Below are 56073 nucleotides of genomic sequence, written 5' to 3'. Positions count from 1 at the left end.
CATGGAAGGAGAGTCGCACCCATGACCGCCACGGACCCCGCGCTGACCGCCCTCGCCAACGGCTGGGCCGCTCTCTACCTCCTGGCCGGCCGGATCGAGGCGCACATCGAGCGTGCCCTTCAGGCCAAGCACGACCTGAGCGTGCGCGAGTACTCACTGCTCGACGTGCTCAGCCGCCAGCACGACGGCGAGGGCGGGCACCTGCAGATGAAGCAGGTCGCCGACGCGGTCGTGCTTAGCCAGAGCGCCACCACCCGCCTCGTCACCCGGCTGGAGGACCGCGGCCTGCTCTCGCGCTACCTCTGCGCGACCGACCGCCGCGGCATCTACACCGACGTGACCGGGTCCGGCCTGGAACTCCTGGAAGCGGCCAGGCCGACCAACGAGGCCGCCCTCCGGGAGGCGCTGGACGAGGCCGCCAAGAACCCCGAGCTGGCCCCGTTGGTCGCCACCGTCGAGGAGATGAACATGTCGCGACGGCTCCCGGAGCCCGCTGCCACACGCTGAGCACGACGAAGCTCCGGGACCTCGACAAGGCTCGGGGCCTGGGTCGGTGTCACCAGGGGCAAAGTAGCTCAGCGTGAGGTCTGACCAGACAGAACGTAGCTCTGTCGGATCTTCCGAATCACATCCGACCAGGTCAGCACTCTAGGACTCCTGAACGCTATGATCCGGCCGCTGCCCCGCCCTGGTTGCTCACAGCCGTAACCACCCCGGCGGCCACCCGCCGTCCGAGCCCTCTGACCAGCTCGGACACTCCACTTTGCGCCTGGTGACACCAACCCGAGCGCCGGGCCCCGTCGCCAAGCGCGGCCGCTGGGCTCCGGCCACCCCGGCCGTGCTGCGCTACATCCGTGCCATCGACCGCCGGCGCGACAACGCCATGCGCAACGTCGGCCTGTGACCCGTCCTATAGGGCTTCACCGCTCGTGGCCAATTCTCATTGGCCACGAGCACGGTCTGGCTGTCGGCGAGACATCGAGGGTCGGGGCATGGCCATTCGTTTGTGAGTTGAGGAACGTGTCACGTCTCTGAGCCGGAAGCACTCCCAGGGGGCTGGCCATCAATGAGACGTCGCGGGTCACCGAGGCGTCGTTGGTCACGATCCGCGAGGCCCCACAGTCCTGCAGGGCCTCAGGCTCCGTGACACTTTCTCATCCGTCCTCTGGGACGCAGCGGTGCGGTGAGGGCGCCAGGCGGCCACCGAGCCTTCAAAAAGGCCTCTGAGCTGCGCACTGACACCTCGTGTGGATTCGCACAAACGGACAATCCACGCCGCAGAAGACCTCCGATCCGCCTACTTGCGGGAATTGTCATTCCCGGTAGTAAGCGATCTGTGCCACCAACGCAACGAAACGTGATTATTGATTTTGAATTTCTGGAAAACAGAAAATGCTAGCCTGGAGGGGTGAGCGAGAGAGCCGGCGCGGTGACGCCGTGCAAGCACTGTGGGATGCCGATCGAGCAGCGCCAGGGAAGAGGACGGCCCAAGGCCTACTGCCCGCAGGGTGACTGCCAGGCGGCGGCCAAGCGCGAACGGGAGCTGAAACGCGCGACCCCCGGCCTTGAGGGCGCGCTCGCCCGCGCGGAGGAGTTCTACGAGCGGATGGAGAAGGGCATGGCGGCGGCGATCGCGCCGCTGGCGCAGATCCTGGCCGACGAGCTGAGTCCCGCCGGGGTCGAGGCGAAACTGAGCGCGGTGCAGGCCGAGGCCCACACCCGGGTGGCGATCGCGCGCACCGAGCGGGAACAGGCCTTCGAGCAGGTACGGCTGGCCCGCGAGGCCACCGGACACGCCCGCCGGGAGCGGGACACCATGGCCCGCCAGGTCGAGGAGGCGAACGCCGAACGGGACATCGCCCTGGCCGACGCCGAGACTGCCAGGGAACAGGCGCTGGCCGCCCTGCACGAGGCAGCGGCCACCGAACGGCTCGCCAAGCACGCCGAACAGGAGGCCAGACGACGGGCCGACCACGCCGAGGCGGCCAGGGACGCCACGTTGAGGGAGACGGCCGAGCGGATCGAGACGGCCGAGACCGCCGCCGAGCAGGCCCAGGCGCTGGCCGTACAGGAACGAGAGCAGGCGGAACAGGCCCGCGCCGAGCGTGACCAGGCGGAACGGGCGGCGGAGGCCGCGCAGCGGGCGAGGGCGGAGGCCGAGCGGGCCGCCGTCGCCTCCGAGGCCCAGGCCAGAGCGGCCGAAGCCGAACGGGACAGGGCCCAGGCCCGGGCGGACGCCGAGGCTCAGGGCCGGGCACAGGCGCTGGCCGAAGCCGCCGAGGCCCGGGCGCAGGCGGCCCGCGCCGACCGGCAGTCGGCCCAGGCGGACAAACGAGCGGCGCGCCAGGTCACCGAGGCGGAGGAACGGGCCATGGCGAAGGTCGCGGAGGCGGAGGAACGCGCCGCCGCGCGGATCGCCGAGGCACAGGCGGAGCGGGACAGGGCGCTCATGCAACTGGCCATGGAGCAGGTGAGGCTTTCCGACCTGCGGGAGCAGATGGAGGCTCTGCGCCTGGAGGCCGCCCAGCTCAGGGAACGCGCGGTGACAGCGGAACTCCGCGCCCCCGCCACTCCCCCGGAACCGGCTCCATAGGCGTCGCGACCTGACGTCGTCAGTCCGCTACGCGGGCCTCCAGGTACTGACGTGTCCATGTCGGCCCGAAACCAGGCTGGAAGTGGAGAGGCACCATCTCCGGGAGCTGACGAAGATTCGTCCGCGTCTTCCCAAGACCCCGCGACACGGCCGTCCCAGATCCTCGGAGGCCATAACCGGAACGGTCGGACGCCGCGGTTGCCGAGTCTCCGGACGGCTCGTGCTCCACCTGGTTCTCACAGGAGTACACAAGTCGGCCCGCTCCTTCACGGAGGGACGGCCGCCGGTCCTGTCTATGCTCAGGCCCATGGCACTGGAATGGGAACAGATCATCGTCGACTCCGCCGACCCCGTCGCTCTCGGGCGCTGGTGGGCAGAGGCTCTCGGCTGGGTGGTGGTCGACGCATCCGAGGAGATCATCGAGATCCGGCCTGAGCCGGACCGGATGCCGGGGCTGCTCTTCGTGCCCGTCCCCGAGGGCAAGACGTCGAAGAACCGGCTCCACCCCGACTTCCGCCCTGACGACCAGGAGGCCGAGGTCGCCCGGCTGCTCTCGCTCGGTGCCCGGCGCGCCAACAACGGGCAGGAGGAGCAGCACTGGGTGACCCTCCTCGACCCGGAGGGCAACGAGTTCTGCGTCCTGAGCGACCGGAAGAGCTGAGCGGAGGCCGGGCGGCTGTCCGGGCCCGCGCATCCCCCGCAGCAACACGGACAGAATTGACACGGAAGTGGTCTCCGGCACAGATCGCCGACGTGCTGACCATCCGGTACGCCGCGGGTGGGGCGGCGCGAGACCCGCTCGGCCTCGGCGATGCCCAGCGTGCAGGGCGGTGGCGTCCTTCACGATCTGGTCGTACTGCTGCCAGTCGATCGTCTTGGTGGACAGCGTCGGCGCCAGGTGGGGCCAGTTCTTGTCCTTGCCGGCCGTCGGCCGGTACGGCTTCGCCGAGCCGATGTTCTTCAGCCTCGGCCTCAGCTTGAAGTCCAGCATGTACGCGAAGGCGAACCCGACGATCAAGGCGCCGTGCGTGTCGGTGTACCGCCGCGACACGCTCTCGATCATCGAGGCGACCTCGGAGGCCGAACAGGACTTCAGCCGGTTGTAAGCTTCCGCACCCTCAGAAGCTTGTTCGCCTCCGCCCACGGGCTTTCCATCTTGGCGGCCTCGGGGAACCGGGCATCCACCTCGAAGAATTTCAAAGGGTGTCGACCAGGGTGACTTCGGCGGTTCTGACGCCGCCGTCGGGCCTGCGGTAGGTGACGGGGACGACGGCTCCCGCGCGCAACACTCCGACACGGGCGGCACTCTGCTCCCTGGCATTGGTGATGACCCTGCCGTTGAAGGAGACGATGACGTCACCGGGCCGGATCCCGGCCTTGTCGGCAGGGCTGCCCGGCACCACGTCGGACACCAGCGCACCGCTGTTGTTGGGGGCGTCCTCACGGACGATGCCGAACAGACCCTGCCTCCCCTCGGTGATGACCACGTCGAGTGGTTGCCGCTCACCGTCGACGCTCAGGTTTCCGCTGTAACGGGCCCGCTGCATGGGGGCGTTGGCGGCGGCCTGAAGCCAGACCCGTACCGGCACGTTCCAGCGCCAGCGCCCGGGGCCCGTGCGGGCGGTGGCGGTGGAGCCATCGGTGGCGATCGCCTCCGCGCAGGGCCGGGGGCGGCAGTTCATCTCCAGGCGCGTGATGCGGGTGTGCGGAGGGGCGGTGAAGACGAAGGTGCCCGATGTGGGGCGGGTGCGATGGTCCGGCGGATACGTCACGGGTTCGGCGGCGCCCGGGGCATCGAGTTCAGGCACCTCTTGCTGTGGTTCGACCTGCGCGGAAAGTACTGCCGAGGCCGCTGCCGGTCCGGTGACCGGAAACGCGGACGAGGCGGGGGCGAAGACCGTGGCGGTCAGGACGGCCGACATAAGGCACGCGGTGACCGCGGTGCGCCGGACACGCGGCCGGTGGGCACCGACGGGGTTGCTGAGGTTCACAGGGAACGTCCTTCCTGAAGGCGGCCAGGCAGCGGTGACCGTCGATGGGCGCCGGGGCTGTCCATACGCGCGGAACACAGCGCCCAATACAGCAAGTAGTCATCCCATGACCGAGAGTGTCCGACAAGGTCGGACCTTACTACAGGGAATCGGACCGCAGGCCGACCGACTCGCGGCTGCCTCCCGCCACACGTGCGCAGGGCAGGAACGGGCCGCCGGGCCGTGGGCGGCGTCTCGGCGTTTCCCCGGGACTCGGCTCGACGCCCCTGACAGGATGAGGTGACGTTCACGGTCGCGGCGGGAGGGCTGGGCGCGCGATGCTGGGTCGGCTCGCCGGGCAGTTCCGGCTCATCACACGTTCGTTTCCCGCCGCGCGACGGAGATACGGTGTCGTCCGGACGATGCGGCTGGTCTCGCATGAGCTTCTGTTCGACGTCCGGCACGGGACCGACACCTCTCTGGAGCCGCCCGGCTGCGCGACCGCGCACGAGGGCACCAATCCGCTGCTCTTCGCGGAGATGCTGCGAAACGCCCCGTTGACCACCGACGGGCGGGTGTTCGTGGATTTCGGGGCGGGAAAAGGACGGGTGCTCATGCTCGCCGCGAGACACGGTTTCGCCGCGGCGATCGGGGTGGAATCGTCGCCGGAGCTGTGCGCGATCGCGAACGCGAACATCGCCAGGTTCGGCCGCCGCCGTCCCTGCGCGTTGAGCGTCACGTGCGCGGACGCCGGGTCCTTCGCCGTCCCGACGTCCGTGACCGTCGCCTACTTCTTCCATCCGTTCGGTGCCGAGACCATGCGCGCGGTCGTGGAGCGCATTCTCGAATCGCTCGCCGAGGCTCCCCGGGACTTCTACGTCATGTACCTCAACCCGCGGTACGCCGACATGTTCGTCACCGCTGGATTCGATGAGACCGGCCGGTGGCACGACGCGGTGCTTCTGTCGCGGCCTCGATGAGAGTCCGGGCCACGCGCGAGCGGTACCAGCGGCTGAGGAAGTCGTAGAGGACAAGTTCCTGGGCGCGCGCGGCGGCGGGCAGCATCCGGTTCGCGTGCATGTGCAGGAAGCTGCCGACGAGGGCGGTCGCATGACGGGTGAGCCGGCCGGCCCCCGCGCACGCCGCCAGGTCGCCGGCGATGGGACGCAACGCCTCGGAGCGTGCCCGGTACAGATGATCCGGTGCGGCCAGGAGCGACTCCAGTCGCGTCCGCTCCCGCCGGTAGCGGGCGCCGAGCCGGTGGGCGAAGGCGGTGTCGGCACCGAATTCGCGGCGGAAACGATCACGTGCCGCCGTACTGACGGAGAGCCGCCCGGCCAGGTCCAGGCCCAGATCGTCGAGCAGCCGGTCGAGACCGACCAGCGCCAGCCGCCAGCGTGCGTCCATGTCGCGGGGAGTCTCCCCGATCACCTTGAGCGCGGCGTCGCTGTCGGCGTGGAACAGCCGTTCGGCCAGAACGATCCCGTCGGCTCCGCCGTAGCGTTCGACCTCGCGTTCGTAGGTGTCCAGTTGGATCCGCCAGAGTGTGCCCTCGGCGTGGAACGGCGCGCAGGCGGCGAGCAGCGCGGGCAGCACCTCGTTCATCAGGCGGCCGGGATCGCCGTGCAGCCGCAGCCGCAGATGCGGGTCGGGATCGGCGTACCGGACGAAGAACCAGCGGTCGACTGAGGCGTCGGACACCGCCGCGCGCACCAGGGGCCGCACGACCTGCTGGAGTATGGTGTCGGCACCGACCGGGCCGCTGTACAGCTTGGCGTAGAGCCAGGGCGATCCGGGCGGGAAACTTCGGGTGAGCGGCCTCTCCTGGCGCGCCGGGGTACCGGCAGTGGGCTCGGGAGCGCTCGTGCGCAGGAACGGCACGATGATCTCGTGCGCGAAACGACCCTCCGGTCCCGTCGCGGGCACCTCGTCCGGCCCGAAGAACACTTCCTCAAGCCGCACCGGCCGGTGCTCGCGGAACAGGTGGACGGCCATGTCGGCGAAGAGGGGGTTGTCCAGGTCGATGGGCAGTCTCCGATCCGCGTCCACGACCGCGACCCATCGCGGCAGGCGAAGCAGGCGTCGCAGATCCTGAACCGCGGCGAAGCGGGCGGCGGCCGTCGGGCCCTCCAGGGACGCCAGTTGCGCGTCCGACAGACGCCAGCGGGCCCGGGACAGCACCAGCCGGCCGGCGGTGACCCTCGGCAGATAGGGCGCGTCGTCCAGGCCTCCGAACGAGAAGGACAGCCCGCCCGCCTTCCCCTGGCGCTGCAGGTGGCACAGGAAGCGATACAAGGCCGGGCTGCCGGCTCCGTCGAAGCGGTGCGCGACCGTGAGCCGGGGCAGAACCTCGCGGCCGAGCGAACGCGAGCGAAGCACCACCCGCTCGCCGGTGACGGAGACCGTGAGGTCGTCGAGGGGCATTCGCCGCTCCGGCGCGGCCGGTCGGCCGAGGTAGACGATCTCGTACTCGCGAAGGCGCGGCCGGACCAGGACGTTGCCCACCTTGCCCGGCACGGGATGCACGATCTCCGCGTAGACCGCCTCCGGTCGCAGCGCCTCTTCGGCCCGTAGGTGCCGCTGCAGATGGCGGAGCAACCGGTCGTCACGCCGGCAGAACCGGCCCATCAGCGTGGTTCCGGACAGACCGCCCACCGCGGACAACATGATGCGGTAGCGTCCCGCGGCCACCTCGTCCTCGTCGGCCGCGATGATCGTGGCGACGACCCCGAAGGAGTCCGGCGGCGAGGCTGCCTCGCCCGCCTCCTCAAGGGCCCGCACCTCGGCCTCGCCCAGCGACAGCTCCGCCACGCCCGCGCACGCGGCTTCGGCCAGCCAGCGCGTGACAAGCGCGTCCCGCCTGCTGAGCCGAGTGTCCTCGGCCCGTGGAGGAGCCGGGAACGCCAGATCGTCCAGCAGCGGAGCCGGTGCCGCCCCGAACGGGCCGTCAGCGGGGAATCCGACACCGATCTCGTCGTCCAAGGCCTCGCACAGCGGCACCTCGCGCCGGTCGTACCGGTTGAGGAACGCCTCACGGAAGCGGGCCAGAGGGTCGCCGCGCCGCCCCGCGCCGACGCGGCGCAACAGACGCACCCCGCGTTCGATCTCCGCGAGCACGTCTCGTCCCAGTGTCGTCCCGGCGGGCTTCGTGAGATCGACGTGGAAGGAGACCGGGACCTCGGCCAGGGCCGGAAGCGCCGCGGCGACTTCGCGGTAATGCTCCGGATCGGCCCCCGGCGGCGACTCGTCCAAACCCGCGAGCATGGTCCGGGCCCGGCGCAGGGCCGAGACGACCGGCCGGGCGCGCTCTCCGCCCGCCCGGTCCAGCCGGTCAAGGAGGTCGTCGACCGGCTCGGGCCCGCTCACCGTGGGACCGAGTTCGCAGACCAGGAGCTGCGCGTCGATCAGCCGGTCCACGAAGTCGAGCGCCTCGTCCCGGCCGACCTCGGGGTCGACGGCGCCGACGGCGCAGGCCAGCTCTCCGGGCAGGGCCCCGCCCGCGGCCCGCTCAAGCACGGCCTCCAGGTGGGCCGTCGGTTCGACGGCCACCAGATGGTACGACGTCCCGGCGCCGGCAGGGCGCGTCTCGGTGTACCTCAGACGCCCGGCCGCCCGGTAGACGCTGGAGTTCGGCAGATACCTGAGCCGCGGCCGCAGGGCCGGATCCCGCTGCAGGGACTCCGCCAGGGCAGCGAGATATCGGGCGTCCAAACTCGTGTGGCGGCGGTAGGCCTCCCGGCTCGCGAGGCGCAGCCGGGTCTCCTCACCGACCGTCCCGAGCGAGCACCCGGCGAAAAGCCCGAACGGCGTCGGGCGCCCCGCCATGCGCGCGACATACCGAAGAAGACCATGGCCGATCCTGAACCCGCCCCGCGGGTCACGCGCCCAGCCGTCCAGCCGCCCCTCCAGCGACGGTGAGGCCACCCACAGGGCCTCGCGCACATCGGGCCGCAGGCACAGCGCCCGCAGCCGGTCGAGGGCACGCGCGTGCTCCGCCGTCGCACGCTCATGCGAGAAATCCGTCTCCACCAGGCCGTCACCGCCCAGCGCGAACAACGCGTCCAGCGGAAGGTACGGTGTGCGGAGCACGAAGAACTCCGCAGGCCGCCAGGCCGGCTCCTCCTCTGCACCCGTCATCCCCGCAGCAGCCGCCTCACCCGGGCCGCCCCCCGCCGGAGCAGGAACCGCCACAGCGACGGCGTCATGACGCCCTGCGGAAACGGACGCGGCCAGAAGAAGTTGACGTTCAGCGCCCACGGCGTCACCACCGTCACCTGGTGATACCAGCCGACCGGGATGTAGAGCGACTCCCCCGGCCGCAGAGTGCACTGCCAGCCAGACGCCCGCCGTGCGAGCGGGAACCTGTCGAAGTCCGGAACGTTGGGGTCGAAGCGGCAGTGGGTGATCCGGGGAATGCGGTACACCAGCCGGGACTGCGAGGGCGGGAACAGAACGAAATGCTTGCGGCCGATCACCTGGACGTTGCAGTTGGGAGTCACATCGCAGTGCAGTCCGGAGGAGGTGCCCAGGACGCCGCACCACAGATTGGTGTCCACCGGGGAGGCGCGGAACCAGTCCGGGGCCGGCGCGTCGGCGGCGAGCCTCTCTGACAACTGGCTCAGCTTCGCGTCGAGGTAATAGGAGTCCTCGAAGCCGCTGGCGGCGACCGCCTTGGTGATGGCGCGGACGTCGGCGTGTCTTTCGGTGACAGGCCGTAGGTCGTGCGCGGTTTCCACCACCCAGTCCAGATAATCACCGAAAGACGTACGCCCGCCGCGGGCCAGATTCTGGAAAATATTGCTGGGTGGGCCGTTCGTCTCTCGCACGGCGACCTCGCGGTGGCCTGCCACGGACTTGAGGTAGGCGCTGTTCCAGCTCTTGACGGCCCGCCATCCGGAGACATTGTCCACGACCACCTGAGGAAGGCCGGCGAGGCGTGCCGGCCGGAAGTCACCACGTGAGACACGTGGAACCGGTTTCAGATTCAACGCCGACCCACCGTTTTCGTCTACTTGACCCGCTCGCCCTGAATCTCATGCTCGGAGCCGGCGTCGTCGCACGTCCACAGACTCCATCCCTGCGTGCTCAGGATGGGGTCATTGAGGTTGCGCACCGTCTCCCGGTCCAGCGAGAGTTTCTTCCGCGGCTTTTCCGCTGTTTCTTCCATGAATATCATCCTTTCTCGTTACGACGACCGGAGCCCGTCCCGGGACAATCCGGGCGTCCGGCTCCGTGTCAATTGCTTACCGGCTCCGCCGGTGCGGTTTTCCTTATGCCCTTCATTTCCTCGTGTTAATTGTGGTGACCGGTAAACAAACGGGCGGCGTTCGCAAACGGTCACCGGCCCCGGGAGTCCTCGAAGGGGACCGTTCCCGTCGGGCACCCGACGGCGGGCGGTTGTTCGCCGGAGCCTGGCGGAGGAGCGGGAGGCCGACCGGCGTCTTCGCCGAGGGACCCGACGCGGAGCCGTACGACAACGACCTGTGCGGGCATCGCCGAGGCACGGTCCGGTTTACCGTCATCGGCGTACGCCTCAGGGGCCGGTCGTGATGTGCCGGTTTGGCAGACTGCTGGTCATGGCGAGTGAACGGGTGCGCGTCGGTGTCCTCGGCCCACTGGTGCTGGACACCCCCTCCGGTCCCGCACAGGTGGGAGGCGCGCGGCTTCGGGCGTTGCTGGCCCGGCTGGCGCTGGACGCCGGGCGTGCCGTACGGCCCGCGACCCTGGTCGAGGCGCTGTGGGGCGAACCGTGGGGTGCGGAGGCGCCGGAGGACCCCCAGCGTGCGCTGCAGTCGCTGGTCTCCCGGCTGCGCCGTGTCCTGGGCGACCCCGGGCTGCTCACCCTGGGGCCCGCCGGATATCGGCTGGCCGTCGAGCCGGAGGCGGTCGACGCCGTCCGGTTCGAACGGCTGGCCCGCGAGGGGCGCGACTCGTACGCGCGGTCCCGGCCCGCCGAGGCCGCCGCGACCCTGCGCGAGGCCCTGGAACTGTGGCGCGGTCCCGCTCTGGCGGACGTGCGTGAGGCGCCGTTCGCCGACGCCGAGGCGGAGCGGTTCGAACGGGCCAGGCTGTCCGCCCTGGAGGACCGGATCGAGGCCGACCTCGCGCTGGGCGTGGAGCCCGGCCTTGTCGCCGAGCTTGAGTCGCTGACCGCCGCGCACCCGCTGCGGGAACGGCTGCAGGCCCAGCTGATCCGGGCCCTGGCGCTGAGCGGCCGGGGCGCCGAGGCCCTTGCCGCCTACCAGCGGATCCGTGACCTGCTCGCGGACGGTTTCGGCGGTGATCCGGGACCGCACCTTCAGCAGGCCCACCTGGCGGTGCTGCGCGGCACGTCTCCCGGCCCCCGCCGGTCGCACGGAAACCTGGACGTCCCGCTCACCAGCTTCGTCGGCCGCGACGAGGACGTCCGCCGGGTGGTCGGGTTGCTCGGCCGCGTCCGGCTGGTCACCCTGGTCGGCCCCGGCGGAGCGGGGAAGACCCGGCTGGCCAACGCCGTCGGCCGACGGCTCTCGCCGCCCGGCGGGGTGTGGTTCGTCCCGCTGGCCCCGGTCGCCGCGGACGACGTGCCCCGCGTGGTGCTCGACCTGCTGCGGAGCCGCCGGGAGGGTGTGCCGTCCCGGCCCGTCACCCGGGAGGACGTCCCGGACCACCTGGCCGAGACGCTCGCGGACGACGACCTGGTGCTGGTGCTGGACAACTGCGAGCACGTGATCGAGGCCGTCGCGACGCTCGCCGGGACCCTGCTCGCCCGCTGTCCGGGCCTGCGGGTGCTGGCCACCGGCAGGCAACCCCTGCGGATCGACGGTGAGACCCTGCATCCGGTGCTCCCGCTGGAACTCCCCGAACCTGGGGCGAGCCCCGAGCGGGCCCGTGCCTGCGCGGCGGTCCGCCTGTTCCACGACCGGGCCGCCGCGGTCCGGCCGGACTTCGCCCCCGAGGGTGGCGCGCTGACCGCGGTGACCGAGATCTGCCGCCGTCTGGACGGCCTTCCGCTGGCGATCGAACTGGCCGCGGCGCGGTTGCGCGCCCTGCCGGTCGAGGCGGTCGCGGCGCGGCTGGACGACCGCTTCCGGCTGCTCACCGGCGGCAGCCGTACGGCGTTGCCACGGCACAGGACGCTTGGCGCGGCGGTGGCCTGGAGCTGGGACCTGCTCGGCTCCGACGAGCGGACGCTGCTGGAACGGTTGTCGGTCGTGCCCGGCACCTTCGCCGAGGACGCGGCGGAGGCCGTCGGCGGGCTGGGTGAGGTGCGGGAGTCGCTGGCGGCGCTGGTCGACAAGTCCCTGCTGCACCCGGTGGAGTCCGCCGACCCGGTCGAGCCGCGCTACCGCGTGCTGGAGACCATCAGGGAGTACGGCCTGGCGCGTCTGGCGGAGCGGGGCGAGGTGGAGGCCGTACGGGGGCGGCACGTCGCCTTCCTCCTGCGGACGGCCGAGTCCGCCGACCTACATCTGCGCACCTCAGAGCAGCTTCGCTGGCTGGTACGGCTGTCCGCGGAGCGGGACAACCTGTCGGCCGCGATCCGCTGGGCGGCCGAGTCGGGCGACGCCGGTCTGGCGGTCCGGTTCGGTGTCGCGCTGTGCTGGTTCTGGTTCCTTCGGGACCATCCACCGGAGTCACTCGACCTGCTCGACCGGGTGCTCCAGGTTCGTGGTCCGGCGGAGCCGCAGGCCCGCGCGCTGGTGGTCGTCGCGCACGCACTGGCCACCGTCGAGGCCGTCGGCGAGCCGGAGGAGGCGAAGGAGGCCTTCGACCGGATCGGGAAGGCGCTCGAAGAGGCCTCCGGCACCCACCCCGTCCTGAGGATGGCCCGGCTGGTGCTCGCCATAGGCGCGGGCGCACCGGACATCCCCGGCTCCCCCGACGAGGAGACCGATCCGTGGAGCCGGTCGCTGACCCTGCTGGTCCGGGGCGTGCTGGCCATGAACACCGGGCGGGCCGTGGAGGCGAGACATCTGTTGTCGCACGCGCTGACCGGTTTCGAGGAGCTCGGCGAGCGGTGGGGGCTGGCGACCACGATGAGCACCCTGAACTCGGCGGCGCAGCGGGCCGGCGAACCGGCCTCGCCCGTGCTGGCCGAGCGGGCCACCCGGCACTTCCGGGAGCTCGGCATGCCCGAGCACACGATGGAGAGTGAGGTCGCCACCGCGCTGCGTCTCGCCCAGACCGGTGACGCGGACGGCGGGCGACGGCTGCTGACGGACCTGCTCGCCCAGGCGGGCCGGGCCGGGTCCGCGGAGTCACAGGCCCAGGTGTGTCTCGGCCTGGCACGGCTGGAGTGGCAGGCCGGACGGCCGGGGGCCGCCCGCGAACACGCCGAGGCCGGTCTGACCGAGGCTCCGCCCGGCCGGGCGACCCCGCACCTGACCGCGTTGCTGCTGGCCGTGCTCGCCCAGGTGGACGTCGCGGAGGGGGCGCCCGACGAGGCGGCGCGCCGGCTCGACCACCCGGCGGTGCGCCTGACGCTGGCCTGGCACACGCCGGTCGCGGCCTCGATCGCGGTCGCGACCGCCGCGATCGAGCTGTGCCGGAACCGGGCGGAGCGGGCCGGACGGCTGCTCGGGGCCGCCGCCGTACTGCGGGGGCGGGACGATCCCGGTGACGCGGACGCGCGGACGGTCGAGCGGCGGGTCACCGCCGTCCTGGGAGCCGCCGGGTTCACGGCCGCCTACGCCGTGGGCGCGGCGACGTCACGCGCCGAGGCCGAGCGGCTGGTGTCCTCGGTCGTCACCTCCGCCGGGGTCGGCCGTGCGGGTCAGCCGGTGTGAGCCGGGGCGGCTTTGCCGAACATGGCGCAGATCGCCGCGAGCTGGAACGCCTGGGCCGCCTTGGCGAGCTTCGGGTCGCTCCCGTACTCGGCCCAGGACTCCGCCAGGACGATGAGGGTCGCCGTACGGCCACCGGCGCGGTCGGTGACGTTGGTGGTGAGGTAGCCGGGGATGCCGCCGTCGTGGCCCCAGAACGTGCCGCACGGGGTGGCGCTGGTCTGGACGCCGAGCCCGTAGCCGGCACCGTCCGGTTCCCGGGGGTCGACCGGCACGGTGGCGCGCAGCTGCGCGAGCTGGGCGGCGGGCAGCAGCTTGCCGGACATCAGCGCGGTGGAGAAGCGGGCCCAGTCCTGTGCGGTCGAGACCATCGCCCCGGCCGGTCCTCCCCACCCGGGGTCGTTGCCCGAGACGTCCACGTGCCCGTCGTGACGGGTCCCGGCGAAGTTCCTGAGCCCGGCGGGCACCGTCGGCGGCATGTGGGCGGCGTCCGGTTCGTAGCCGCGGGCGTACGGCCCGCGCCAGGTGGAGTCCGTGGCGTAGTAGGTGTGCCTGAGGCCGAGCGGCCGGGCGATCCGGTCCCGGACAAGGTTCGCCAGGCTCGTCCCGGTGACCCGTTCGAGAACGGCGCCGATCGCGGCGTAGTTGGTGTTGCTGTATGACCATTTCGTGCCGGGCGCGAACAGCGGGTCGTGCTTCACGCCCACGGCGAGCAGCTTCTCCGGGGTCCATCGCCGCCGGTCCCTGCCGAGGATCGACGGCCGGAGCGCGGGGTCCTCGGTGTAGTCGAACAGGCCGGCGGTGTGGTTCAGCAGCATGCGCAGCGTGATCGTCCTGCCGTTGGGCACCCTGCCCGGCAGCCACTTCTCCACCGGGTCGGACAGGGCGACCCTGCCCTCGGCGACCAGCTGCAGCACGAGTGTGGCCATCATGGTCTTGGTGTTGGACCCCATCCGGACCTCGTCCCCCGCCTTGAGCAGGTGGTCCCTCCTCGTCCAGGAGGCCTGTTCGGCGATCTCGACCGGTCGGCCGTCGCCGTCGTCGATCCGTGCGATCACGCCGGGCGCTCCGGCGGCGACCAGTTCGCGTGCCAGCCGCCTCAGCTGGGCGCTTCGCGCCTCGTCACCGGTCTGGGAGGCGCTGCTCTGGGTCGCGGCGGCCGGGGACGCCAGGGCCACGGAGTTCGCGACCAGGCTCGCCGCCAGCGCGAGCGCGGCGGCCACGCGCGGGCGGCGGCGCCGTACGGCACGGTCGTGCGGGAGGAGATTACGAGGCATCGGACTGTTCCTTTCGAGGATGGACGTCCCCACCCTCGGCCCCTCCGCGCACAGACCGCACTCAGTGCGCTGTCAGCCGTCTGTCACGCCGCCTTCCTCCAGGCCGTCCGCCTGGCCGTCCCCCGGGTTGTCCGTCAGGAGGAAGGGAGCCGTGACCGACCAGAACTCCTCCGGTTTGAGGCTGTGCACGCGGTGCCCGGCGTCCTCGACGGTCACCAGGCGGCAGTCTCCGATGATCTCGCACACCCTGGCCAGCGTGTCCGGCGAGACGTGGCTGCTCGGCCCGCCGCCGACCAGCAGCGTGGACGCGCTGACGGCCTTCAGCTTTTCCCACCAGAGGGGCTGCGGGGTCCTGAACTCCGTGATGAGGCGACCGGTTGGGTACCGGCCGGGCCACGCCCCGCGCAGGGAAGGGGCCTTGAGCCCGCTTTGAGGGTTTCCCTTCAGGGACCCTGCCATTGTCGTGGAAAGTCTCAACAGAGTGATCAACGATACCGTTTAAGGCATGGTTGCTGATGTCAGGGGCGTCGTGCGTCCCGTGGAGTCCGTCATGGGGCTGTTCCCCTCCCCGCCACGGCTGCTCGCCCTCGGGGAGCCGACCCACGGCGAGGATGTCCTGCTCGATCTGCGCAACGACCTCTTCGAGCGGCTCGTCGAACAGGAGGGTTACCGGACGATCGCGATCGAGAGCGACTGCCTGGCGGGGCTGGTCGTCGACGACTACGTCACCGGGGGAGCGGGCACTCTCGACGAGGTCATGGAACGCGGATTCAGCCACGGCTTCGGCGCGTCCCCGGCCAACCGCGAACTCGTGCGCCGGATGCGCGCCCACAACGAAGACAGGCCCGCCGCCGAACGACTGCGTTTCGCCGGGTTCGACGGCCCGCTGGAGATCAGTGGCGCCGCGAGCCCCCGGCCCGCCCTCACCGCGCTCCACACCTACCTCGCGGCCCGGGTGGACGCCGGCCTGCTCGCCTGCACCGGGGAGACACTCGACCGGTTACTCGGCGCCGACGAACGGTGGACCGACCCCGCCGCGATGATGGACCCGTCCCACTCGGTCGGACGGTCCGAGGAGGCCGTACGGCTGCGGCTGCTCGCCGACGACCTGGTCGCGCTGCTCGACGCGCAGACGCCGGACCTGATCGCGACGTCATCGCGGGAGGAGTGGGAGCGGGCGCGCCTGTACGGGCGCACCGCGACCGGCCTGCTGCTCTACCACTCCTGGATGGCCGACACCTCGCCGGGCCGGATGACGAGGCTGATCGGCCTGCGCGACGCGATGATGGCCGCCAACCTCTTCGCTCTCGCCGAACGGGGGCCGGTACTGGTCCACGCCCACAACCGTCATCTCCAGCGGGAGCGGAGCACGATGCGGCTGGGTGCCCTGAACCTGGAGTGGTGGAGCGCGGGCGCCCTCGTGAGCGCGCGCCTGGGAGAGGAGTACGCCTTCCTCGCGACGGCTCTCGGCACGCTCCGGCACCGGGGGGTGGGCACCCCTCCTCCGGAGACCGTCGAGGGCCTGCTGTACGGGCTCTCCGAAGAGCGGTCCGTCGTCGGCGCCCGTGACCTGGTCTCCGCCCTCGGGGACACACGGCTCACCCCCCGCGTGTCCCCATATTTCGGTTATTTCCCCCTTGATCCGGCCCATCTGGCGGACAACGACGGGATCGTGTTCGTCAGGGACCTGGGACCTACCGCAACGACGTCGTCGTCAGCTCCGGACACGCCCTGATCTCGGCCTCGGTGAACCGTTCCGTCACCCACAGGCCGCGGGAGAACAGCTCGGTCTGGTCGGTGTGGTGCGGCGAGGCCGGGTTGGCCGACAGCGAGTACGTCAGCACGGTACGGGTGCGCGGCCCGGCCGGCGTCAGCTCCACGGCGATCAGGAAGCTGGAGCCGGTGTTCACGTCCGGGTAACGCCCTTGCTCACCCAGCGGGCCGCCGGTGCGAATCCGGTCGAAGCACCCCTCCCCCTCCGTACAGCCCGGCACCGGGACGGCGCCGTAGCGCTGGGCCTGACCCGGCGTGAGCGTCAGCGGGATGTCGTTGGCGGTGAAGAACCGTACGGCGTCGGCCAGCGCGGTCGCCACCAGCGGGTCGGCGACGTCGAGTCCGCGTGGCGTGGTGAGCGGGTGCGCGGGGTCGAACGGCACCTTCCACCAGCTCTTCCGTGGGTCAGCCGCCTCTGACCGTCTGTGCGGGCGGTTCAGGTTCTGCAGGAACTCACGCCACAGGATGGCACCACGGCTGTCGAGGCGGGCCCGTCCGTCCCAGGCCGCCAGCGTGGCGCAGGCCCGGCGGACGTCGACCTTCCCACCGTCGCTCGCGGTCATCACCGGCCTGACCCGGCACAGCGCGCGCAGGTCCGGGCGGAGCAGTTCGGCGCTCAGGTTGCGCTTGCCGACGGCCGTCCGCTGCAGGGTCTCCAGCGTGAAGCCGGGGGCGCCGAGCCCGTCGCCGCCGGAAAGCCGCTGGGCGACCATGTCGAGGCCGACCCGGGTGCGCAGGTCCCGTTCGGTACGGACGTCACCGTAGACGCGCGGATAGCCGGTGAGCGGGGCCTTCGGATTGGTCAGCCAGGGGCTGGCGTTGGCGTTGGTCACGTAGTCGGCGCGGGTCAGCCTGGGCTGGGCGGCGGGGCCGAAGACGCCCGGTTCGATCGCGTCCGCGTCCCGGCCCCACAGACACGCCGATGTGGAGCCGTCCAGGACGAGCGCCTCGGGGTCGTCCCCGGCGCGACAGCGTTCGGCCTGTTCGTCGGTGACGTGCGGCACGACAGAGGCGTCGGCGAAGTACGTCTCGCCCCTGGAGTCGGCGGCGAGCGTGTAGACGAAGGGCATGCCCTGGTAGGTGTCCTGTGCCCGGCGCAGTTCGGTGAGGTCGCGGGCGGCGCCCATGGCCAGCCACTCGTCGGCGAAGCGCAGGTTGGCGGCGTTGACGTCGGCCAGGGCGAGCGCCTCCTTCCCGGTCCAGCCGGTGGCCAGCACCGGGCCGTACCTGGAGGTGTACAGGGTGGTGGTGACGGCGCGGGTCCCGCCCCGGGCGTCCCGGACGGTGACCGACACCTCCTGCCTGCCCATCGGCTCCGGCCGCCCGTCGACCAGGTAGGAGGTGCGCAGGCCCGGAGCCAGTTCGAGCCGGTACAGCGTGAACCGCTGGGCGTGGGAGACGGTGTGCGTCCAGGCCACGGTGGCGTTGTGGCCGATCTGGACCATGGGCGTGCCGTACAGGCTGCCGCCCGACACGTCGAGCACACCCGGGATGGTCAGGTGGACCTGGTAGAAACGGCGGCTGCCGTTCCACGGGAAGTGGGGGTCGCCCAGCAGCATGCCGGCGCCGTCGCGGGTGGCCTCACGCCCGATGGCGTAGGCGTTGCTGCCGGGGGCGGACGGCCCTCTCCTGACCGGCCGGTCCTCTCCCTGCTCCGACGTCCGTCCCGAGGCGGCGATGGCCTCCTTGAACGAGGAGCCGCCGCCCAGCCGGGCGAGGTCGAGCAGGTTCGTCCAGACATCTGTGGCCGTGATGGGCCCGACCCATTCCTTGCCCCGGCAGGTGGGGTCGGGCAGCCGGTCCACACCCGTCTCGCCCAGGTACCGGTTGAACCCGGCGACGTAACCGTCCACGAGGGCGCGCAGCTCGGCTCCGGGGCCGTGCGGCGCGGGCCGGGCGAGTATCCGGCGTAACGTGCCCGACGCCTGGATCCCCTTGTAGTACACGTCGCTGGCCAGGTTGGAGACCGGGTCGATCGGGTCGTCGGACATCGCCTCCGCGCCGAAGTACCGCGAGCGTTCGCCGCGCAGGGTGAGCACCCACGAGGCCATGACGCACAGGTTGTCCTGCGCGAAGGCGTAGCCGTAGCCGTAGCCGAGACCGCCGTGGTCCTTCGCCTGGATATGCGGGATGCCGTACTCGGTACGCCTGATGTCGGCGGAGTAGCGGCCCTCCTCCGCCCGCACCGGCGCGGGCACCGCCACGAGAAGCGCACCGGTCAGCGCGGCCAGGAGCGGTACGGCCAGCCGCCGGACACGTGTGATGATCATCGGGGGTCCTGTTCGAAGTGGGCGTTGTCGGGTGCGGTCACACGCTTGAGCAGTGGCAGACCGGCGAGGATCACCAGCAGGGCGGCCAGCAGACCGCCGCCGACGGTCAGGAAGTAGGCGGGGCCCGGCAGCGCCACCGACACGTTCCTGATCGCCAGCCGGTCGATCAACGGCTTGGCCACACCGAGGCCCGCGGCGGCGGCCACCAGGGCGGCCAGTACCACGGGGGCCGCCGTCTCCAGCAGCACCACCCTGGACAGGGTCCGTGTCGGCGTGCCGCCCAGCCGCAGCAGGGTGAACGGCTGCCTGCGCTCGACCACCCCTCCCGCGACCGAGACCAGCAGACCGCATCCCGCCACCAGCAGGGTCAGCGAGACGACGGCCAGCGCGGCGCGTTCCGCCTGTTCCAGCAGCACCGCGCGGGCCTGGGCGACCTCGGCGAACGTCTGCGGCGTCTCGGTACTGCCGGAGGCGGCGACGTACGGGGTGAGCAGCGTGCGGACTCGTTCACGGACGGCCGGGTCCTCCACGCGGACCAGTACCGCCGCCAGGGGAAGGCCCGCGGAGGCGGCGGAGGTGTCGGGGTTGTCGGTGTCCACGATCGGCAGGTGACGATCGACGGCGAGCATGTTGTCGCCGGTCAGCAGCCGGTTGAAGTCGGCCTTCACCTCGCGGACGCCGGGGGCGCACCGGCCGAGCGCCGGGAAAGCGGTCAGGGCGTCGCAGCCGACCACGTGCCCGAGCAGGAAGTCGGGCCGGCAACCGGGCCCCGGGTCGCACGGCGGCGGCCCGTCCGGTCTGGGCGGCGCGTCGGTCCCGCGGTAGACCGGCAGCACGGTGACGCCGGGCTGGGCGCGTATCCCGGCCAGCAGCCCGGCCGCCGTGTCCGGCGGCAGCGGCAGGCCGTCGGCGGCCTCGCCGTACCCGAAGGAGGCCCGCATGACCTCGTTCAGCGTGCCGCCTCCCGCCGCCTTCTGGCCGGAGACGACCGCGGGGACGACACCGGCGACGGCCGTGCCGATGAAGACGGCCAGCACGATGCCGTTCACCGACCGGAAGGCTCCCTTCGGGTCGGCCGCCAGTCGTCGCGCGGCCAGCAGCGTCGCCGCTCCCGAGGTGACACGGGCGGTCAGTCGCGCGGCCAGCAGCGTCAGCCACGGCCCGGCGACCACGAGGCCGACCATGGTCAGCGCCAGGCCCACGTCGACGAGCACCGTGTCCGGGTCCCCGCCCTTGGCGAACACCGGGCCCGCGAACAGCCCCAGCCCGGCCGGCAGCGGAAGCGTCCGCCACCATCCCGGGGCGGAGGCCCGCACCCGGCGCGCCGTACCGAGCGGGGTGATCCGCACCCGGCGCAGCGACCACAGGGCGGCGCCGACGGCGGCGAGCGGCACACCGACGAGCACGGCGGCGTACTGCGGCCCGGTCGGCGCGACCGTTTCGGGGAAGAAACGGGAACCGGTGACCGTGACGCCCGCCAGGACCGGCCGCACCACCTGGAAGAGAAGGACGCCGGCGATCGCACCCGCCGCCGCGCCGAGCGCCGCGTCCGCCGACGCGATCGCGTTGATCTGCCGCGCGGTGGCGCCCGCCAGCCTGATCGCCGCGAAACGCGCCTCACGACGGGCCGCGGCCAGGCGGGTGGCGGTGCCGATGAGGACGAGCAGCGGGAGGATCAGGCCGACCGCGGCGATGCCGAAGCCGTGCTCGTACAGGGCGGTGGTCTCGTCGTCGGCGGGGGTGGTGGCGACGGTGTCGACGGCCGTGGTTCCGGCCATGGCGGCCAGTTCCGCCGGGGTACGGCCCACGACGACGACCAGGTCGTCGGGGCCGGACAGCGCCGCCGGCCCGATCAGGCCCGCGCGGGCGCCCGGGAAGCGGTCGGCGAGCTGCTCGCGCGGGACGGCGTCGACCAGTTCGGCGAGCGCGGGTGAGAGGTGGTACCGCCCGGCTGCGGGCAGGGCGGTGAGGCCGGGCACGGTCGGCGTGGCCGTTCCCTGATCGAGGACGGCGACGTCGAGCCGTTTGATCGGGCGGCCCGCGTAGACGTCCCGGCGGTGGTTCCACAGTACGGCGCCCGGGGTGGCGCCCAGCGCCCAGCCGCCTGGCGCGGAGCCGGTCGTGCACTCCCAGCACGGGCGGTTCGCGGTGGTCCTGAAGGCGTTGAACAGCGCCACCGTGCCCAGCAGCACCGTCACCCCCGTCGCGACGGCGACGGTGACGAGCGCCAGCCTGACGGCGGCCTGCCCGCCGCCGCGCAGCGACAGCCGCAGGCCGAGCAGGAACGTCATCGGACGGCCTCGCTCGCGTAGGGGTCGGTGACCTTGCCGTCGCGCACCACGACCTCCCGGTCCGCGCAGGCGGCGACCCGGGCGTCGTGGGTGACCACGATCACGGTCACGCCCTCCTCGCGGGCCAGGCCGACGAGCAGTTCCATGACCTGCTCGCCGGAGAGGGAGTCGAGCGCGCCGGTCGGCTCGTCCGCGAAGATCACCTTGGGCCGCGTCACCAGGGCCCTGGCGATCGCCACCCGTTGTGCCTGCCCTCCGGACAGTTCACCGGTGCGCCGCTCCCCCAGGTCGTCCAGTTTCAGCCGCAGCAGCGCCTCCCCCGCCCGCCGGTAGGCCTGTTTGCGCCGGGTTCCGCCGAGCAGCAGCGGCAGCGCGACGTTGTCGGCCACCGTGAGCTCCGGCACGAGCTGGCCGAACTGGAAGACGAAGCCGAACGCCGTACGGCGCAGCTCGGAACGTCTGGCGTCGTTGAGGAGGTCCAGTCTCCGCCCGTCGAACCAGATCTCTCCCGTGTCGGGGGTGAGGATGCCCGCCAGGCAGTGCAGAAGGGTGGATTTTCCAGAACCGCTCGGCCCCATGATCGCCAGGATCTCCCCCGCCGCCACGGACAGGCTCGCCGCGCGCAGCGCCGGTGTCCGGCCGTGGGCACGGTCCACGGAACGGGCTTCGAGCAGTGGGCCTGGAACGGGAACGGCGTCGATGGCGGCGGTCATGCGTTGCGCACCGTTTCCGCCAGTGCGCCGAGCCGGGCCGTGGTCACGTCGATCCAGCGCAGGTCGGCCTCAAGGTGGAACAGGGCGTGGTCGGCCAGCAGGGTGTCCACGAGGGCGTCACCGCGTTTGATCTCCGACAGTTCGCGCATGCGCCGCATGTGCGTGGCGCGCTGGGCGTCGAGGTAGCCCTGCGCGTCCTGGCCGAGCAGCAGGGCCAGCACGACCTTCGTGAACAGGACGGTCTGCAGGAACGGCTCGGCCGCCACCGGTTCGGCGAGCCACACCGCCACCTCCTGGCTGCCGAGCGGGGTGATCGCGTAACGCTTGCGGTCGGGGCCGTCGCCCGGCTCGCTCTGACCGGCCGTGACCTTGCCGTCCCTGGCCAGGCGGCCGAGCGTCGAGTAGACCTGCCCGAAGGGCAACGGCTTGCCCCTGCCGAAGTAGGTGTCGTAGGCGCGTTTCAGGTCGTATCCGTAGCTGGGCTCACGATCCAGCAGGCCCAGGAGGGCCAGGGGGACTGTCATGGAGCCTGACTATATACCGGGGGTATATACGCGGTGCATAAGGAAACGCGGGCGGGGTCGAGAGGTCAGCAGGACTGGAGGGCGGGGAGGCGGCCCTCGAAGAAGGCGGCCGGGGTGACGCCCATCAACGTACGGAACTCGGCCGTCATGTGGGACTGGTCGTAGTAACCGGTGGCCGCGGCCAGGCGGGCCCAGCGGGGACCGTCGGCACAGGCCAGGGAGAGGACCGCACGGAGACGTTCGATGCGTTCGAAGTGTTTGGGTGACAGGCCGACCGCGTCGGCGAACAGGTCGCGCAGGTGCCGTTCGCTGACGGCGAGGTGACGGGCGATGACGGGCAGCGGTTCGTGCCGTCCACCCCTGCGGCCGCGCAGCGCCCGGGCCGCGGCCCGGACCAGCGCGCCCCGCGCCCCGTCCTCCGGGGCCCTGGCGGACAGCGCCGCCTCCAGATGCCCGAGCACGAGGCCGTCGTCACCGGCCGCCTCCGTCAGCGCCTCCTGCAGCCGGTCGGAGGAGGCGCCCCACAGTTCCCCGATGCCGACCACCCGGTCCACGACCTCGTTCACCGGGACGCCGAGCAACGGCCGGGCGGCACCGGGACGCAGCCGCAACCGCAGGCCGTACGGGATGTCCTTGCCCGCGTGGTACGAGGCGCGGGTACGCGGGCCGACCACGAGCAGGTCTCCGCGCCCCGCCGGGGTCGTCCGGAAGACCAGGGAGGTGTCGGTTTCGGGGACGTGCACGAGCGGAAGCCGCCCTCCCCGTACGGAATCGCCCGCCCGCAGCGCGCTCACCGCCCTGACCAGCGACCGCAGGCCGTACGGCACGGCCATCGGGACCTCGATGCTCACCACCTCACGCTAGCCGGGCCGCAGGGCGGGCAGGCGTGCCGAAAACTCCTATAGGGGCTGGTGGGCGGGGCGCCAGGGTTGGCGCATGATTCTTGTCACGGGTGCCACGGGCACGGTCGGCGGTGAGGTGGTCCGGTTGCTGGCGGGCCGGGGAGAACGCGTCCTGGCGATGACGCGGGAACCGGCGAAGGTCGAGGAGTCGCCGGGGGTGGAGGTCGTCCGGGGGGATTTCGACGATCCGGCGTCACTGGCCGGGGCGGCGCGCGGTGCCGACGCGTTGTTCCTGCTCAGCGCCCCCGGCCCGTGGGTCGCCCGGCACGACGAGGCGATGGTCGCGGCGGCGCGGGCCGAGGGGGTGCGGAAGGTGGTGAAGGTCTCGGCCATCGGCACGGGAGAGGAACGCGAAGGTGTCACGGTAGGAGACTGGCATCTGGCCGGGGAGCGGGCGCTGCGCTCGGGTGAGCTGGACTGGACGATCCTGCGGCCGTCGAGCTTCGCCTCCAACGCCCTGGGCTGGGCTCCCCAGATCCTGCGGGGGCAGCCGGTGCCGAACACGATGGGCGACGGCAGGCAGGGGGTCGTCGACCCGCGGGACGTGGCCGAGGTGGCGGTGACGGCGCTGACGTCCGAGGAGCACGTACGGGCCGTCCTCACACTGACCGGGCCGGAACTGCTCAGCGTCCCGGACATGGCGAAGGTACTGGGCGAGACGCTCGGGCGGACCGTCGAGACGGTCGAGGTGCCGCTGGAGGTCTACCGCGAGAGCCTGATCGCCGCCGGAGTGGATCCCGGGTTCGCGGACATCGCGGTCGACGGCTCCCGGACGGTGGCGCGGGGCGGCAACGCCCGGCTCACCGGTGACGTCGAGCGGGTGCTGGGCCGCGCGCCCCGCACGTTCGCCACCTGGGCGGCCGACCACCGGACCGCCTTCGTCTCCGGCTGAACCCGGGGTCCGGTCACGCCGTCTCGGCGCTGAGGGTCGGCGCCACGGGCCTGCGGGCCGCCAGGCGCGCGGGCAGCGCGGTGAGCGCCGCCGTCGCCAGGAGGGTCGCGAGCGCGGCGCCCGCCATCCAGAGGAAGGGGGTCTCCACCGCGTTCCTGGCGGTGAAGAGGGAGAGCATGCCGATGCTCAGGGGAACGCCGACGACGGCACCGGGCAGGCCGGGCAGGAGCTGGGCGGCGGACAACCCCATGGAGATCTGCCCCGGGGTGGCGCCGAGTGTGCGTGCGACGGCCATGTTCGCCCGGGCCTCCAGGGCGGTGGTCCAAGTGAACGTGATGGTGTTCACGACGGCGAGGGTGATCAGCAGGATGGTGACGAGGAGCATCAGCCCGCGGTCGTGCTCACCCCGCAGGTTGGGCAGGACGGAGGAACCGTCCAGGCCGTAGCCCCTCTCCGGCTGGGCGTTGAGGGTCAGCACGGCGACGATCGCGATCACCGTGGTGGCGGTCGAGCACGCCTGCAGCACGGCACGGCCAGGCCTGCGGGCGGTCAGCCGTACCCCGAGCAGCAGCGGGGTGGGCAGCAGCGCCGACAACGCGGTGATCCAGGGGCGGCGGCGGGGCTGGTGCGCGGTGGCGGACAGCGCCGTGACCGTCGCCGTGCGCATGGCCCGCAGTGTGGGGCCCAGCGTGGACAGCACCGCCACCACCACGGCGAGGACCGTCGCCGTGGCGACGGTGCCGCCGGTCAGCCCGGCGGTGCCGATCCTGCTGGCGGTGGGACTGGCGACGGCGGGCACCGTCAGGCGGGCGATCGCCAGCCCCAGCGCGTCGCCGGCCAGCGCCAGCACCAGATACTCGGTGAGCAGGACGGTCGCGATCAGTCCCGGGGTGGCGCCGACGGCCTTGAGCAGCCCCGCCCGGCGTGTCTGCTCGACGGCGCGTCCCGCGGCCAGCGCCGCCACCCCGGTGACGGCCAGGAAGCTGAGCAGCCAGCCGCCGAAAACCAGGATCGGCTGGCTGTTCCTGAGGATCACCGTGTCCTGTTCGGCTTTGAACTGCCAGGAATGGAAGGTGATCATGGCGCTGGAGGCGTGGGCGTCGCGGAAGGCCTCGGTCGCTGCGGGGTCGCGAAGCTTGAGGTCCAGGGCCAGGGTCACCGGGAGGTCGTGGGACGACGCCAGGGCCCGGGCGTCTGAGCGGGTCATCCAGGCCAGGCCGCTGTAGTCGCTGGGGCCGCCGTACGGACCGATCTGCGCGGCCCAGGGGTAGATGGAGGTGGCCGAGGTCACGGCGATCCCGACGACGGGGTACGGCCGGCCCGCGATGGTGACGCGGTCGCCGACGCCGACGCCGAGCGCGGTGGCGAAGCCGCGTTCCAGGACCGTGCCGCCCGGGCGTACCCACCGCCCCGAGGTCACCAGCGGCCGGTCGAGTGCCCCGGGGGTCTCGGCGAAGCCGTGCACCACCACCGGGGACGACGTGGAGCCGCGCACGGTGAGGTCGGCGTAGACGATGCGGTAGGGGCCGTGGTGGGCGACGACTTCCGGAGCCTCCGCCAACGAGGTCAGGGCCGAGGTCACCTCGGGGCCCGTCTCACCGGAGAGCGCCACCACGTCCGGTCCCGCGCTGGCCTCCCGGGTCTGCTCGTACAGCGCGTCGCTCACCTCGCGCAGGGACAGGCCAAGCGCCATCGTGGCGGTGGCCACCGTGACCGCGAGCAGGAGCATCGCGGCCTGAACCCTGTGCCTGCGCAGGTCGGCCAACACCAGACGCACGACGAGTACGGCGGAGCCCACGACGTTCAGTCCCCCAGTCCGATCAGCCCGCCGAGTCCGCGCGGGTGGGAGGCGGCCAGCCGGGTGTCGTCGACGAACATCCCGTCGCGCATCGAGACCAGCCGGTCCGCCGTGGCCGCGACCCGTTCGTCATGGGTGACGATCACGAGGGTCTGTCCCGCGGAACGCAGCTCCTCGAAGATTCTCAGCACGTCGAGGGTCGCCGCGGTGTCGAGGTTGCCGGTCGGCTCGTCGGCCAGGACGACCAACGGCTCGTTGGCCAGCGCGCGGGCGATGGCGACCCGCTGACGCTGCCCGCCCGACAGCTGGGACGGCAGGTGCCGGGCGCGGTCGGCGAGCCCGACCCGTTCCAGCAGCAGGTTCGCGCACCGCCTGGCCTGGCGGCGTGAGCGTCCGGCCAATAGCGCGGGCAGTTCCACGTTCTCGGCCGCGGACAACTCCTCCACCAGGTGGAAGGCCTGGAAGACGAACCCCACCGAACGGCGCCGCATGCGTGCCAGCGCTCGCTCGCTCAGCGTGTCGACGCGTCGCCCGGCCACCCACACCTCCCCGCCGGTGGGCCGTTCCAGGCCTCCCAGCAGGTGCAGAAGCGTGGACTTCCCACAGCCGCTCGGCCCCATCACCGTGAGCGTCTGCCCCTGGGGCACCTCCAGGTCGACCTCGTCCACCGCGCGGACCCGGCTCTGCCCCTGACCGTGGGTCTTCACCAGGCCACGGGCCCGGACCACGACGTCTGACACGTTCATCCACCCTCGACTTCGTCATCGGCCCCGGACCAGGCCCGTTCGCAGGCGTCCAGCCAGCGCAGGTCGGCCCGTAACCGCAGCACTACCCCCTCCAGCAGCAGGCCGGCACCCGATCCCGCCGGTTCGGCCAGTGCCGCCTGTTGCACCTCACGCAGACGGCGCAGCAACTCGCGGCGCTGCGCCGCCACCAGCTCGACCGGGTCGGCCAGCCGGGCCGCCGCAGCGGCGGCGAGCTTGAGGTGGAACTCCGCCAGGTCGGGTTTCGGCCAGCCCACCTCGGTCAGCCAGGCGGCCACCCGCCGCTGCCCGGCCGGTGTCAGCGCGTAGACCTTGCGCTCGGGCCGTTCGGGAAGCCCGTCCGCCCGCTCGCAGACGACGAGTCCCGCCTTCTCCAGCCTGGTCAGGGTCACGTAGATCTGACCGGAGTTCATCGACTCGCCCAGCGGGCCGAGACACTGCCGCAGCCGGGCACGCAGGTGGTACCCGTGTGATGGTTCCTTGGCGAGCATCGCCAGCACCGCGTCCTGCACTCCACCCCCTGACGGTTGGCAAATAGATAGCGGTTACCTATGGAAGATGTCAAAAGCCCCTGCACGGGCGGGGTGTGCGGGCACCGTCAGGGGTTCGCGTAGCGGGCGGCCATGGTGTGGAACGGCGAGCTCGGCGGCGAGTGAGAGCCGTTCCGGCGTGCCGCCGGTGACGCGCACGGCGGCGGTGCGGCGCAGCTCGTCGGTGACGACCCGGGCGAGGTCGTCGAGCGCGTGCAGGACCAGGGACTCCTTGGTCGGGAAGTAGTTGAACAGCGTCGCCTTGACGACCCCGGCCGCCTCGGCGGCCTCGTTGACGGTTACCTCGTCGAACCCCCGCTCGGTGAACAGCCGCATCGCCGCGTCCGCGATGTGGGCCCTGCGCCGGGCTCGTTTCTCCTCTGCGATCACAGCGGACAGGGCACACGGATCGGGTCCATAAATGAACCCGATCCAAAACTATCCGTCGAGCGAGGACTCGGCCCCGTGGGCCTGCCCGCGCCGGGCGCGGATCTCCGCGGCCCCGGAACCACGACCAACCGCCTGGCAGCCTCTTACCGGAGCCCCGTGTCCTCAGGGGCGACGGTCGAGGTGGACGGTGGCGACCGGGGCGAGCACGGCGTCCATCCGGGCGACGAGGCCGGAGTCCAGGGTGACGCCGGACGCCGCCGCGTTCTCGATGAGCTGGTCGGGACGGGATGCGCCGACGATCGCGGCGGCGACGTCGCGGTTGCGCAGCACCCACGCCACCGCCAGCTGCGCCATGGTGAGCCCGGCCTCGCGCGCGAGCGGGCGAAGCAACCGCACCCGCTCCAGGACGTCGTCGCGCAGGTAGCCCTGGATGTTCAGGGCGCCGCCACCGGTGTGGTCGGACGCCCGGCTTCCGTGGGGAGCCACGCCACCGGGTGCGTACTTGCCGGTCAGCACGCCCTGGGCGATCGGCGACCAGACCACCTGCCCCATACCGAGCTCGCGGCAGACCGGCAGGACCTCGGCCTCGATGACCCGCCACAGCGCCGAGTACTCGGGCTGGTTGGCCACCAGCGGCACACCGAGTTCGCGGGCGTGGACATGCGCGGCCCGGATCTGATCGGCCGTCCATTCGGATACGCCTATATATAGGGCTTTGCCGGACCGAACCACATCGGCGAACGCCTTCATGGTCTCCCGCAATGGAGTGTGGTGGTCGAAACGGTGCGCCTGGTAGAGGTCGATGTGATCCGTTCGCAGACGGCGCAGCGACCGTTCGACCGACGTGATGATGTGTTTACGGCTCAGGCCGCTGTCGTTGGCGCCGCGCCCGGTCGGGAAGTAGACCTTGGTGAATATTTCGAGTCCTTCACGACGTTCACCGGCCAAGGCCCGTCCAAGCACCGTTTCCGCACGTCCGCCGGCATACGCGTCGGCGGTGTCGAAGGTGGTGACGCCGACGTCCAGCGCGGCGCGCACGCAGGCGATCGCCGTTTCCTCATCGACCTGTGAGCCATGGGTGAGGAAGTTGCCGTAGGCGATTTCACTGACCACGAGGCCGCTGCGCCCAAGCCGCCGGAATTTCACGCCGACGACCGCCCGCTGAGGTTAACCATTTATGAATCATCTTTCGTTGAAAGATATTCGGCAACTGGTAAACTGTCGACCCATGTCTGCCGCAGCGAAATCGGGGTCCCGCGCCACTTCCGCCATCCTCAGTGACGCCTCTGAAATTCTGCTGGCGTTGTCCAACGACCGGCGGTTGGCCATCGTCAACACGGTCGTGACGATGAACAAGGAGTCCGGTGCGGTGCGGCTGGCGGAGCTGGCCCGCGCTCTGGAGCTGGACGTCAGGAGCCTGTCCCGCGACGTGATGCGACTGGTCGAGGCCGGCGTGCTGCGTCGCGAGGGTGACGCGCTGATCGCCGACATCGCCTCGCTGGGGCGGGTCGGCGACTCGGTGGTGGAGATGACCGCGCTGTGCCAGGCGATCCCACCGGAGTCGCCGCTGCGCCGCTACCTCGCCCACGGCCGCATCGTCGACCTGCCGAAGCGCTCCGAAGACCTCGACGTGATCGCCAGGGTCCTCGCCGGTCTCCTGCCCGAGGACCAGACCCTGACCGAGGGCGAGGTCAACGCGATCCTCTCCCACGCGGGCGACGACGTCGCGCGGCTGCGGCGGCTGCTGGCGGATCTCGGCCTCGTCGAGCGGTCCGGATCGGCGGAGTACCGGCGCCCCGCCGCGGCGCCGGCCAGGGCGTTGTGACCGGGCGCACCGCCTCCGTCCCGGTCTTCGACTTCGATCGGCTACCGCCGGACTGGGGGCACGACCCGTGCGTCCTGCGTGGCCTCGACGGCATCGACGCGGTCGACACCTACGGCATCCTGCGCAGCATCGGCACCGCCGTGCGCGCCGGGACCCACCGCCGGCCCGACGACGTCAAGGTCTTCACCGTGCCGCGGGTGGCGGCGGAGCTCGGCGACTGCCTCCCCGGTCCCGGCGAGTCCGAGTTCGGCCCCTACGCGCGACGGGTGTCACAGTCGTTGAACGTCGGCTGGAGCGTGGTGGCCAACTCGGCACAGTCGCACTCCGCCGGCCTGTACCGGTTCGCCCGTGACGTGTTCGTCCGGCTGCGCGGCACCGAGCGCGGACTTCCCGCGGGCGTCTCGGACTGTTTCATCGTCGCCGGCTCGTACGCGTCGGGGCCGACCCGCATCCACAAGGACACCGCCGACGTCTTCCTGTACGTGGCCGAAGGCGTCAAGACGATGTTGCTGTGGCCGTTCGAGACGCTCGTCGGCCACGCGCCGGACGGTTGCGACCCGGAGCACGAGTACGTCGCGCTCGGCATCGGGCCCGAGGCCGTCGGCACGCCGCCGCTGCGGCTGACCGGCGTACCGGGCGACGTGCTCTACTGGCCGGCGTCCTACTGGCACTGCGGCGAGTCCGACGGACGGCCGTCGCTGAGCCTGCATCTCGCGACGCACAACTTCCGCGACATGGGGCCGGTGTGGGCCGGCGCCTTCGCCCGCGCCGGGCTCGGCGCGCCGACACCGCGATGGAGCACCGCGGAACACGAACTGGCCGCGGAAGCGCTGACGTTCGGGCACACCGCCGCCGCGGCCGCCACCTCCGCCGTGCACCAGTGGGGCCTGACGCGGCACAGCACGGCCAACTTCGAGATCCTCCCCGACCTCCCTCAGCGCACACCGCCCGACTGGCGGCGCGCGACGGGCGTGCGCGCGGCGCAGCGTACACCCCTCTCCTGGGCGACCGACGCCGCGGACCAGAGAACGGTGATCGTGGCGGTCAACGGCCGCTCGTTCCGCATCCCGCCGCGACAGCCGTTGGTTTCCCTGCTCACCGCGCTGGGCGACCTGGCCGTGGGCGCGGTCCTGAGCCTCGACGCGTGGCGGGGGAAGGACGGGCTGCCGGCCGACGTGGTCGCGGTGCTCGACGTCGCCTACGCCGCCGGGGCGGTGGACGCCTGCTGAACGTCCGGCCGCACCGGCACGACCAGGGTGGTGGCGAGCGGCTCGGCGTACACGCCGGGCACCGCCGCGTCCACCTCGGTGAAGGTCACATCCCGCAGCGCCGCCGACAGGGCCGTCCACAGATCCACCGGCAGGCCGGAACGTTGCGCCTCTCCGTGCGCGAGCAGCAGGGAGTTCGTCGACGCGAGACGGCGCAGCACCTGGGTCCGTACGATGCGCCTGGCGTCCTCGACCGGGCGTGCCGAGGGACGCGCCGCGTCCGCGTGCGCCGCGTGAATCAGTGACACCACGCGGTCGGCCGTCGCCGCGTCCGGTGCGGCGAGCATGACGAACTCGCCGCGGGCGAGGTCCGTCACGCAGTCCCACAGGTAGCTCACCGCCGCACGGGACCGTATGACGTCGTCGAGCTCCGAGTGGTACGGCCCGAACGCCGCCTGGTTGGCGATGAGGGTCGCGGCGAGCTCCCGTACCGTGCGGACCGGCGGAATCGCACGCCGGACCTGCAGATAGGCCAGATCCGCGCGTGGTGAACCGACCTCAAGCCACGCCGGTGGCCTGCGGGGCCGGTGCAGGCCGAGCGCCGGGTCCTCGCCCGACGCCAGGGTGCCCGGCCCGAGCGCCGCGGTGACGGCCACGCCGACCGGCACAGCCTCCGCGGGCTCCTCAAGCAGCCTCCGGGCGGCGCGCACGACGTCGGCGACGAGCCGCCCGGCGTGGATCCGGTCGGGGATTCCCGGCCGGGCGAAGAGCGTGGCCAGGGTGGCGAGGCGGTGCGACGTTTCGACGGACGCTGCGGCGGCCCGCTCCAGCGCACGCCCGGCCCGCTCGTCGAACACCGGGGCCGCCCGCACGACGTCGTGCAGGCGCGCCGCCTGTTCCCAGACACATGCCGGGTCGAGCTCCGGCATCGTCACGTCCACGCCGATGACACGGCCGTGGTCGACGAGCGGGGCGGCCTCACCGAGGCGGGCGCCGAAGGCCCAGACCCGTGGGAGGGTCAGCGCGTCGTGGACGATCTGGACCACGGGCTCGTCCGGTGGGGGGCCGTCTGCGCGCAGGTGCAGGCGTGGCTGCGGGTCACCGGTGTGCACGTACCGCACGCTGCGGTCGCCGTCGCGGCGCTCCCAGGCCGTCACCGCCGCGACCCGGCGCGCGCGCGGAAGTCCGCGTGCGGGCTTTCGGCGAGCAGCTCGGCGAAGTCCCGCATCGTGTCCGTGGACGCCTCGCGGACCGCGTGCCGTACCGCGTCGTGACCGGTCGCCGGGCCGATCAGGTCGATCGCGTCGATGGCGGCCTGGTCGGCGGCCTCGATCCGGGTCGCGTCGGTGGTGGCGCGCACCGCGTCGAACTGTGCCAGGTCGCCGCGCAGCAACGGAAGCAGGTGATCGTGGACGAGATCCGGAGCGGGTCCGTCCGCCAGACCGGCGGCGACCGCGAACAGGTGGCCGCCGCGCACCGCCGCCGCGCCGAACGGGGAGACGACCCGTCCCGACACCCACCGCAGCCCGGCCGGTGGCGGGCATCGCTCGATCAGGCCGATGGCGAGCCAGGCCGCCGCCGCGACGTCCACGGTGGGCGGAAGAAGCCAGGCGGTGGCGCTCGCCTCGACGTCGTCGGTGGCGACGGTCCAGCCACCGGCCAGTGCCGGCGCCGGCGCCGGCGCCGTTCCGTCCTGGTCAGGCGGTACGGCGAAGGCGGCCAGCAGGTCCTCGGGCGACGGCAGGGGCGACGCCTGCGGTCCCGCGACGCACACGGCGAGGCGGCGCCCGGTCAGGAAGGAGGTGATGTCGTCGAACCGCAGGCCGTCGGTGTCGACGGCGACAGGATCGAAGCCGGGGTCGCCGCGCAACGCCCGGGCGATGTCGCGGCGCGGAAACCCGAAAACCCGCCGTTCCCGTCCGGTGCGCCGCTCCAGCGCGATGAGCCTCAGCGAGGCCGCGACGCGCGGCGCCATCGCGTCGGGCAGCGCGGCGCGGCAGCGCAACAGCCGTTGCGCCAGGGCGGGGACGACCACCGGAACCTCCTCCGGAGGGCACACGTGGTGCAGCACGACGGCGTGCTCACGGGTCTCCCCCCACTCGACGGTCGGCGCGTCGAGCTCATGCGCGAACCACACGTGTTCGAAGAGGTGGGCGAGGCCCGCACCGGACACCGGGTCGTCGAGGTAACCGCGGGCCACCACCACGCAGATCGCGCTGTACGGGCTGTCGGGGACCACGCGCACCGCGGCGCCGACGTCACCGCGGCGCGAGGAGGAGATCAATTGAGATCTCCCGGGAGCGCGGCGGCGCCGTCCTGCGGCACGGTCGCGCGCCGGGCGGCCATGAGCACGAGGCCGACGGCGGCCGCCGCGACCGTGACCGCGCCGGAGACGATGAACGTGGCGCGGGGGTTGCCCGCGGCGAAGACGCCACCGAGCACGAAACCGACCAGGAAGAACGAGTTGACGATCGAACCCGCCGCGGCGTGCGCGCGGCCCAGCAGCTCGTTCGGGGTGCGGATCTGCACCGCCGTACGCATGCCCATGTTCTGGTAGGCGTTGGCCGCGCCCGCCGCGAGCGCCGCGACGACCGCGAGCACGACGGCGTTGACGAGTCCGTACGCGAGGATCGCCACGCCCATGGCGGCGGCGCCGACCAGCACGACACGTTCGGGAGTCCGGAACTCGCGACGGGACCCGAGGGCCGCGCCGACCAGGGCGCCGACGCCCCACGCCGCGGTCAGCACACCCAGGGCCGTGGCGCCCGAGTGCAGGGGGCCCTTGACGAGGAACACCAGCGCCACGTTGACCATCGAGCTGGCCGAAACGGTGATGACCACGATGGGCAGGATGGTGCGCAGGTCGCTCTGGCGGGCCAGGAACCTGATGCCGTCGGTCGCGCCCGTCCACCACACCCGGCCGTCGTCGTCGACCGGGCGGCGCACCTTGATGAGCACGATCGCGGCCGCGGCGAGGGCGAAGGACACGGCGTCGACCAGCAGCGCCGGACGGAGCCCGATGCTCGCCACCAGCACACCACCGACGACCGGCCCGGCGAGCGTGGACGCCGAGCGGCTGACCTCCAGCAGCCCGTTCGCCCGAGTCGGGAAGGCCTCGCCGGCCAGCAGCGGGATCAGCACGATCGCCGCCGGGGTGGAAACGGCCGCGCACAGGCCGACCAGCGTCGAGCCGCCGAGCAGGACGGCCGTGTTCGGCCAGGCGCTCATGGCCAGCACGACGACGGCCTGAATCCCGGACACCAGGGCGAGCATCCGCCCGGCGTCACGCCGGTCGAGCAGCTGGCCGGCCAGCGGCGCGAGCAGTACGGCGGGCACCAGTTGCAGCACCAGCAGCGCGGCGACGAGGAAGGACCGCCCGGTCTCGGCGAGGTGGAACATGACCGCGATGGCGGCGATCTCGTCGCCGACGGCCGAGACGAACACCGCGACGAGGAAGACAGCGGCGGCGCCTCGGCGGACCTGAGTGACATCGGTGGACATGGTGGTGTGGTTCATCCCTTGCGGCCGGTGAGAATGTAGTCGGCGTCGGTGCCGTGGGCGTGCAGCGTGTCGAGCCCCGCGTCCGCGAACATCTCGGCGAGCGCGGCGATCGGGCGCAACCGCCGCAGCTGTGTCCCGTGTTGTGTCCGCCGTACGGTTCCGTCGGGGGCGACGACCCGGATGACCCGTTCGATCCGCAGGCACCGGCCGTCGGCGTCGGGCGTCCGTCGCTCCTCGACCTGCGCGAGTGTGGCCTCGGCGACCGGCACGTCGGGGCGCCGGATCCAGCCGGTGCCGTCGCGCAGCGCGTCCTCACCGGCCGAACCGGCGAGCGCGAGGACGCCGCCGGGCTTGAGCGCGGCGGCGTAGCTGCGCACCGCGGTCATGGCGAGGGCGTCGTCCACGATGAAGCTGAACGCGTTGAGCGGGCAGAAGATCACCGCGTACCCGCGCAGCGACGCGTCGAGCGGCGCGAAGCTGCCGCGATGCACCACCGGGCGCAGCCCGAGGCGGCCCGCCTCGGTGACGCACACGTCGGTCATCTCGTCGGAGATCTCCAGCCCCTCGACGTCGTGCCCGGCGGCGAGCAGGCGCAGCATCAGGCGTCCGGTGCCGCTGCCCAGCTCCAGGGCCGGGCCGTCGGCGCCGGCGACCAGTTGGGTGAACACGTCGTCCTCGACAAAGCGTTGGTCGGCGATGGCGTTGGCGTACACGGTCCCGAGGAGGCCATCGTAGAAGCTCGTCGTCGTCATGGCTCAGATCCGGAACGCGTTGTCGGGCAGCCGTGCCGCCGCCGCGTCGGGTGTCCACCGCGCGTACCGCCGGTGCACCGCGTCGAGATGCCCCCGGTACAGGTCGATCATCTGCCGCAGGATGACGAACAGATGCTCAACGACGGCCGGTGTGAGGTGACGCTCCTCCGACAGCAGCAACGCGGGCAGCCCGGCGTGGTCGCCCTCGACGTCGTCGTCCTCGTGCGCGCGGAACACCTTGATCAGGCGGTCCGGCACGCCGTGGTCACGGGCGAGCAGGTTCAGCACGTCGTCGCCCGACCGCGTCCCGCCGGACCGCGGCGCCGGAACCTCGGGCAGGACGAGCGCGGCCGCGAACTGCGCCACGCCCTGCCAGGCGAAGGCGCCGTAGGCGTGGCTGTAGGCCATCGTCTCGACGGCCTCCGGAGCCCGGCGCAGGACGTCGACGTCGAGACCGGCGAAGGCGAAGCCGCTCAGCAGCAGCTCGCCGTGGCCGGACTCCGAGTCGCGGAAATCCTCCAGCGCCGCGCGCTGGGCGCCGGTCATGTCGTGCCGGAACACCGGCTCGCTGGACCAGCGGGCGCTCCGCACGACGAAGTAGGTCTCCACGAGGAATCCGAGCGCGAGCCCCGGGTTCGGGCCCTCGGCCAGGGCGCGCAGCAGGGGCGCGTCGCGAACCGCGGCCGGGAACCGGCGGCGGAACACGTCGAGCAGCCTGCACGCCACGTACGTCCCGGGCACGTGCTCCTGCCGGGTGGCGTCGGGGTCGACCAGCAGGCCGGTGCTGAACAGCCGCTGGACGGCCGCGCGCGCCTCACGTTCGCCGCATCCGAGCCAGCCGCCCACCTCGGACAGCAGTTGCTGCGGCGGCACGCCGTGCGCCAGCCGCGTGAGGTCCGGGGTTTCGGCGGTGCGCGCCGGGAACTCGGCGCGGTACGTGCCGTCCTCGATGCGCACCACGCCGTCGTCGACGGTCAGGGACGCGCGGTCGCTGAACCGCGGGCGTACCGCGAAATCAATGACGTCTGGCATCGGTCCTACCTTTCAGCGGGTTTCACGAAGACACGGCCCTGGGTGTCGATGCGGTGCAGCAGCACCCGATGGTCCAGCCCGGCGAGGTACTCATCGGTGGCTCGCGTGGCGCCGCTCAACTTGCCGTAGTCGTCGACGATGACCACCCCGTGGGGTACCACTCTCGGGTACAGCTCACGCAGCTCGTGCAGGGTCGACTCGTACTGGTCCGTGTCCAGGCGCAGCAGCGCGATGCGGTCCGGCGCGTGCCCGGGGACGGTGTCCTGGACGAACCCGGTCACACAGTGCACACGCTCGCCCGGGTACCCCGCCGTGGTGATCCGTTTGTGGATCTCGGCGGCGGAGGTGCCGGATGACATGTGCTCCGGCGTCGCGGCCTCGGCGCCGGTCGTCTGATCCCCCGCCCCGACCATGCCGTCGTGCCCGCCGGCCGGTTCCCAGGCCCAGTCGAAGGTGTCGAACAGGTACAGGTCGCGGTCCTCGGCGTGGTGGTTGAGCAGGGCCAGCGCGGCCAGCAGCATGCTGCCGCCCCGCCAGACGCCGCACTCCACCACGGCGCCCGGGATGGCGTTGCCGGCGATGTGTCCCACCGCCGACCACAGGGCGTACTGCGCGGCGGCCGAGGTGAGGGTGAGGTCCTCACACTGCCGGGCGGCTTGGAGGAAGTCGTGGTCGTGGTCGAGGTCGGGAGCGGCGGACACGACCTTCGCGATTTCGGCGTGTACGTCACGCAGGGCGACGCCCGGTTCGTCGGCCACGACACGGGCCCCGCGCAGATGCCCGAGCAGGGCGGCGGCCGAGTGCCGGTCGAGCCCGGTCAGAGGGGCGAGCGCCTCGGGCAGGTCCTGCGCCGCCGTGCCGCGCGCGATCTCCGCCAGCACGACGAGGACACCCGGATCGACCTGCCAGAGGGTGAACGGCCGGTCGACGTGGCCGAGGACGAGCCGGCCGTCCTTGACGGCCACGAACGCCCCGTCTGTCAGCTTCATGACGTCGTCCTTTCCTGGTCCAGTGCGCCGCGCCGGACCAGTTCCCGCATGAGCGTCGCGGCTTCGGCGAGGCCCGGCGGGCCACCGGAGGCGCGCATCGTCTCGCTCCATCCGGCGAGGGTCCGCGTCGTACCCGGCTCCAGCGTGGCCAGGAATCCGTCGAGCCATCCGCCGCCGCGCACACGCATGACGTGCCCGTTGGCCGCCAGATAGGTCGTGTCGTCGACGACCAGCGTCGCCACGGCCGACACGTCCGGGACCGTGAGCAGGTCGGCGGCCGCGAGGCCGGGGCACGGCCGCGGCGGCGGCACCACCTCGAAGTTCGACGCGGTCCTGCGCCGCAACCGGCTGAGGCGCGTCTGCAGGTCCAGGCCGGTGCCTTCGAGGACGCGGGTCAGGGCCTTGCGCACGGCCGCCTCGACGGCGTCGGCCCGGTCGGTGCCCTCCTCCCCCGGTGTGCCGCCCAGGAACCGGGCGACGCCCAGGTCTGCCTCGGCCTGCTTGCGCAGCCGCCGCAGCACCGTGGCGAGCCGGTCATCCCACTGGTAGTACGCCATGTGCAGGGACACCGTCGCCTCCCCGTCGGAGGTCGCGCAGTGCCAGCGGTCCGACGGCCAGTACATGACGGTGCCCGCGCCGCCCTCGACCACGGTGGCCGTGTCGCGATGGTCCTCGACGCGCACCGACGCGGGCAGGTTCACCTGACGCTGGGTCGCCTCGGCACCCGCGACGTGGCCGAACACCTCGAAGGGCCATGTGTAGTAGCGCTTGGTGCCGCTGATGACGTGGGTGAAGACGCCTGCGGTGTCCTTGTGGATCAGTGTCGGCGCGGTGCCGTACGCGGAGGCGATGAGGTGGCAGTCGACCCCACCGGCTGCCTCCGAACCGGTCGCGGCGATGACGGCGTCGGCCTGGCGGCGCAGGACGCGCCAGAAGTCCCAGTCGAACTGCTGGAGCGAGTTGACGGTCAACGCGAAGGACCGCACCCGACCGCGGAGACGGTCGGCGTATCCGGCGAAGCCGCTGTCCAGCCCGCGGTCGGGCAGGTACGGGTCGAGCTGGGTGGGGTTGACGATGTTGTCGTCGGTGAAGAGCCGTACGTCCTGCGGGTCGGGCAGCGTCGTACGGGTGGCGGCGGCGGTGCACGCGAGCGTGAACAGCCGCTCCTCGGTGAAGGCACCGGTGTCCCAGGGCGGGTCGATCACGCCGGGCCCGCTCTCCCACAACGTGGTGATGTCCGGTCGCCCGCTCATCGCAGCGACCGCCGGGCGTGCTCGACGTAGGGGGCGACGCGGGGGTCCCGGGCGCTGAGCGACTCGCCGTGGTCGCGGACGAACCGGTCGGGATCGGTGACGCCCTCGTCCTTGAGGAAGGCGGCCAGTTCTCCGCCCTCTGCGCCCGCCCACAGCAGGCCGGCCAGCAGCTGCGCGTCGACACCGGGGGCGAACACACGGGAGAAGATCTTCCGGCGGCGGAACTCGGGCACCGTCGGGGCGAGTCTGGCGAGGTCGTCGTCGGCGCGGGCCGCGGCGGCCCGTTCCAGCAGCGCCGACACCTCGTCGGGCGGGTTGTCGCTCAGCTCGTCGAGCACGTGGATGAGATGGATCGGGTCCACCACGGTCATCGCCTGTTCCAGCGTTCGCAGGTACAGCCGCCGGTTCGCGCGGCGCAGCATGCCGAGCCCGTCGATCCATCGCTGGACGTTGGACGTGCGGTGGAAGGCGGCGGGCAGGTATCCGATGCCGGGACCGACGAACTCGTGCGGCCGATGCGCGGGGCCACCCGCCTCGGGTTGGGCGGGCACGCGTCGCACCGCCACCGTCACCGACGGCTTCTCGATCCAGTAGAGCTCGTGGACGAGGGTCGGCAGGATCGGCGAGACCGACGCGGCGCGCATCATGGTGCGGCTGGTCGCCGACAGTGTCGCGGACGTGACACCGTCACCGAGCGCGTCGAGTGCGGAGAAGTCGTACTCAAGGTGGACACGGCGGCCGCTGAGCGCCAGGAACGCGCCGGACGACACGTGCTTGTGCAGGGTGGAGGAGTTCTGCAGCCAGTACAGTACGTCGACCCGGATCGTCTCGGTCCTGACCACGGTGATGCAGGCGTTGCCGAAGTAGTTCTCCCATGACTGGTCCGGCCAGCCTCGCGGGTCCGCCAGCAGTTCCGCGAGGAGCAGGCCCGGGTCCACCCGGGCGAGTGCCGTCGAGCCCGCGAGGGCGGCGGCCAGCGCGTGCGCAGAACGGTCGTCGTCGGCCGTTTCCGTCTGTTCCTCGACGGCGGTCAGAGCGTCCTGAAGTTCACGGAACGCGTCGATGGTGCTCACTTCGGCTCCTTGTCGTCGTCGGCCGGTCAGGTCGGTATGCCGTGCCGCCACGGCGCGTCGGTGGGCAACCGGGCCCCGCCGCGGCTGGCCGAGGCGTACGGCACGGTCGCCGCCCCCGGTACCAGCACCCGCACCACGGTCCAGTCGGGGCCGCGCAGCGGCAGCCGGACGACGATCGGTCCGCGGTCCGCGGCGGCGAGTCGGCGCACCAGGTGCTCCAGCTGTCCGGGCGCGTCGTGGTACGGCATCTCGGGTACGGCGTGCGGGCGCTGGGAGTCCAGGTACCGGCGGCACTCGTCGATGACGGACGGCCGCCGCCACCGCGCGTGCACGGTGCTCGTCGCGGCGCCCGCGCGATGCGCGCGTACGCCCTCGTGGTACACCTGGCAGAGCTCCAGCATCGCCGAGTCGACGGCCTCGTCGAACGTCAGGCCGGATCCGCTGGAGCGCACGAGCAGCCCGGCGTGCGGATCGTGGTGGAAGGCGTGCACGTCGGGCATGAGGTATTCCCGGTTCGGCCAGTGCAGGACCCAGAGGTCGCCGCGGAAGGCGCCGGTCAGGCGGAGGCGGCGCAGGGAGGCCGCGGTGTCCAGCCGGTACGCGGGCCGCAGCCCGGTGAAGTGGTGGTAGAGGCTGTCGCGCTCAAGCACCTCGCGCAGGCCGCGCAGGGTCGCGTCCGCGACATCCGGTGCCGCCGCGAGACCGGTCGTGCCGCCGTAGGTGGGCCGGTCGGCACCGACGTAGGGGAACGTGACCAGGGCCTTGGGCACCGCGACGGTGGTGTGGTCGGTCAGATCCGTGCCGTCGACGTAGTCGGCCGTGGGCGCCGGGCCGCGGTCCCAGGCGTCGCCGTACGGATGGAACTGCGCCAGGTCGACCCTGCGTGACGTCTTGGCCGCCGGTGGCAGGCTCCAGTTGGCCTCGTAGGCCGTGTAGCGTTCGACGGCCTCCCCTACCGCGCCGGTCACCGCGGCCTGTGGATCGGTTCCCTTGCCGCTGTTTCCCTCCAGGTGGTCCTGACCGGAGGCGGGGGTCCGGCAGGTGGCGATGTGGCTGCCCGCGACCGCTCCTGGCCCGCTCTTCAGCCCGCGCACCATCCCGAACGTCCACGCCTGTGTGTCCGGCACGTCGCGGAACGCGGTACGGCGCAGGGCGGCGGGGGTGGCGAAGGAGACCCGCCTCCCGGAGTCGGCGAGGACTGCGTCGTCCGCGGTGTGGCGGGTCGCGGCCAGCACGGCGCGGACCAGGCCGTCCGGGTCGGCGCGCAACCGCCACAGCGTCGTGGAGGGCCGGTCGTGCAGGCCGAGTTCGGCGAGCCGGTGCTCGAAGGCCCAGCGCCGGTCCGGCCCCGGCCCGGACAGCGGCCCGGACAGCGGCTCGGGGCCGGTCACGTACAGGCCCTCGAAGGACTCGCCCACGCGCAGGAGCCGGCCCGCGCGCAGCGTGCGGGCCAGTGCGTCGTGGTCGGCCTGGCGATGCGTGACGATCAGGACGAGCGTCTCGGGGAGCGACGGACGCCCGACCACCCACCGGGCCTGACCGGCGGCGGTCAGACGGCGGGCCAGCGCGGCGCACGCGCGGGCCGGCACGCCGGCGCCGCGCACGAGCACTCCCGTCACCGGTGCGCCGGGCCCGGAAACGTCCGGGCCGAAATCTCCCGTTTCCAAATCGCCGGAAAGCGCGAGAGGCTCGATGAAACCCGCTTCCACCGCATTGTCCGCACCCATGGCCTGCGCAATTGTGGACGCATCGATCATATCGGTCGCAAGGCGGACCAATGAAAGCTTCGGCCCCAGGAGGAATGCACTCGCCCCCTGGGCGGCGGTGACCACCCAAGGGGCGAGACCATAGGCGAAATCGCTGCTTTCGGACGCCACAGAATGTGATCCAGAGGCAGCCGGATACGAATTCGCCATGCGCGACGTCAGTAGGACTTCGGCTGCAGAATGATCGGGTTGCTGTCGAGTTCCATCATTTCGACAGTGAACTGGACATGCTCCTCGCCTGCGGCGGGGAGCTCAGACTCGGAAGCCAGGTTCTCAGCCATGCGTACCTCTTTCGAGGGTCGACGACGATTCTGACAAAAGTTAACAGGCGCAGACAACATAATCAATGGTGCGGGTGGCGGGAATGGACGGCCGCTGTTATGGTCGGATTTCGGCGGCGGCAAATCAAGCGCCCGGACGTTGACATGTCTTCTGAGGGGTCGTTGCATGGTCACTCACGCCGGCGTGCCGGATCTCTGGGCATTGGACCGGATCGAAGAGGTCGCGTCGCCCTATCACGACTGGGTGCCGCAGGATGAGCCGGTCCTGTCCGAGAACGTCGTGCTGAGGGCCGAAACCGACGGCGTCGAGATCGTCCGCGCCGGGACCGTCGCCGGCCGGATCCGGGGCGTGTCGTGGTCGGCCGCGTTCGCCGAGCACCTCGCCGCGCGGCCGCCACTCACCGCGGGCGACCTGGCACGGAGACTGTCCATCCCCTTCCCCCAGCTGGCCGAAGCGCTCATGACACTGGAACGGTTCGGCGTCGTACGCACCGCGCTGGCCGAACGCTGCTCCCGGGGAGGTGCCTGATGGATGCCGATCCGTTCGCGCCGCGGGTCTTCGACGACGTGCTGCCCCCGGCACTGCTCGAAGCGCTCAGCGCCGCGGCCGCCGCGTTGCCCAACCGCACGCTGTCCTTCTGGACCGGCCTCGACGCGCCCGGGCCACCGCTCATCGCGGCCGTCCTGCGCCACCTGAAGGCACTGGTCGGGCTCCCGCAGCTCGACCGGCCCGGCGCCGGGGTCGAGTGGTGGGTCCGCCGAGCCCCCGCCTACCACTTCCAGCCCTGGCACGTGGACAAGGACGAGGCGCTGTTCATGCGCGACGGCGTCGTCCGGCCGCCGACGGCAGCCAGCGTCTTCTACCTCGGCGACGCGGGCGGTGCGACCATCTTCTCCTCCCAGGTCTGCGACCAGGAGGGCACGGCCCTCGTCCCGCGCCGCCTCGAACGCGCGTGGACCATCGCGCCACGCCGCAACCGGTTCGTGGTCGCCCGGGGCGACGCCGTCCACGCGGTGCTGCCCAGCCGCGACCACGCGCAGCGGGTCCGCACCAGCGTGCCGATCAACTGGTGGTCAGCTCCGATGGTCGGCAACGAGCGGCTGGCGACCGAGGCCTCCGACCACGAGGCCCTGGCACGGCTGACCGACGCGCCGGTGCCGGCTGAGCCGTCGAAACCGGTGCGGGTGCCGCTGCGCACGTGGTACGCCGCGGATCTTCCCCGCCCGGTCGAGCAGCGCTGGCCCGCGTGGAAGGCCGAGTCCCAGGCCTGAACGGCCCGCCGTGCCCAGAAGCCGTCGCCGGCGAAGGCGGAGGTTCCGTGGAACGAATCCCGTTCCACGAGGTCATGGACGCCCGACGACGAGCTTGAGGGAGCCGAGGAACTCGGGCTGCTCACGCAGGTGGCCGAAGCGCTCGTCCCAGGCGCCGCTTTCGAGGTCGCGCCGCAGCCGATCGACGGTACGGGCCTGAACGGCGTCGTCGACGAAGCCCCACGCCGACTGCGAAGCCCGGACCTCGGCGTCGAGGAAGCGTTCGGGGCGGGCGTAGTAGGCCTCGGCGAAACCGTCGACGCAGTCGAACGGGATCGCGACCGGCAGCACCTCGGCACGGCTCCCGATGTGGGAGGCGATCAGGTCGATCGGCGGGTAACGCCGGTGCTCCACGGCGATGATCTCGGGGGCGTACTCGGCGAGCCAGTACAGGCCGAGAAGGTCGCGGTCGAAGGTCAGGACGACGACCGGGCCCCGGCTGACCCGGCGCAGCTCGCGCAGGCCCTGCCCGAGGTCGCTCCACTGGTGGACGGTGACGGTGGCCATGGCCGCGTCGAAGGCGCCGTCGTCGAAGGGCAGCCGCTCGGCCGCGGCGTTCACCGCGGGGGCCAGGTGGCGGGGCCGCTGGGCGCGCATCATGGCCGACGGCTCGACAGCCACGACGTGCCGGTCCGGCGGCTCGTAGGAGCCGGCGCCCGCGCCGACGTTGACGACGGTCCTGGCCTGCCCGAGCGCGGCGTGGACGTGGGCGGCGATACGGGGGTCAGTACGGCGCTGCCCGGCGTAGCCGTGGCCGTGACGCTCGTAGTCGAAGTCCCCGGCGGGAATGGTGGTCAAGAGACCTCCTGTGAGGAGCGGGTGACGACGGCCCGGACGGAGCACGGCCCCTGACACGCCCCGGGGGGGGGGGTGGTTTCGCCACGTGAGGACCGGCGGCCGGGCACTCTCTTCGAGGAGCATCGCATCCGCCGCCCCGCCGCCGCACGGCGGCCCCGGAGAAGTCCTCGTTCAATCAAATGGTTGACTATCGTGATCCACATGGCCTCGTCGAGGAAGCCCTCTCCGGACGGGCGCGCGGACGGCGGAGGAGACACGAGAACGCCTCCTCGCCGCGGCCGTCGCCGAGTTCGGCGCCAAGGGCTACGCCGGAGCCCGTACGGCGTGCATCGCCGCGCGGGCCGGGGTCAACCAGCAACTCATCTCCTACCACTTCGGCGGCAAGCAGGGGCTGCTCGACGAGCTCCGGTGCCGGAGGGAGGAGATCCAGGCGACGATCGTCCCGCCGGGGGCCTCGTTCGCCGGACGGATCCGCGCCTACCTCAACGCAACGTTCGACCGGCCCGACTGGGCCAGGTTCGTGGCCTGGCAGGCGCTGGGCGACTGCCCATTCGCCGACGCCGAGGAGGAACGGCTGCGGGCGGAACAGCAGCGGGAGAAGACGGTCGCAGCGGTGGCCGAGGCCAGAAGACGGCAGGAGAACGGTGAGGTCCGCGCCGGGATCGACCCCGCGTTCGCGCTCCTGGCCGCCTACGCGATCACGCTCGCGCCCGTCACGATGCCGCAGCTCGTCGAGGACGTCCTCGGTGGCGACCCGCTGTCACCGCAGACCCGGCGGATCCTTCGCACCCAGCTCGTCAGGCTGCTCACCGATGAGCAGACCGAGGAAGACGAATAGGAGAACCCACACGATGGTCACCGTTGTCTTCGGCGCCAGGGGAAGTGTCGGCCGCCACGTCGCCGCGGGTCTGGCCGCGTTGGACGTGCCGGTCCGGCTGACGAGCAGAACCCCGGACGACTCCCACGTGGCGGCGGATCTGGACGCGCCGCACACCCTGCCCGCCGCGCTGGAGGGCGCCTCGCAGGTCTTCCTCTACGCCAGGTCAGAGGGCGTCGACGGGTTCGTGACGGCCGCGCGTTCGGCCGGGGTGCGGCACGTGGTGCTGCTCTCCTCCGCCGCGGTCGTGCAACCCGGTTCCGCCCACAACCCGATAGCGCGCGAGCACCGGGCCGTGGAGTCGGCCCTTGAGGAGTCCGGGATCTCGTGGACCTTCGTCCGCCCGGGGATGTTCGCGACCAACACCCGCTGGTGGTGGACGGAGCCGATCAAGAAGGGCGAGGCCGTGCGGCTGCCGTACCCGGACTCGATGATCGCCCCGGTCGGTGAACGGGACATGGCGGCGGTCGCGGTACGGGCGCTGACCGAGCAGGGGCACGGGCGGCAGGCCTACACGCTGTACGGCCCGCAGGCGCTCACCCTGCGCGAACAGGTAGGGCACATCGGCGCGGCCATCGGCAGGGAGATCCCGGTCGAGGTGGTGACGCCCGAGGAGGCGCGGGCCGATCTGAGCGAGAAGATCCCCCGGATGGGGGTCGAGGCGATCATGCGTGCCTGGGAGGCGGGCACCAGGGCCGTCCCGGAGACCTCGATCATCGTCGAGAGACTCACCGGGAGGCCCGCCCAGACGTTCGCCGAGTGGGCCCGCGAGCACGCCGACGACTTCCGTCCTTGACGGGGCCGACGGGGCGGGGCGTCGGTCGCGGTGTGAACGTCCTCGGCGCCGACGGTCATGGACCGGTTCTGTGAGCCGTTGTTCACTGAGCGCACCGGCCTCACGAGAGGAACAACGATGCACTGGACGCGAATGGCGGCGATCGCCGCGTTGAGCGTGGCGGCAGCGATTCCGGCGACACCGGCGGGCGCCGTCACCGGCCCGCCCCCGGCCGGGGCCTCCGGCGCCCTGGCCTACCCCACCGCCAACGTGTGGGTCAGCCCCACAAGCTGGAGCGGTGACTGCTCACGCGGGCACACCTTCACCTTCACCGGCCAGATCTCGGTGCTGCTCACCCCGGAAACGGTCCGTTACCGCTGGATCCGCAGCGACAACGCCTCCGCTCCGATACAGGAGGTGTACTTCGGCCTCGGCCAGACGACCAGGTCGGTCAGCACGACCTGGCTGATCGGCGCGCCGGGGACCCACTCGGAGGCGATCGAGATCCTCTCCCCCACCCACTCCTATTCCAACTGGGCGTCCTTCAACCTGCGGTGCACGAACACGCCCGGGTGACACCCCGCTGAGAGAACGTCCCGGCTGGGATCGGCGGACGGCGGCCACTACGGTCGGAGCGCGAGGCCCCCGTACATCCGATCCCGCTGGAGATCTCCCATGGCTCGCACCGGACAGCAACGGCTGGCGCGGCGCCTGGGAGCGGCCGACGCGGTGGTCATCGGCCTGGGGTCGATGATCGGCGCCGGTGTCTTCGCCGCCTCGCCCCGGCGGCGCGGGCGGCCGGAGCAGGCGCACGCGGTGGCGGTCGCGGCCGTGGTGGTCCTGGCCGGTACGGCGGACCTGCGCGGCGCGATCGGCTTCTCCTCCTTCGGAGTGCCGGTCTACTACGCCATCGCCAACGTCAGCGCCTGGACCCTCGGCCCGGCACAGGGACGTCCGCCACGACCGATTCCTCTTGTCAGCCTGGCCGGATGCCTCGTCCTCGCCGGTTGCGCGGTGCTGGCCGCGGGGGCCGTCGTGTACGGCCTGCGCAGAACGCTCGCTCCTCGTTCCCCGTGACTCACCGGGCGTCCTGGGGCGCGCGCCGCAGGAACGTTTCGATCCGGTCGAGCGCGCCCGCCCACGCCTCCCTGGCGAAGAAGTCACGGGTCTCCTCGGTCGGGAAGCCGGACTGGACGACGGTCATCAGGGTCTGGCCGTCCGGCTGCTCGGCGAAGGTGACCTCGACGTGCGTCGTCAGGGTCGCGCCGTCGGGCGAGCTGCCGGTCACCTCCGACACCAGCCGGTTCGGACGCTCGACCACCAGGAAGGTCTGCCGTTCGCGGAACAGGTTGTCCTCGTCCGGCCCCCACGCGGCGGTCTGCACGCCGCCGACGCGCAGGTCCACCTCGATCTCGACGACACCGGGGCGCTCGTCGAGGATGGAGAACCAGATCTTCTGCTTGTCCGCGTCGGTGTAGGCGTCGAAGACCTCCTCGGGGGTGGCGGGGAGCACCCGGGTGATCCGGAGCTGGGAGGCGTCGTTCATCGCTCGGTGCCTTTCCTCAGGGTGAAATAGATGTCCAGGCCGTCCATGCGGCGTTCCCAGAGCCGCTGGTAGCGGCCGATCCAGGCCGTCACGTCGGTGAGGCGCTCCGGTCCGAGGCGGCACTGCCGTACTCTGCCGACCTTCTCGGTGGCGACCAGGCCCGCCTCTTCGAGGACCTTGACGTGTTTGGCCAGCCCGGTGACCGTGATCCCCGCGCGTTCGGCCAGTTCGGAGACCGTGGCGGGTCCCTCGCCGAGCCGGACGAGGATGTCGCGGCGCGTCCCGTCGGAGAGCGCCGCGAACACCTGGTCGAGAACCTCTCGCTGAACCATGTGGTTCACCATACCATCGGTGAACCACATGGTTCAACGTCTGGCGCGGAACACGCCTCGTACATCCGGGCCGGCGGTTCATCAGCCGCCGCCCCTCCGGGCGCCAACCTGTCCCGAGGGTGCCGCGACCGCTTCAGCAGGCAGGTCGCCACGGCGTCGCCGCCGGTCACGAGACCACTCCCGTTTCCCGGTACGCCGGCCGTATGGCTAGAGGTTCAGCAGGTGAGCGGTCAGGTCGTACAGGCGGCGGGCGGCGTCCGGGTCGAGCGAGGGCAGCGCGGGATCGAGCGGGCGGCGGCGGTCGTAGGCCAGCAGCCCGCCTCCGCCCGGCGGGTCGTCCATCAGCTCGATGATCGGCGCGATGGCCTTCTCGACCGGCTGGGCGGCGATCCTGGCCAGCAGTTTGACGGCCGCCCTGGCCGGCTGCCCGAGGCTGTCGGTGCCGCTGTCGGTGAAGCCCGGATGGTGCAGCAGATAGCGGACGCGGCCGTCCGGGTGGTTGGCGGCGTAGGCGGCACCCAGGAGGTCCGTGGCCCGCCCGCCCTGCAGCAGGGCCCTGATTCCGCCGTAGCCACGCCGGAGCGACAGGTCGTCCCAGTGGACCCGTCCCTTGGTGATACCGACCCCGCAGACGTTCACGATCATCGGGTTCTCGCCGCGTTCGAGCAGGCCGGTCAGGCCGTAGGCGAGCAGGAAGCGGCTGACGTAGTAGAGGGCGAAGGTGGACTCGTAGCCGTCGGCGGTCTCGGTCCTCCGGGGGAAGTGACGGATCGCGGTGGACACCAGACCGTCCAGTGCGTCGTACCGCTCCCCGACCTCCTTGATCACCCGGGCGTTCTCCGCGACCGAGGTCAGGTCGGCCCGCAGGAAGGTCGCCCGTTCTCCCGCGCCCAGCCCGGCGGCCTCTTCGAGGAGACGCCGCCCCCTGGCCGGATCGCTGCCCACGGCCGTCACCCGGTCGCCCCGGCGCAGGAAGTGTAAGGCCAGTCCTCTCCCCATCCCGCTCGTTCCCCCCGCAACCACATATGTCCGCATATTTCCCCCTTTAAGTCATCGAACGCTGACTTGAGGGAACGTAGCACGGGCCCCACGTAGAATGTCAACGGTCGATGACACAGGGAGGGGCCCGCGTTGCGGAAGAGAGACAGGGAGGCCACCCGGGCACGTCTGCTGGAGGCCGCCAGACTACGTTTCGCCCGCGACGGCTACGACGCCACCAGCGTCCGTGACATCGCCGGAGACTCCGACGTCGACGCCACCCTGATCTTCCGCTACTTCGGCTCGAAGAAGCGGCTCTTCGAGGAGGCCACCGCCGCCGACCTCGCCGCCGACCTGCTCGACGGGCCGAACGAGGAACTGGTCGCCCGCATGGTGCGCACGGTCGTCGACCAGGACTGGACGGAGTACGGCGGCGAGCACCCCCTGGTCGCCCTGCTGCGCTCCTCCGCCCACGAGGACACCCGACGGCACCTCCGCGAGGAGGTCTGCCACACCTACGTCAACGCCCTGCGGGACCTGGCCGAGGGCGACGACGCCGAGTTGCGGGCCGAACTGCTCAGCGCCTGGCTGGTCGGCATCGGCATCCTGCGCTCGGTCGTGGCCACCCCCGCCCTGGCCAGGGCGCGGACCGCCGACCTGGCCCCGCACGTCGCGGCCGTCGCCACGGGCCTGCTGGGTCGTCCCATGTCCGGAGCCGTGGACCGGCCGGAGGCCTGACGCGGGCCCATCGCCGGTCCCGGCGCAGGACCTCCCCGCGCGGAACGGGGAGAGCGGGCCTGAAATCCCCGGCAGCGGTGAAGGCCTGCGCGACGGACGCCGCCGGCATGACGTCCCCGTAGGGCAGCCGGGCACCTAGGCCGGCTCGCGTTCCAGAGGCTCCCGGTGCTCGGCGGCAGGGCGCGTGAGATCGACGATCACGGCTCGCCGCGTCCGGTGAAACGGCACCGTCCGGCCCAAGGTGGCACGCGCAGGATGCCGTTGACATGACACCACCCAGAAACATAAGAAGTGTCCACTTTTATGACCGACACGCCGAAGAAGGCTGACATGTAGCCCACTTAAGGCTTCTAGCGTGTTTCGGGAAAGCTGCCGCATACAGGAGAAACGTCCCGTTGAAAGAGCGGGCCACCAAGGGTGTGGATTTCAAAACCCGAGCTTGATCAAGGTTCGCGAGAAAAACTCACATTTACCGAACGGTAATAACTTACAGAACATTATCCCGCCTCGGTCACAATGTGTAACCACACCATCCGCGCCTATCGCTCGACTTGCATCACTCCCGCCATTAATGATTAGGTCTGCTGCATGAAGGGCGTGCCAACGTGTGCGGCGGACGGAATTCGGGACGGATTGCTTTTGCGCCGGCTACAGGACCTCACCAGGTCCTGAGAACCGGCGGAACCGCCGGACCGACCAGCACCGGTCGAACGGGTAAAACAGGGGAAAGCGAAATTTTTTCGGGTTCTCCCATGCCGTCGATTGGGGTTCTCCCTCCGCGTTGGACCGTTCTACCCCCCGGGACGGACCTGCGAAGACATGAATGACTCCGCGCGCCCTCGGGCACCGGAGTTCCTTTGCTGCTCGATGCACCACCGTAGAAAACGCATTTTCCGCGAGAATCCCACGCGTCCGAAGAAGAGTTCGAGCCGCCATTTTCGAATTCCTATCGAGATGTAAGAGTTCTCGACGCCGGATCATTTGGAGCATCATTCGTGACGAGTTCACTTTCCGATGTCCAGAGTTCCTTTCCCGAGCCGACGACCGGTGAGGACCTCTGGCACTCCGCATCGGGCCTCACCGCGGCCTTCGACCCGGGACGTTTCCACGAAGGCGCTCTGGACATCGTCGACCGCCTGACGGCCTATCTGGGCGACCGGTCGGTCCGAGGACTCGACCTCATCGACCCGGAGGTGCTGCTCAAGGCCGCACGGGGACTGATGACCCCCGAACGGCAGCGCGTCGCCGACTTCGACGCCGACCGGGTGAAGCAGATCGTCGACCTGTACACCGAGACCGGGATCCCGGTCCACTCCCCCGGCTACATGGGGCGGCAGTTCTCCGGCGTGGTGCCGCTGGCCGGTCTCATCGACCTGGTCGGCTCGGTGGTCAACCAGCCCTCCTCCTTCTACGAGGCCGGGCAGCTCCCCAACGTCGCCGAGCGGCTCATGGCCGAGGAGCTCAACCGGTTCATCGGCTGGGACCGCGACCGGTTCGCCATGGTGACGACGTCGGGGGGCTCCCTGGCCAACCTGACCGCGCTGCTGGCCGCCCGCAACCACGCCTTCCCGCAGATCTGGACGCGCGGCGCCGGTGGCGCGCCGGGCCTGCCGGCCATCGCGATCAGCGAGGAGGCCCACTACAGCGTGACCCGGGCGGCCGGGGTGCTGGGCATCGGTGAAGGACAGATCATCCGGCTGCCGGTCGACCAGGCGGGACGAATCCGCCCCGACCTGGCGGGGTCGGTGCTGGACGAGGCGAAACGACGCGGCCTGCGGCCGTTCTGCCTGGTGGCCTCGGCCGGAACCACGTCGCTCGGCGCCTTCGACCCGCTGGAGGACCTCGCCGCCCTGGCGCGCCGCCACGGGCTCTGGCTCCACGTGGACGGAGCGCACGGGGCGAGCCTGCTGCTGTCGGAACAGCACCGGGACAAGCTGCGCGGCATCGAACTGGCCGACTCCCTGACCTGGGACGCCCACAAGATGCTGTTCATGCCGGCGCCGTGCACGCTGCTGTTCTACCGGGACCGTACGGCGGCGCGCGGAGCGTTCCAGCAGCGCGCCAGCTATGTCTTCGACGAGGAACCGGACATATACAGCGCCTACGACAGCGCGGACAAGAACTTCGAGTGCACCAAGCGCCCGATGATCATGCCGCTCTGGACGGTCTGGTCGGTCTACGGCCCGGCGCTGTTCGAGCAGAAGATCGACCGGCTGTGCGAGGTGACCCGGCAGGCGCACCGGATGATCGCCGCCGAGCCGGACTTCGCCGTGACCCACGAGCCGGAGTCCAACATCCTGTGCTTCCGGTATCTGCCGGACGGGATGGAACCGGCGGCCGCGCACCGGTTGCAGCTGGAGATCCGCAACCGGATACGGGGCGGCGGGCGCTTCTTCATCTCCAAGGTCGACATCCAGGGGACGGCGGCGCTGCGGGTGGTGGTGATGAACCACCTGATCGACGCCGATCACCTGGCCATGCTCATCGCCGAGATCAGGGACATCGGGCAACGGGTGCTGCGCGCGAGCGCCACGGCCCGGCACGACCAGCGGAACGGGAGTCAATCATGACAATTACGGATTTTGACATCGCCGCCTCGGCGCGGCTGGCGGCACAGCTGATCCCCGAGGAGGAGCTACGGCCCCGCTCGGTCGACGACGTCACCCGGCTGACGTCGTTCGCGGAGAGGCTGGACGAGTGCGGGCGGCTCACCGGCGTCCCGTACTGCGAGTCCCCGCTCGACCTGCAGAACGCCCTGGTGTTCCGCCGCCTGCAGCAGCTCGTCGGCATCAGCCTGCTCAACCCGTTGTGGCGCGAGCGGCTGCACTACTTCGGCATCCGCGACGTCCCCGCCGACATGACCGAGTGGGAGCGGATCCCCCTGTCGGACAAGATCGTGCAGCGGGACATGTTCATGGGCCCGCGGGCCGGGATGGTCGTGCCGCTCGACCGGGGCGGGTTCGAGGTCGTGGCCAGCGGCGGCACCGGCGACGGCACGCCCCTGGAGATCGTGTACTCCCTGCGGGAGCTGCGCGACACCTACCGCATCTCCGGGGCGTTCATGGGCGCCTACCAGCTCAACCGCTACCTGCGCGGTCCCGCGCCGCGCTGGCTGTTCACCACCCTGGCCGACTACCAGATGTGGAGCAGCGGGACCATGGTCGGCGGCGTCCTGGCGAGCGTCCCCGGGGTCAACTACATCGGCGCGGGACCGGTCAGCGCGCCGGTGCTGGAGCACATGTTCTCCTACCCCGGCCACAAGGCCCTGATGGGCATCACCGCCGGCATCGCGCTCCTGCCCGAACTGGGCGCGGGCCTGTCCCCGCAGGCCAGGGCCGACTTCCGGGTCGCCATGTACGGCAGCGGCTCCCTGCCGCAGCGCAAGCGTGACGAACTGCAGGCGTTCTTCCCCAACGTGTCGATCCTCAGCTACTTCGCCGCGACCCAGGCCGAGTGCATCGGGCTCCAGCTCGACCACACCTCGCCCGCGTTGTCCGCCGTACCCGGGCTGCACCTGGTGGAGATCGTGGACGAGCACGGCCGCGCCGTCGCCGAGGGCGAGGAGGGCGAGCTGGTCGTCACCCGGCTGCACGCCGACGAGGCGCCGCTGCTGCGTCTCAAGCTCGGGGACCGGATGATCCGCCGACCCGCCCTGGACGGCCCCGGGCTGCGCACCGAGAGGTTCGAGTTCGCCGGACGCACCGCCGACGTGCTGCACCTCAACGACAGCCAGTACTCGGCGACGCTGGCCTACGCGGCCCTGCGCACGCGGCTGCGCTCGGCGACCGGCGTCGACCTGGACCTGATCGCGCACGAGCTCCAGTTCCACAACCACCGTGAGGACCGGACCCTCACCCTGCTCGCGGCGGTGGACGACCCCGACGGTACGACCGCGGCCGTCGAGCGGGCGCTGGGCGCGAGCGGGACGCGGCGGCTGTTCCTCCAGGCGCTGCCCGCCTCCCTGTCGCTCTTCAACGACCGGGAGGCCAACGCGGCTGCCATCGAGCAGACCGGCTACGGCTTCCGCCTGGCGTTCGTACCGCCCGCGTCGCCGCAGATCGAACGGACCACCGTCGGCAAGACGCCCCTGGTCAGAGACCGGGGCTGAGCGCCTGGCCGTCCAGGTGCCCGAATGACACCCGACACGGGAGGACAGATGAAGGAAAAGGTCAACATCGTCGTGATGGTCGACGCCGTCGGGGCGTTGTCCGACCGGACGCTGCACAACGGCAATCTCTCGCTGGTCGACGACAGTACGGCCGGGAGTCAGCACCAGGGGACTCCCGACCTCGTCACGGCGGTGGTCCCGGGACAGGTCGTCCACTGGACGCCCATCCACGTGGACGTGCAGACCCCGGTCGAGATCCAGTCCATCGAGTTCCTGTCCGGCGCGGTCGCCCCGCTCCCGGACGAAACGACCGGTCAGGCCGCGCAGCCGTACCCGGTGGAGTCCGCCGTCGTGCCCGCCCTGGGCGTCGACGCCACGGCCTCCAACGGGCACGACAACCACGACCTGCTGGTGTGGGAGGGCGTCGTGCCCTACGACATGGTGCCCGGTGTGCCCTACCGGTACCGGCTCTCCCTCAAGCTCCACGAAGGACCCAACAGCGTGCTGTACGTCGACTCACCCGCGCTGCTGCGCGTGTGAACCCTGTTCCGCGAAAGGCGGTCTCATGGCCCAGCAACACGGGATCATCGTGCTCTTCGATGTCGAGAACGCGCTGAAGACGCGCTCGCTCGACGGGAACACGTACTGGTTCGACAACATGAAGTTCATCGGTTCCACCGGAGTGGGAACCGAACAGCTTGAAACGATCGTGCCCGGCACCTACTTCCTCGACGGGTCGCAGGCGACCGAGCAGGTGCTGAACTGGCTGCCCGCGGCGCTGGGGGCGATCCCCCCGACGGTGCCGCGCAACTACCTGGCCGAGCAGGAGCGCGCCGACGACCGGCGCACGCTGGAGGAGCTCGCCGCGCTCAGCGGCGAGGGCGGCGTGAGCGAGGCCGACCTCAAGCGGCTGCAGCAGCGGGTCGGCAAGCGGGCAGGCCGGCAAAGCGGGCGCGGGCTCACCGCGGCCAAGCTGCTGGACGTCACCGGCAAGACCACCAGCGGCGCCGACGCCTACAACTACCCGGCCCCGGTGATCACCGACATCACCGGCCCTGCCGTCACCGAGAAGATCATCTACCCGGCCCAGTACGGCTCGCCCGACATGGTCTACGACGGCTGGTACTGGGCCGCGACCGTGGACACGAGCAGGCCCGGCGTCTACTCGTACACCGTGCACGTCCAGCTGCACGAGCTGGTCGAGCGCAACGACGAGCTGGTCTGGGAGTCCGTCGACCTGACCTGCACGTCAAGCCTGAAGATCATCAGCGATCCGAAGCGCAACGGGTTCACCGGCGCCGGACTGGGCGTGCTTCCGCTGCCGCCCGTCCCGGCCGCCGGCTGACCCGGACCGAGCCGGAACGTCTTCGAAACGGAGGAGCCGCATGCCCCCGAGAACCAGACAGTCCCAGCGCCGGCCCGCCCGGCCCGTGACGATCACCGCGGTGGTCGACCCCGTGGCCGCGCTCGCGTCGGAGAACCTGGACGACAACCTCTACCTCTACGACACCAACAGGGCCGCCGGGTCGACCGGGTTCGGCACCCCCGGGCTGCGCAGCCTGGTGCACAAGGGCGACACCCTGTTGTGGAACGTGCTCCCGCTTGAGTGCGAGACCTACGTGTCCCTCACCGACATCGAGATCGACCCGCGGATCGCCGAGCCCGTGCGGAAGGTGTACCCCGGAACCGACATCGTGTTCTGGACCGCCGAGGTCAAGCAGGACATCACCGAACCGGTCCCCTACCGGCTCTCCTTCCTGCTCGGCACCGTCAGCACGCCGTTCACTCCGACCGCCAGGCCCGTCCTGGCCGGTCCCGCCCCAGAGGGAAGGTAAGGCCGATGACCCAGGCGTACGCGGCCACGGACTTCGCCGACCGCGGCCAGCTCAACTCCGTCCAGCTGAACGTGGTGACCCTCGTCGACATGGAGAGGGCCGCCGCGACGAAGTCCCTGGACGGCTGCCTCTACATGATGGACAACAGCGTCGGCGGCGTCGGCCAGGGTGGTGACCACCTGGAGACCATCTGCAAGCAGGGCCAGGTGATCAACTGGATCATCCGCCCGATCGACATGCACCGCCGTCCCGACGGCACCTGGCCCCCGATGCCGAAGATCAACAACCTGGTCTTCCTCGACGTCGAGAAGGGTGACGAGGACGACGTCGCCGAACGCCGGATCATGACCGAGCTGAAGGTCTACGGCGGTCCCGACCGGATGCGCGACGAGTACACCGCCGTCTACTACTACTGGGCCGGGGCGGTGATGAGCGACGCCAAGCCGGGGCTCTACCGCTACCGGTTCGTCCTGGAGCTGGAGAAGGAACACGGCACCGACAAGCTGTACCTGAACTCGGTCAACTACCCCGCCCTGCGGGTGCTGCCCGTCTGACGGCCCTCCGGGACCGTGAGACCGTGCCGGCCCCGGCCGGCACGGAGCATCGGGGGTGCGCCCTCGGCGGGGGCGCGCCCTTCGAGCCCGGGCGGACTCATCCCCAGACCGCCCGGGCGGCTCCTCCACAACGGCGTGGCGGAGCCGGAGAACCCGTTCAGAACCGCACGAGCATCGACCGCATGTGGACGATCTCGGCGGTTCTGGCCGTGGTGATCGAGGAGGCCAGGGCCTTGGCCTTCGGCGACAACCCGTCCCGCTGCTCGATCCCGGCCAGGGCGATCTCATCGCTGTGGTGGCGGATCATCAGGTTCAGGAACATCCGGTCGAAGTCCGCCCCGGACGTCCTGCTCAGCGCCTCCAGGTCGGAGGGGTCCATCACGTACGGTCCCCGGTCCGCTCCGGGTCCGACGTCCTCGTCTCCACGGCACCTCACGTCGCCGTTGCCCGGGCTCATGCACGGATCGGGGGGCGGGACCTGGTCCCCCCAGCCTTTCAGCCAGGCGGTCAGCTGGTCGATCTCGGCCTTCTGGGCCCGTCCGATCCGTTCGGCCGTCGCCCTGACCTCGGGGTCCGCCGCGCGTGCCGCGGCCATCTCGGTCATGATCAGCGTCTGCCGGTGGTGCTGGATCATCCGCTGGGCGAAGAACACGTCCTGGGCGTTGTGCTCCTCCAGGACATCGGTGAACACGAGGGCGGGCGCGCCCGCAGGCGGCCCCGCGGTGAGGACGACACCGGGGGCGCAGGCCGTCAGGACGGTCCCGGCGCCCAGGGCCGCGGCCACGAGGGCCACCCGGCGGGCGGGAGTGCTTCGTGTACCCATGGCATATCCCCCTGCGAGGGTTCTCACGTCCTGTGCGAAGCCGCACGTGGGGCGGACTCGCGATCTCCGTCCCTTCCGGGAGCCCTTCCCGGGAAGGGGGTCACGACCACCGGGCAGGCGGCGTGGTGCAGCAGCGAGTGGCTCACCGAGCCGAGCAGCAACCCCTTCAGGTCGCCGCGTCCGCGTGATCCGACCACCAGCAGGTCGGCCTCCAGTGACGCCTCCCGCAGCGCCTCGACCGGATGGCCGTACTCCAGCCACTCGAC

General features: G+C 71.5%; 55 protein-coding genes and 2 pseudogenes (1 of these 57 only partly in view). 24 read left to right on the top strand and 33 right to left on the bottom strand.

The features are described from left to right. The first annotated feature begins 21 nt into the window (after positions 1-21). The 4 genes from ABT340_RS26080 to ABT340_RS26065 all read left to right on the top strand — a co-directional run bounded on the left by ABT340_RS26080 (position 22) and on the right by ABT340_RS26065 (position 3254). Complete coding sequence (locus ABT340_RS26080; RefSeq protein ID WP_352013456.1) at positions 22-507, top strand: MarR family winged helix-turn-helix transcriptional regulator; 486 nt, start codon at positions 22-24, stop codon at positions 505-507. Between the two features lie 265 nt (positions 508-772). Further along, positions 773-904 carry a hypothetical protein gene (locus ABT340_RS26075; protein ID WP_352013455.1) on the top strand — a complete coding sequence of 44 codons (132 nt, stop codon included), beginning with the start codon at positions 773-775 and terminating at the stop codon, positions 902-904. 504 nt (positions 905-1408) lie between these two features. Beyond that, a complete protein-coding gene (locus ABT340_RS26070; RefSeq protein ID WP_352013454.1) occupies positions 1409-2593 on the top strand; it encodes a coiled-coil domain-containing protein in 1185 nt (394 codons plus the stop codon). A 307-nt stretch (positions 2594-2900) separates the two neighbouring features. Next, positions 2901-3254: a VOC family protein gene (locus tag ABT340_RS26065; protein ID WP_352013453.1), complete on the top strand. Its 354-nt coding sequence runs from the start codon at positions 2901-2903 to the stop codon at positions 3252-3254. Positions 3255-3464: 210 nt separating this feature from the next. Here ABT340_RS26065 and ABT340_RS26060 read toward each other — a convergent pair. Together ABT340_RS26060 and ABT340_RS26055 are read right to left on the bottom strand one after the other, a co-directional pair. After that, positions 3465-3656, bottom strand: a pseudogene (locus ABT340_RS26060) (Tn3 family transposase); the annotation flags it as partial. Between the two features lie 133 nt (positions 3657-3789). Further along, positions 3790-4401, bottom strand: coding sequence for a PDZ domain-containing protein (locus tag ABT340_RS26055; protein WP_352013452.1), 612 nt, complete (start codon positions 4399-4401; stop codon positions 3790-3792). Between the two features lie 584 nt (positions 4402-4985). Here ABT340_RS26055 and ABT340_RS26050 point away from each other — a divergent pair. Then, entirely contained in the window at positions 4986-5543 is a 558-nt protein-coding gene (locus ABT340_RS26050) for a class I SAM-dependent methyltransferase (RefSeq protein ID WP_352013451.1), read from the top strand. On the opposite strand, the gene ABT340_RS26045 is transcribed toward ABT340_RS26050, so the two are convergent. The 3 genes from ABT340_RS26045 to ABT340_RS26035 form a co-directional block, all read right to left on the bottom strand. Beyond that, positions 5479-8700: a lantibiotic dehydratase gene (locus tag ABT340_RS26045; protein ID WP_352013450.1), complete on the bottom strand. Its 3222-nt coding sequence runs from the start codon at positions 8698-8700 to the stop codon at positions 5479-5481. The genes ABT340_RS26050 and ABT340_RS26045 overlap by 65 nt on opposite strands. Then, positions 8697-9473 (bottom strand): cupin-like domain-containing protein, encoded by a 777-nt coding sequence (locus ABT340_RS26040; protein ID WP_502992530.1) that lies wholly within the window; start codon positions 9471-9473, stop codon positions 8697-8699. Before ABT340_RS26040 ends, ABT340_RS26045 begins: the two co-directional genes overlap by 4 nt. 98 nt (positions 9474-9571) lie before the next feature. Continuing rightward, the gene (locus ABT340_RS26035; protein WP_352013449.1) at positions 9572-9730 is read right to left on the bottom strand and encodes a hypothetical protein; all 159 of its coding nucleotides are present in this window, start codon (positions 9728-9730) and stop codon (positions 9572-9574) included. A 409-nt stretch (positions 9731-10139) separates the two neighbouring features. Between ABT340_RS26035 and ABT340_RS26030 the strand changes: the two genes are divergently transcribed. Further along, the gene (locus tag ABT340_RS26030) at positions 10140-13331 is read left to right on the top strand and encodes an ATP-binding protein (protein ID WP_352013448.1); all 3192 of its coding nucleotides are present in this window, start codon (positions 10140-10142) and stop codon (positions 13329-13331) included. Here the strand turns inward: ABT340_RS26030 and ABT340_RS26025 are convergent. Both ABT340_RS26025 and ABT340_RS26020 read right to left on the bottom strand, forming a co-directional pair. After that, positions 13319-14605, bottom strand: a complete 1287-nt coding sequence (locus tag ABT340_RS26025) for a serine hydrolase domain-containing protein (RefSeq protein WP_352013447.1) — start codon at positions 14603-14605, stop codon at positions 13319-13321. The two genes, ABT340_RS26030 and ABT340_RS26025, sit on opposite strands and share 13 nt — an antisense overlap. Before the next feature lie 72 nt (positions 14606-14677). Then, on the bottom strand, positions 14678-15064 hold the full coding sequence (locus ABT340_RS26020; RefSeq protein ID WP_352013446.1) for an alpha/beta fold hydrolase: 387 nt from the start codon (positions 15062-15064) through the stop codon (positions 14678-14680). A 46-nt stretch (positions 15065-15110) separates the two neighbouring features. On the opposite strand from ABT340_RS26020, the gene ABT340_RS26015 reads away from it, so the two are divergent. Then, the gene (locus ABT340_RS26015; RefSeq protein WP_352013445.1) at positions 15111-16340 is read left to right on the top strand and encodes an erythromycin esterase family protein; all 1230 of its coding nucleotides are present in this window, start codon (positions 15111-15113) and stop codon (positions 16338-16340) included. Here ABT340_RS26015 and ABT340_RS26010 read toward each other — a convergent pair. From ABT340_RS26010 to ABT340_RS25990, 5 genes are all read right to left on the bottom strand, one after another. Further along, complete coding sequence (locus ABT340_RS26010; RefSeq protein WP_352013444.1) at positions 16300-18648, bottom strand: penicillin acylase family protein; 2349 nt, start codon at positions 18646-18648, stop codon at positions 16300-16302. The genes ABT340_RS26015 and ABT340_RS26010 overlap by 41 nt on opposite strands. After that, the gene (locus tag ABT340_RS26005) at positions 18645-20939 is read right to left on the bottom strand and encodes an FtsX-like permease family protein (RefSeq protein ID WP_352013443.1); all 2295 of its coding nucleotides are present in this window, start codon (positions 20937-20939) and stop codon (positions 18645-18647) included. Before ABT340_RS26005 ends, ABT340_RS26010 begins: the two co-directional genes overlap by 4 nt. Beyond that, positions 20936-21652: an ABC transporter ATP-binding protein gene (locus tag ABT340_RS26000; protein ID WP_352013442.1), complete on the bottom strand. Its 717-nt coding sequence runs from the start codon at positions 21650-21652 to the stop codon at positions 20936-20938. The genes ABT340_RS26005 and ABT340_RS26000 overlap by 4 nt, the downstream gene beginning before the upstream one ends. Further along, entirely contained in the window at positions 21649-22176 is a 528-nt protein-coding gene (locus tag ABT340_RS25995; protein ID WP_352013441.1) for a PadR family transcriptional regulator, read from the bottom strand. Before ABT340_RS25995 ends, ABT340_RS26000 begins: the two co-directional genes overlap by 4 nt. A gap of 65 nt (positions 22177-22241) precedes the next feature. Beyond that, on the bottom strand, positions 22242-23027 hold the full coding sequence (locus tag ABT340_RS25990; RefSeq protein ID WP_352013440.1) for a helix-turn-helix domain-containing protein: 786 nt from the start codon (positions 23025-23027) through the stop codon (positions 22242-22244). An 85-nt stretch (positions 23028-23112) separates the two neighbouring features. Here ABT340_RS25990 and ABT340_RS25985 point away from each other — a divergent pair, with 85 nt between their 5' ends. Next, positions 23113-23970 (top strand): SDR family oxidoreductase, encoded by an 858-nt coding sequence (locus ABT340_RS25985; RefSeq protein WP_352013439.1) that lies wholly within the window; start codon positions 23113-23115, stop codon positions 23968-23970. A 13-nt stretch (positions 23971-23983) separates the two neighbouring features. Here ABT340_RS25985 and ABT340_RS25980 read toward each other — a convergent pair whose 3' ends face one another. The 5 genes from ABT340_RS25980 to ABT340_RS25960 all read right to left on the bottom strand — a co-directional run bounded on the left by ABT340_RS25980 (position 23984) and on the right by ABT340_RS25960 (position 28598). Beyond that, positions 23984-25747: an ABC transporter permease gene (locus ABT340_RS25980; protein ID WP_352013438.1), complete on the bottom strand. Its 1764-nt coding sequence runs from the start codon at positions 25745-25747 to the stop codon at positions 23984-23986. A 26-nt stretch (positions 25748-25773) separates the two neighbouring features. Next, on the bottom strand, positions 25774-26514 hold the full coding sequence (locus ABT340_RS25975) for an ABC transporter ATP-binding protein (RefSeq protein WP_352013437.1): 741 nt from the start codon (positions 26512-26514) through the stop codon (positions 25774-25776). Further along, entirely contained in the window at positions 26511-27044 is a 534-nt protein-coding gene (locus ABT340_RS25970; protein WP_352013436.1) for a PadR family transcriptional regulator, read from the bottom strand. Before ABT340_RS25970 ends, ABT340_RS25975 begins: the two co-directional genes overlap by 4 nt. A 33-nt stretch (positions 27045-27077) precedes the next feature. Further along, positions 27078-27452 (bottom strand): TetR family transcriptional regulator, encoded by a 375-nt coding sequence (locus tag ABT340_RS25965; RefSeq protein WP_352013435.1) that lies wholly within the window; start codon positions 27450-27452, stop codon positions 27078-27080. A 162-nt stretch (positions 27453-27614) separates the two neighbouring features. Then, positions 27615-28598, bottom strand: a complete 984-nt coding sequence (locus tag ABT340_RS25960; protein ID WP_352013434.1) for an aldo/keto reductase family protein — start codon at positions 28596-28598, stop codon at positions 27615-27617. A gap of 82 nt (positions 28599-28680) precedes the next feature. On the opposite strand from ABT340_RS25960, the gene ABT340_RS25955 reads away from it, so the two are divergent. Next, positions 28681-29277 (top strand): DUF2087 domain-containing protein, encoded by a 597-nt coding sequence (locus tag ABT340_RS25955; RefSeq protein ID WP_352013433.1) that lies wholly within the window; start codon positions 28681-28683, stop codon positions 29275-29277. Continuing rightward, positions 29274-30506, top strand: a complete 1233-nt coding sequence (locus ABT340_RS25950) for a hypothetical protein (RefSeq protein ID WP_352013432.1) — start codon at positions 29274-29276, stop codon at positions 30504-30506. The genes ABT340_RS25955 and ABT340_RS25950 overlap by 4 nt, the downstream gene beginning before the upstream one ends. Here ABT340_RS25950 and ABT340_RS25945 read toward each other — a convergent pair. The 10 genes from ABT340_RS25945 to ABT340_RS25900 all read right to left on the bottom strand — a co-directional run bounded on the left by ABT340_RS25945 (position 30476) and on the right by ABT340_RS25900 (position 41132). Next, complete coding sequence (locus ABT340_RS25945; protein ID WP_352013431.1) at positions 30476-31642, bottom strand: hypothetical protein; 1167 nt, start codon at positions 31640-31642, stop codon at positions 30476-30478. The two genes, ABT340_RS25950 and ABT340_RS25945, sit on opposite strands and share 31 nt — an antisense overlap. After that, positions 31639-32769, bottom strand: coding sequence for a hypothetical protein (locus ABT340_RS25940; protein ID WP_352013430.1), 1131 nt, complete (start codon positions 32767-32769; stop codon positions 31639-31641). Before ABT340_RS25940 ends, ABT340_RS25945 begins: the two co-directional genes overlap by 4 nt. Further along, positions 32766-33986, bottom strand: coding sequence for an MFS transporter (locus ABT340_RS25935; protein ID WP_352013429.1), 1221 nt, complete (start codon positions 33984-33986; stop codon positions 32766-32768). The genes ABT340_RS25940 and ABT340_RS25935 overlap by 4 nt, the downstream gene beginning before the upstream one ends. An 11-nt stretch (positions 33987-33997) precedes the next feature. Then, the gene (locus tag ABT340_RS25930; RefSeq protein ID WP_352013428.1) at positions 33998-34738 is read right to left on the bottom strand and encodes a class I SAM-dependent methyltransferase; all 741 of its coding nucleotides are present in this window, start codon (positions 34736-34738) and stop codon (positions 33998-34000) included. Positions 34739-34741: 3 nt separating this feature from the next. Continuing rightward, the gene (locus tag ABT340_RS25925; protein ID WP_352013427.1) at positions 34742-35770 is read right to left on the bottom strand and encodes a hypothetical protein; all 1029 of its coding nucleotides are present in this window, start codon (positions 35768-35770) and stop codon (positions 34742-34744) included. A 5-nt stretch (positions 35771-35775) separates the two neighbouring features. Further along, positions 35776-36759, bottom strand: a complete 984-nt coding sequence (locus ABT340_RS25920; protein ID WP_352013426.1) for a TylF/MycF/NovP-related O-methyltransferase — start codon at positions 36757-36759, stop codon at positions 35776-35778. Beyond that, positions 36756-38012 carry a hypothetical protein gene (locus tag ABT340_RS25915; protein ID WP_352013425.1) on the bottom strand — a complete coding sequence of 419 codons (1257 nt, stop codon included), beginning with the start codon at positions 38010-38012 and terminating at the stop codon, positions 36756-36758. The genes ABT340_RS25920 and ABT340_RS25915 overlap by 4 nt, the downstream gene beginning before the upstream one ends. Further along, complete coding sequence (locus ABT340_RS25910; protein WP_352013424.1) at positions 38009-39085, bottom strand: hypothetical protein; 1077 nt, start codon at positions 39083-39085, stop codon at positions 38009-38011. Before ABT340_RS25910 ends, ABT340_RS25915 begins: the two co-directional genes overlap by 4 nt. Before the next feature lie 26 nt (positions 39086-39111). After that, positions 39112-40689, bottom strand: coding sequence for a YcaO-like family protein (locus ABT340_RS25905; RefSeq protein ID WP_352013423.1), 1578 nt, complete (start codon positions 40687-40689; stop codon positions 39112-39114). Positions 40690-41009: 320 nt separating this feature from the next. Next, on the bottom strand, positions 41010-41132 hold the full coding sequence (locus ABT340_RS25900) for a hypothetical protein (RefSeq protein ID WP_352013422.1): 123 nt from the start codon (positions 41130-41132) through the stop codon (positions 41010-41012). A gap of 166 nt (positions 41133-41298) precedes the next feature. Between ABT340_RS25900 and ABT340_RS25895 the strand changes: the two genes are divergently transcribed. Next, positions 41299-41661 (top strand): hypothetical protein, encoded by a 363-nt coding sequence (locus tag ABT340_RS25895; RefSeq protein ID WP_352013421.1) that lies wholly within the window; start codon positions 41299-41301, stop codon positions 41659-41661. Continuing rightward, on the top strand, positions 41661-42404 hold the full coding sequence (locus ABT340_RS25890) for a hypothetical protein (protein ID WP_352013420.1): 744 nt from the start codon (positions 41661-41663) through the stop codon (positions 42402-42404). Before ABT340_RS25895 ends, ABT340_RS25890 begins: the two co-directional genes overlap by 1 nt. A gap of 72 nt (positions 42405-42476) precedes the next feature. Here the strand turns inward: ABT340_RS25890 and ABT340_RS25885 are convergent, their stop codons facing one another. Next, a complete protein-coding gene (locus ABT340_RS25885) occupies positions 42477-43241 on the bottom strand; it encodes a class I SAM-dependent methyltransferase (protein WP_352013419.1) in 765 nt (254 codons plus the stop codon). 277 nt (positions 43242-43518) lie between these two features. On the opposite strand from ABT340_RS25885, the pseudogene ABT340_RS25880 reads away from it, so the two are divergent. From ABT340_RS25880 to ABT340_RS25860, 5 genes and pseudogenes are all read left to right on the top strand, one after another. Beyond that, a pseudogene (locus ABT340_RS25880) lies at positions 43519-43635 on the top strand (TetR family transcriptional regulator); the annotation flags it as partial. Next, positions 43633-44079, top strand: coding sequence for a hypothetical protein (locus ABT340_RS25875; protein WP_502992531.1), 447 nt, complete (start codon positions 43633-43635; stop codon positions 44077-44079). The pseudogene ABT340_RS25880 and the gene ABT340_RS25875, both read left to right, overlap by 3 nt. 13 nt (positions 44080-44092) lie before the next feature. Continuing rightward, a complete protein-coding gene (locus ABT340_RS25870) occupies positions 44093-44914 on the top strand; it encodes an NAD(P)H-binding protein (RefSeq protein ID WP_352013417.1) in 822 nt (273 codons plus the stop codon). Between the two features lie 117 nt (positions 44915-45031). Beyond that, positions 45032-45469, top strand: coding sequence for a hypothetical protein (locus tag ABT340_RS25865; RefSeq protein ID WP_352013416.1), 438 nt, complete (start codon positions 45032-45034; stop codon positions 45467-45469). A gap of 99 nt (positions 45470-45568) precedes the next feature. Then, positions 45569-45970 (top strand): hypothetical protein, encoded by a 402-nt coding sequence (locus tag ABT340_RS25860; protein WP_352013415.1) that lies wholly within the window; start codon positions 45569-45571, stop codon positions 45968-45970. A gap of 1 nt (position 45971) precedes the next feature. Here the strand turns inward: ABT340_RS25860 and ABT340_RS25855 are convergent, their stop codons facing one another. The 3 genes from ABT340_RS25855 to ABT340_RS25845 form a co-directional block, all read right to left on the bottom strand. Then, positions 45972-46439, bottom strand: a complete 468-nt coding sequence (locus ABT340_RS25855; RefSeq protein ID WP_352013414.1) for an SRPBCC family protein — start codon at positions 46437-46439, stop codon at positions 45972-45974. After that, complete coding sequence (locus ABT340_RS25850) at positions 46436-46771, bottom strand: ArsR/SmtB family transcription factor (protein ID WP_352013413.1); 336 nt, start codon at positions 46769-46771, stop codon at positions 46436-46438. Before ABT340_RS25850 ends, ABT340_RS25855 begins: the two co-directional genes overlap by 4 nt. 207 nt (positions 46772-46978) lie before the next feature. Continuing rightward, a complete protein-coding gene (locus tag ABT340_RS25845) occupies positions 46979-47806 on the bottom strand; it encodes an SDR family NAD(P)-dependent oxidoreductase (protein WP_352013412.1) in 828 nt (275 codons plus the stop codon). A 96-nt stretch (positions 47807-47902) separates the two neighbouring features. Between ABT340_RS25845 and ABT340_RS25840 the strand changes: the two genes are divergently transcribed. The 7 genes from ABT340_RS25840 (at position 47903) to ABT340_RS25810 (ending at position 54984) form a co-directional block, all read left to right on the top strand. Beyond that, entirely contained in the window at positions 47903-48487 is a 585-nt protein-coding gene (locus tag ABT340_RS25840; RefSeq protein WP_352013411.1) for a TetR/AcrR family transcriptional regulator, read from the top strand. A 995-nt stretch (positions 48488-49482) separates the two neighbouring features. Then, a complete protein-coding gene (locus ABT340_RS25835; RefSeq protein ID WP_352013410.1) occupies positions 49483-51057 on the top strand; it encodes a pyridoxal phosphate-dependent decarboxylase family protein in 1575 nt (524 codons plus the stop codon). Continuing rightward, complete coding sequence (locus ABT340_RS25830) at positions 51054-52595, top strand: phenylacetate--CoA ligase family protein (protein WP_352013409.1); 1542 nt, start codon at positions 51054-51056, stop codon at positions 52593-52595. Before ABT340_RS25835 ends, ABT340_RS25830 begins: the two co-directional genes overlap by 4 nt. A gap of 48 nt (positions 52596-52643) precedes the next feature. Continuing rightward, positions 52644-53135, top strand: a complete 492-nt coding sequence (locus ABT340_RS25825) for a DUF8788 domain-containing protein (protein ID WP_352013408.1) — start codon at positions 52644-52646, stop codon at positions 53133-53135. Between the two features lie 25 nt (positions 53136-53160). Then, the gene (locus ABT340_RS25820; protein WP_352013407.1) at positions 53161-53940 is read left to right on the top strand and encodes a hypothetical protein; all 780 of its coding nucleotides are present in this window, start codon (positions 53161-53163) and stop codon (positions 53938-53940) included. A gap of 40 nt (positions 53941-53980) precedes the next feature. Then, positions 53981-54430 carry a DUF8788 domain-containing protein gene (locus ABT340_RS25815; protein WP_352013406.1) on the top strand — a complete coding sequence of 150 codons (450 nt, stop codon included), beginning with the start codon at positions 53981-53983 and terminating at the stop codon, positions 54428-54430. Between the two features lie 5 nt (positions 54431-54435). Then, positions 54436-54984: a DUF8788 domain-containing protein gene (locus tag ABT340_RS25810; RefSeq protein WP_352013405.1), complete on the top strand. Its 549-nt coding sequence runs from the start codon at positions 54436-54438 to the stop codon at positions 54982-54984. A gap of 157 nt (positions 54985-55141) precedes the next feature. Here ABT340_RS25810 and ABT340_RS25805 read toward each other — a convergent pair whose 3' ends face one another. Both ABT340_RS25805 and ABT340_RS25800 read right to left on the bottom strand, forming a co-directional pair. Further along, the gene (locus ABT340_RS25805; protein WP_352013404.1) at positions 55142-55807 is read right to left on the bottom strand and encodes a DUF305 domain-containing protein; all 666 of its coding nucleotides are present in this window, start codon (positions 55805-55807) and stop codon (positions 55142-55144) included. A 23-nt stretch (positions 55808-55830) separates the two neighbouring features. Next, a protein-coding gene (locus ABT340_RS25800; protein WP_352013495.1) for a universal stress protein crosses the window boundary here: on the bottom strand, positions 55831-56073 show its end. Its footprint extends 663 nt past the window's final position; the window shows 243 of its 906 coding nt (coding positions 664-906); its start codon lies beyond the right edge, outside the window; its stop codon occupies positions 55831-55833.

It is taken from the genome of Streptosporangium sp. NPDC000239, assembly GCF_040300765.1.
GTDB lineage: Bacteria > Actinomycetota > Actinomycetes > Streptosporangiales > Streptosporangiaceae > Streptosporangium.
The sequence above is the reverse complement of the archived record's forward strand: the minus strand, read 5'-3'. Positions and strand labels throughout refer to the sequence as shown.

Coding starts and splice junctions, on each gene's coding strand:
- ABT340_RS26080 (WP_352013456.1), top strand. CDS start 22: ATGACCGCCACGGACCCCGCGCTGACCGCCCTCGCCAACGGCTGGGCC.
- ABT340_RS26065 (WP_352013453.1), top strand. CDS start 2,901: ATGGCACTGGAATGGGAACAGATCATCGTCGACTCCGCCGACCCCGTC.
- ABT340_RS26050 (WP_352013451.1), top strand. CDS start 4,986: ATGCGGCTGGTCTCGCATGAGCTTCTGTTCGACGTCCGGCACGGGACC.
- ABT340_RS26045 (WP_352013450.1), bottom strand. CDS start 8,700: ATGACGGGTGCAGAGGAGGAGCCGGCCTGGCGGCCTGCGGAGTTCTTC.
- ABT340_RS26035 (WP_352013449.1), bottom strand. CDS start 9,730: ATGGAAGAAACAGCGGAAAAGCCGCGGAAGAAACTCTCGCTGGACCGG.
- ABT340_RS26030 (WP_352013448.1), top strand. CDS start 10,140: ATGGCGAGTGAACGGGTGCGCGTCGGTGTCCTCGGCCCACTGGTGCTG.
- ABT340_RS26025 (WP_352013447.1), bottom strand. CDS start 14,605: ATGCCTCGTAATCTCCTCCCGCACGACCGTGCCGTACGGCGCCGCCGC.
- ABT340_RS26020 (WP_352013446.1), bottom strand. CDS start 15,064: ATGGCAGGGTCCCTGAAGGGAAACCCTCAAAGCGGGCTCAAGGCCCCT.
- ABT340_RS26015 (WP_352013445.1), top strand. CDS start 15,111: ATGGTTGCTGATGTCAGGGGCGTCGTGCGTCCCGTGGAGTCCGTCATG.
- ABT340_RS26010 (WP_352013444.1), bottom strand. CDS start 18,648: ATGATCATCACACGTGTCCGGCGGCTGGCCGTACCGCTCCTGGCCGCG.
- ABT340_RS26005 (WP_352013443.1), bottom strand. CDS start 20,939: ATGACGTTCCTGCTCGGCCTGCGGCTGTCGCTGCGCGGCGGCGGGCAG.
- ABT340_RS26000 (WP_352013442.1), bottom strand. CDS start 21,652: ATGACCGCCGCCATCGACGCCGTTCCCGTTCCAGGCCCACTGCTCGAA.
- ABT340_RS25995 (WP_352013441.1), bottom strand. CDS start 22,176: ATGACAGTCCCCCTGGCCCTCCTGGGCCTGCTGGATCGTGAGCCCAGC.
- ABT340_RS25985 (WP_352013439.1), top strand. CDS start 23,113: ATGATTCTTGTCACGGGTGCCACGGGCACGGTCGGCGGTGAGGTGGTC.
- ABT340_RS25975 (WP_352013437.1), bottom strand. CDS start 26,514: ATGAACGTGTCAGACGTCGTGGTCCGGGCCCGTGGCCTGGTGAAGACC.
- ABT340_RS25955 (WP_352013433.1), top strand. CDS start 28,681: ATGTCTGCCGCAGCGAAATCGGGGTCCCGCGCCACTTCCGCCATCCTC.
- ABT340_RS25935 (WP_352013429.1), bottom strand. CDS start 33,986: ATGTCCACCGATGTCACTCAGGTCCGCCGAGGCGCCGCCGCTGTCTTC.
- ABT340_RS25930 (WP_352013428.1), bottom strand. CDS start 34,738: ATGACGACGACGAGCTTCTACGATGGCCTCCTCGGGACCGTGTACGCC.
- ABT340_RS25925 (WP_352013427.1), bottom strand. CDS start 35,770: ATGCCAGACGTCATTGATTTCGCGGTACGCCCGCGGTTCAGCGACCGC.
- ABT340_RS25920 (WP_352013426.1), bottom strand. CDS start 36,759: ATGAAGCTGACAGACGGGGCGTTCGTGGCCGTCAAGGACGGCCGGCTC.
- ABT340_RS25915 (WP_352013425.1), bottom strand. CDS start 38,012: ATGAGCGGGCGACCGGACATCACCACGTTGTGGGAGAGCGGGCCCGGC.
- ABT340_RS25900 (WP_352013422.1), bottom strand. CDS start 41,132: ATGGCTGAGAACCTGGCTTCCGAGTCTGAGCTCCCCGCCGCAGGCGAG.
- ABT340_RS25895 (WP_352013421.1), top strand. CDS start 41,299: ATGGTCACTCACGCCGGCGTGCCGGATCTCTGGGCATTGGACCGGATC.
- ABT340_RS25890 (WP_352013420.1), top strand. CDS start 41,661: ATGGATGCCGATCCGTTCGCGCCGCGGGTCTTCGACGACGTGCTGCCC.
- ABT340_RS25870 (WP_352013417.1), top strand. CDS start 44,093: ATGGTCACCGTTGTCTTCGGCGCCAGGGGAAGTGTCGGCCGCCACGTC.
- ABT340_RS25865 (WP_352013416.1), top strand. CDS start 45,032: ATGCACTGGACGCGAATGGCGGCGATCGCCGCGTTGAGCGTGGCGGCA.
- ABT340_RS25860 (WP_352013415.1), top strand. CDS start 45,569: ATGGCTCGCACCGGACAGCAACGGCTGGCGCGGCGCCTGGGAGCGGCC.
- ABT340_RS25855 (WP_352013414.1), bottom strand. CDS start 46,439: ATGAACGACGCCTCCCAGCTCCGGATCACCCGGGTGCTCCCCGCCACC.
- ABT340_RS25850 (WP_352013413.1), bottom strand. CDS start 46,771: ATGGTTCAGCGAGAGGTTCTCGACCAGGTGTTCGCGGCGCTCTCCGAC.
- ABT340_RS25845 (WP_352013412.1), bottom strand. CDS start 47,806: ATGCGGACATATGTGGTTGCGGGGGGAACGAGCGGGATGGGGAGAGGA.
- ABT340_RS25830 (WP_352013409.1), top strand. CDS start 51,054: ATGACAATTACGGATTTTGACATCGCCGCCTCGGCGCGGCTGGCGGCA.
- ABT340_RS25825 (WP_352013408.1), top strand. CDS start 52,644: ATGAAGGAAAAGGTCAACATCGTCGTGATGGTCGACGCCGTCGGGGCG.
- ABT340_RS25820 (WP_352013407.1), top strand. CDS start 53,161: ATGGCCCAGCAACACGGGATCATCGTGCTCTTCGATGTCGAGAACGCG.
- ABT340_RS25815 (WP_352013406.1), top strand. CDS start 53,981: ATGCCCCCGAGAACCAGACAGTCCCAGCGCCGGCCCGCCCGGCCCGTG.
- ABT340_RS25810 (WP_352013405.1), top strand. CDS start 54,436: ATGACCCAGGCGTACGCGGCCACGGACTTCGCCGACCGCGGCCAGCTC.
- ABT340_RS25805 (WP_352013404.1), bottom strand. CDS start 55,807: ATGGGTACACGAAGCACTCCCGCCCGCCGGGTGGCCCTCGTGGCCGCG.